The 57,671-nt window shown below is 45.0% G+C and carries 42 protein-coding genes, 1 tRNA gene and 4 pseudogenes (1 of these 47 running past the window's edge); 32 read left to right on the forward strand and 15 right to left on the reverse strand.

All coding sequences use genetic code 11. From position 1 onward, the window contains the following. Window positions 1–368, forward strand: a pseudogene (locus QUB61_RS06980) (IS4 family transposase); the annotation flags it as partial. A gap of 70 nt (window positions 369–438) precedes the next feature. Next, window positions 439–681: a pentapeptide repeat-containing protein gene (locus QUB61_RS06985; protein WP_333124503.1), complete on the forward strand. Its 243-nt coding sequence runs from the start codon at window positions 439–441 to the stop codon at window positions 679–681. A 119-nt stretch (window positions 682–800) separates the two neighbouring features. Here QUB61_RS06985 and dpdE read toward each other — a convergent pair whose 3' ends face one another. The 10 genes from dpdE to QUB61_RS07035 all read right to left on the reverse strand — a co-directional run bounded on the left by dpdE (window position 801) and on the right by QUB61_RS07035 (window position 13,011). Continuing rightward, entirely contained in the window at window positions 801–4,199 is a 3,399-nt protein-coding gene (dpdE, locus tag QUB61_RS06990) for a protein DpdE (protein WP_333124506.1), read from the reverse strand. Between the two features lie 289 nt (window positions 4,200–4,488). After that, entirely contained in the window at window positions 4,489–5,145 is a 657-nt protein-coding gene (locus QUB61_RS06995) for a glutathione S-transferase (RefSeq protein ID WP_333124509.1), read from the reverse strand. 354 nt (window positions 5,146–5,499) lie between these two features. Further along, the gene (trhO, locus tag QUB61_RS07000) at window positions 5,500–6,447 is read right to left on the reverse strand and encodes an oxygen-dependent tRNA uridine(34) hydroxylase TrhO (RefSeq protein WP_333124511.1); all 948 of its coding nucleotides are present in this window, start codon (window positions 6,445–6,447) and stop codon (window positions 5,500–5,502) included. 54 nt (window positions 6,448–6,501) lie between these two features. Continuing rightward, window positions 6,502–6,573 (reverse strand) — tRNA-Gly (locus QUB61_RS07005). Window positions 6,574–6,893: 320 nt separating this feature from the next. Next, entirely contained in the window at window positions 6,894–7,265 is a 372-nt protein-coding gene (locus QUB61_RS07010; protein WP_333124514.1) for a hypothetical protein, read from the reverse strand. Between the two features lie 7 nt (window positions 7,266–7,272). Beyond that, window positions 7,273–7,467 (reverse strand): hypothetical protein, encoded by a 195-nt coding sequence (locus tag QUB61_RS07015; RefSeq protein WP_333124516.1) that lies wholly within the window; start codon window positions 7,465–7,467, stop codon window positions 7,273–7,275. Between the two features lie 30 nt (window positions 7,468–7,497). Beyond that, window positions 7,498–7,767 (reverse strand): hypothetical protein, encoded by a 270-nt coding sequence (locus QUB61_RS07020; RefSeq protein ID WP_333124518.1) that lies wholly within the window; start codon window positions 7,765–7,767, stop codon window positions 7,498–7,500. Between the two features lie 141 nt (window positions 7,768–7,908). Next, window positions 7,909–10,659 carry an efflux RND transporter permease subunit gene (locus tag QUB61_RS07025; RefSeq protein WP_333124520.1) on the reverse strand — a complete coding sequence of 917 codons (2,751 nt, stop codon included), beginning with the start codon at window positions 10,657–10,659 and terminating at the stop codon, window positions 7,909–7,911. Continuing rightward, the gene (locus tag QUB61_RS07030) at window positions 10,563–11,015 is read right to left on the reverse strand and encodes an efflux RND transporter permease subunit (protein WP_333124523.1); all 453 of its coding nucleotides are present in this window, start codon (window positions 11,013–11,015) and stop codon (window positions 10,563–10,565) included. Before QUB61_RS07030 ends, QUB61_RS07025 begins: the two co-directional genes overlap by 97 nt. A 202-nt stretch (window positions 11,016–11,217) precedes the next feature. Beyond that, the gene (locus QUB61_RS07035) at window positions 11,218–13,011 is read right to left on the reverse strand and encodes an efflux RND transporter periplasmic adaptor subunit (RefSeq protein WP_333124526.1); all 1,794 of its coding nucleotides are present in this window, start codon (window positions 13,009–13,011) and stop codon (window positions 11,218–11,220) included. Between the two features lie 652 nt (window positions 13,012–13,663). Between QUB61_RS07035 and iscB the strand changes: the two genes are divergently transcribed. The 5 genes from iscB (at window position 13,664) to QUB61_RS07060 (ending at window position 19,415) form a co-directional block, all read left to right on the forward strand. Next, entirely contained in the window at window positions 13,664–14,947 is a 1,284-nt protein-coding gene (gene iscB, locus QUB61_RS07040) for an RNA-guided endonuclease IscB (RefSeq protein WP_333124528.1), read from the forward strand. A gap of 87 nt (window positions 14,948–15,034) precedes the next feature. Continuing rightward, the gene (locus tag QUB61_RS07045) at window positions 15,035–16,168 is read left to right on the forward strand and encodes an AI-2E family transporter (protein WP_333124531.1); all 1,134 of its coding nucleotides are present in this window, start codon (window positions 15,035–15,037) and stop codon (window positions 16,166–16,168) included. A gap of 411 nt (window positions 16,169–16,579) precedes the next feature. Further along, window positions 16,580–17,650: an ABC transporter permease gene (locus QUB61_RS07050; protein WP_333124535.1), complete on the forward strand. Its 1,071-nt coding sequence runs from the start codon at window positions 16,580–16,582 to the stop codon at window positions 17,648–17,650. Window positions 17,651–18,136: 486 nt separating this feature from the next. After that, on the forward strand, window positions 18,137–18,568 hold the full coding sequence (locus tag QUB61_RS07055; protein ID WP_333124538.1) for a hypothetical protein: 432 nt from the start codon (window positions 18,137–18,139) through the stop codon (window positions 18,566–18,568). Continuing rightward, entirely contained in the window at window positions 18,519–19,415 is an 897-nt protein-coding gene (locus QUB61_RS07060) for a hypothetical protein (RefSeq protein ID WP_333124541.1), read from the forward strand. The genes QUB61_RS07055 and QUB61_RS07060 overlap by 50 nt, the downstream gene beginning before the upstream one ends. Before the next feature lie 151 nt (window positions 19,416–19,566). Here the strand turns inward: QUB61_RS07060 and QUB61_RS07065 are convergent, their stop codons facing one another. Further along, entirely contained in the window at window positions 19,567–22,989 is a 3,423-nt protein-coding gene (locus QUB61_RS07065; protein ID WP_333124545.1) for a PAS domain S-box protein, read from the reverse strand. 641 nt (window positions 22,990–23,630) lie between these two features. On the opposite strand from QUB61_RS07065, the gene QUB61_RS07070 reads away from it, so the two are divergent. The 5 genes from QUB61_RS07070 (at window position 23,631) to QUB61_RS07090 (ending at window position 27,615) form a co-directional block, all read left to right on the forward strand. After that, complete coding sequence (locus QUB61_RS07070) at window positions 23,631–23,975, forward strand: hypothetical protein (RefSeq protein ID WP_333124548.1); 345 nt, start codon at window positions 23,631–23,633, stop codon at window positions 23,973–23,975. A gap of 208 nt (window positions 23,976–24,183) precedes the next feature. Then, window positions 24,184–25,209 (forward strand): ABC transporter permease, encoded by a 1,026-nt coding sequence (locus QUB61_RS07075; protein WP_333124551.1) that lies wholly within the window; start codon window positions 24,184–24,186, stop codon window positions 25,207–25,209. Continuing rightward, window positions 25,187–25,360 carry a hypothetical protein gene (locus QUB61_RS07080; RefSeq protein ID WP_333124554.1) on the forward strand — a complete coding sequence of 58 codons (174 nt, stop codon included), beginning with the start codon at window positions 25,187–25,189 and terminating at the stop codon, window positions 25,358–25,360. Before QUB61_RS07075 ends, QUB61_RS07080 begins: the two co-directional genes overlap by 23 nt. A 68-nt stretch (window positions 25,361–25,428) precedes the next feature. Next, window positions 25,429–26,064 carry a hypothetical protein gene (locus QUB61_RS07085; protein ID WP_333124557.1) on the forward strand — a complete coding sequence of 212 codons (636 nt, stop codon included), beginning with the start codon at window positions 25,429–25,431 and terminating at the stop codon, window positions 26,062–26,064. A 504-nt stretch (window positions 26,065–26,568) separates the two neighbouring features. Then, window positions 26,569–27,615, forward strand: a complete 1,047-nt coding sequence (locus QUB61_RS07090; protein ID WP_333124559.1) for a hypothetical protein — start codon at window positions 26,569–26,571, stop codon at window positions 27,613–27,615. Here the strand turns inward: QUB61_RS07090 and QUB61_RS07095 are convergent. Both QUB61_RS07095 and QUB61_RS07100 read right to left on the reverse strand, forming a co-directional pair. Continuing rightward, on the reverse strand, window positions 27,608–27,910 hold the full coding sequence (locus tag QUB61_RS07095) for a hypothetical protein (RefSeq protein ID WP_333124561.1): 303 nt from the start codon (window positions 27,908–27,910) through the stop codon (window positions 27,608–27,610). The two genes, QUB61_RS07090 and QUB61_RS07095, sit on opposite strands and share 8 nt — an antisense overlap. A 2-nt stretch (window positions 27,911–27,912) precedes the next feature. Then, window positions 27,913–28,209 (reverse strand): type II toxin-antitoxin system RelE/ParE family toxin, encoded by a 297-nt coding sequence (locus QUB61_RS07100; protein ID WP_333124563.1) that lies wholly within the window; start codon window positions 28,207–28,209, stop codon window positions 27,913–27,915. A 97-nt stretch (window positions 28,210–28,306) separates the two neighbouring features. Between QUB61_RS07100 and QUB61_RS07105 the strand changes: the two genes are divergently transcribed. The 4 genes and pseudogenes from QUB61_RS07105 (at window position 28,307) to QUB61_RS07120 (ending at window position 32,027) form a co-directional block, all read left to right on the forward strand. Continuing rightward, entirely contained in the window at window positions 28,307–29,080 is a 774-nt protein-coding gene (locus QUB61_RS07105) for an ABC transporter permease (RefSeq protein ID WP_333124565.1), read from the forward strand. 125 nt (window positions 29,081–29,205) lie between these two features. Next, window positions 29,206–30,105 (forward strand): ABC transporter ATP-binding protein, encoded by a 900-nt coding sequence (locus QUB61_RS07110; protein ID WP_333124567.1) that lies wholly within the window; start codon window positions 29,206–29,208, stop codon window positions 30,103–30,105. 458 nt (window positions 30,106–30,563) lie between these two features. Further along, window positions 30,564–30,818 (forward strand): hypothetical protein, encoded by a 255-nt coding sequence (locus tag QUB61_RS07115; protein WP_333124570.1) that lies wholly within the window; start codon window positions 30,564–30,566, stop codon window positions 30,816–30,818. A 50-nt stretch (window positions 30,819–30,868) separates the two neighbouring features. Beyond that, a pseudogene (locus QUB61_RS07120) lies at window positions 30,869–32,027 on the forward strand (ISKra4 family transposase). On the opposite strand, the gene QUB61_RS07125 reads toward QUB61_RS07120, so the two are convergent. Continuing rightward, on the reverse strand, window positions 32,012–32,314 hold the full coding sequence (locus QUB61_RS07125) for a hypothetical protein (RefSeq protein WP_333124573.1): 303 nt from the start codon (window positions 32,312–32,314) through the stop codon (window positions 32,012–32,014). The pseudogene QUB61_RS07120 and the gene QUB61_RS07125 overlap by 16 nt on opposite strands. A gap of 36 nt (window positions 32,315–32,350) precedes the next feature. Next, window positions 32,351–32,659 carry a transposase gene (locus tag QUB61_RS07130; RefSeq protein WP_333124577.1) on the reverse strand — a complete coding sequence of 103 codons (309 nt, stop codon included), beginning with the start codon at window positions 32,657–32,659 and terminating at the stop codon, window positions 32,351–32,353. Window positions 32,660–33,063: 404 nt separating this feature from the next. Between QUB61_RS07130 and QUB61_RS07135 the strand changes: the two genes are divergently transcribed. From QUB61_RS07135 to QUB61_RS07210, 16 genes and pseudogenes are all read left to right on the forward strand, one after another. After that, window positions 33,064–34,062, forward strand: a complete 999-nt coding sequence (locus QUB61_RS07135) for an isocitrate lyase/phosphoenolpyruvate mutase family protein (protein ID WP_333124580.1) — start codon at window positions 33,064–33,066, stop codon at window positions 34,060–34,062. A gap of 373 nt (window positions 34,063–34,435) precedes the next feature. After that, window positions 34,436–35,175, forward strand: a pseudogene (locus QUB61_RS07140) (IS5 family transposase). Between the two features lie 47 nt (window positions 35,176–35,222). Further along, window positions 35,223–36,083 (forward strand): DMT family transporter, encoded by an 861-nt coding sequence (locus tag QUB61_RS07145; RefSeq protein ID WP_333124583.1) that lies wholly within the window; start codon window positions 35,223–35,225, stop codon window positions 36,081–36,083. A 127-nt stretch (window positions 36,084–36,210) separates the two neighbouring features. Then, window positions 36,211–37,041: a class I SAM-dependent methyltransferase gene (locus QUB61_RS07150; protein ID WP_333124585.1), complete on the forward strand. Its 831-nt coding sequence runs from the start codon at window positions 36,211–36,213 to the stop codon at window positions 37,039–37,041. Window positions 37,042–37,341: 300 nt separating this feature from the next. After that, window positions 37,342–38,517 (forward strand): homocitrate synthase/isopropylmalate synthase family protein, encoded by a 1,176-nt coding sequence (locus tag QUB61_RS07155; protein WP_333124587.1) that lies wholly within the window; start codon window positions 37,342–37,344, stop codon window positions 38,515–38,517. Beyond that, the gene (locus QUB61_RS07160) at window positions 38,514–39,737 is read left to right on the forward strand and encodes an aconitase/3-isopropylmalate dehydratase large subunit family protein (protein ID WP_333124590.1); all 1,224 of its coding nucleotides are present in this window, start codon (window positions 38,514–38,516) and stop codon (window positions 39,735–39,737) included. Before QUB61_RS07155 ends, QUB61_RS07160 begins: the two co-directional genes overlap by 4 nt. Next, a complete protein-coding gene (locus QUB61_RS07165) occupies window positions 39,734–40,231 on the forward strand; it encodes a LeuD/DmdB family oxidoreductase small subunit (RefSeq protein WP_333124593.1) in 498 nt (165 codons plus the stop codon). The genes QUB61_RS07160 and QUB61_RS07165 overlap by 4 nt, the downstream gene beginning before the upstream one ends. Window positions 40,232–40,246: 15 nt before the next feature. After that, window positions 40,247–40,786: a chorismate pyruvate-lyase family protein gene (locus QUB61_RS07170; protein WP_333124596.1), complete on the forward strand. Its 540-nt coding sequence runs from the start codon at window positions 40,247–40,249 to the stop codon at window positions 40,784–40,786. A gap of 102 nt (window positions 40,787–40,888) precedes the next feature. Next, entirely contained in the window at window positions 40,889–42,430 is a 1,542-nt protein-coding gene (locus QUB61_RS07175; RefSeq protein WP_333124599.1) for an AMP-binding protein, read from the forward strand. Then, a complete protein-coding gene (locus QUB61_RS07180; protein ID WP_333124601.1) occupies window positions 42,427–42,675 on the forward strand; it encodes a phosphopantetheine-binding protein in 249 nt (82 codons plus the stop codon). Before QUB61_RS07175 ends, QUB61_RS07180 begins: the two co-directional genes overlap by 4 nt. Before the next feature lie 98 nt (window positions 42,676–42,773). Beyond that, the gene (locus tag QUB61_RS07185; RefSeq protein ID WP_333124603.1) at window positions 42,774–49,322 is read left to right on the forward strand and encodes an amino acid adenylation domain-containing protein; all 6,549 of its coding nucleotides are present in this window, start codon (window positions 42,774–42,776) and stop codon (window positions 49,320–49,322) included. 211 nt (window positions 49,323–49,533) lie between these two features. Beyond that, a pseudogene (locus tag QUB61_RS07190) lies at window positions 49,534–50,061 on the forward strand (iron-containing redox enzyme family protein); the annotation flags it as partial. 391 nt (window positions 50,062–50,452) lie between these two features. Beyond that, the gene (locus tag QUB61_RS07195) at window positions 50,453–51,940 is read left to right on the forward strand and encodes an MFS transporter (protein WP_333124606.1); all 1,488 of its coding nucleotides are present in this window, start codon (window positions 50,453–50,455) and stop codon (window positions 51,938–51,940) included. A 59-nt stretch (window positions 51,941–51,999) separates the two neighbouring features. After that, window positions 52,000–56,190 carry an amino acid adenylation domain-containing protein gene (locus QUB61_RS07200; protein WP_333124608.1) on the forward strand — a complete coding sequence of 1,397 codons (4,191 nt, stop codon included), beginning with the start codon at window positions 52,000–52,002 and terminating at the stop codon, window positions 56,188–56,190. Continuing rightward, window positions 56,187–57,272 carry a 3-phosphoserine/phosphohydroxythreonine transaminase gene (serC, locus tag QUB61_RS07205; protein ID WP_333124611.1) on the forward strand — a complete coding sequence of 362 codons (1,086 nt, stop codon included), beginning with the start codon at window positions 56,187–56,189 and terminating at the stop codon, window positions 57,270–57,272. The genes QUB61_RS07200 and serC overlap by 4 nt, the downstream gene beginning before the upstream one ends. 63 nt (window positions 57,273–57,335) lie before the next feature. Continuing rightward, a protein-coding gene (locus tag QUB61_RS07210) for an isocitrate/isopropylmalate family dehydrogenase (protein WP_333124613.1) crosses the window boundary here: on the forward strand, window positions 57,336–57,671 show its 5' portion. It continues 735 nt past the right edge of the window; the window shows 336 of its 1,071 coding nt (coding positions 1–336); its start codon is at window positions 57,336–57,338; the stop codon falls past the right edge of the window.

A 57,671-nucleotide genomic window follows, 5' to 3' on the forward strand; every position in this document is an offset into this window, starting at 1 on the left:
TAAATCTCAGCTATTTATGGACAGGTTCATTAAACGGAATCAAGCTCCAAATCTGGGCTACTTGGCTATTTTATGCGGTTTTAGTAGATTTAGGAGATGCGGTTGCCGATGAATTAGGAGTACCAATTGAACGGGTTTCATTAGAAATGATTTATCGGGGGATGTATCATTTTTCGGTTGCCTATCAAAAAGGAATAGCTTCTGACCTAGTTAAGTATTTTGCCTCCGATAAAAATCAAGATTTAGGGATTGTTAAGCGACGACGAAAACCTCATGTCAGGCTAATTATTTCTCCTTTCCCTGGAACTCAAAGAAGTCCCGAACAATTTTTTTTCAATAATAAAGGAACAAATGGAGTCATATTTTAATTGGGTCAACAGGTAAAAGATGAGTAATTTTACTCATTGACAATAGTGCTTTTAGCTTAACTTGTGAGTAATGAGTGGCGCCTTCTTAGGAAATGCAGATTTAAGCGGCACAGATTTGCACAAAGCAAGTCTAGCTTTAGCTAACCTCAGCGGTGCCAATTTGAGCCGCGCAAATCTGCTAGAAGTGAACTTAACAAATGCTAATTTCAGCGGTGCGAATGTCGAGTCAGCGAGGTTTGGGAATAACCCAGGACTTACCGAGGAAGTAAAAGTGAATTTACAGCAGCGGGGAGGGATTTTTGAAGAAGTTTAGCCCGTAACTGCGAGCTCCTTTTCATCCATCTGCGTTCATCCGCGTTTATCCGCCCGCATCTGCGGTTAAAAAAAAAGCGATCGCCCCCAAAAAGAGCGATCGAACTCCACCCAAACAAATTATCCTTCATCCTCAGATTTCACAGGAGCACGCCCAGAAATCACAATAAATCCCACAGACTCAAGAGTCATGTGCGGGTGGCGAATTCCAGCTAAAACCGCTTGACTCAACAAACTTTCCATACTGATTTCCTCAGCCAAAACCGATTCTAAAGCTTGTTCTGATTTAGAAAGTTGATTCAAGCGCAATTGCAATTGATTCACCCGGTTTTCCAGTTGGATAGCAGCACTGACAGCGGAACTATTGCACATTTCCAGAAAAGCCGATCGCCCGCGCAGCAATTCCTCCGATATCACCCGCCCCTTTTGGCAAAAATCATCCCATTCTAGCGGATCGACAAAACTGTCAATAAGCGACGTGCGATTTTTTGACAAATTGTAATCCCGATTCGCGGGGCTTTTCCCCTTATAAGCCCGCTGCAAAATCGCCAGAAGTTCCGCATCTTCCACCAGAGACATCTCCTCGCTACGAGCATCTACATACACCGTTTCAAAAGTTGGGATAAACAGAGCATCAGCGCGTCGCTGCAAAGCTTTCAAGTTGTAATTTTCGATATTTTGTGCTTCCAAAACTTGCTGGGCCGGCTGCACATCAGTCTGGATTGAATAATTAAACTGAAAGCCGAACCACTCATTCCCGGGCTCCGCATCCCAACTTTCATCATGTCGCCACATGGCAAAAGCTTGACCCCGATCGTCCCAGCGAATATAAGACCCAAGTGCATCGATCAATCCCTCACCAATTCGGTAAAGAGCGACATCCGCATTCTGATGAGCAATGCGGCGATTGTAACTACCATACTGCTGACAATAAGGAATCAATCTGGTTCTCAAATCGTTCGAGGGAATCAAAGTTTTTTGAGTAGGTTGATAGCGCAGCAACCCCGATATACTCGGATGTTCGATTTGTTTGAAGTGGAGAGCTTGACACAACCAACCTTCCACAGCCCGCTGCATTTCTTTATGCTTAGCATCGCAGTTATCGAGAGATTCAAAATACTGAGATGCGCTGTCATCAAGAGTATCAATTTCATCGAGAACGTACTGTTCGTCGATTCTAATTTTCTCTTGTTCGATTTCAGTTTTAATCGCTTCAACTTCGCTTAATAAGCCCTTTGCTCCCTCAGCGAACAACTTTTCTTCAAGTTTAAGAAGTTTTTCCTCAGCATAAAACTGAAGGCTAGCAATAGATTTGTTGAAGATCTCAAACCCGTCTTTTAAAACTTGAAACCAAGCTTCGTGGGGACTCTCCGGCAAATCCGGGCCTGCAAACAAACAAAATTGCACTCCCATTTTGCTACCAATGCGATCGACTCTGCCGAGTCTTTGTTCTAACTGGTTGGGAAACCACGGCAAATCGAAGTGAATTAACCAATCAACAAATTGCAGATTTACCCCTACTTCCGCCGATCGATCGCACACTAAGATAAAGCAATGCGCCTCTATCTTAAACCGCTTAACATTCGCCTCAACCTCATCCGCCGATTTGCCCGTTTCATGGCTGGCGATCGCATTTTTACCAAAGATTTTAGCTAAATTTTCCGCAATTTCTTTGCAAGTTGCCGTAAAACTGGTAAAAATCACAATTTTCGGGAAACGCTCGCCCGGAATCGGCCGTTTAATTTGCTGTTGAATTCTCGACAGCAAATCGCGAGGATTGCTGTGATACTCGCGCGGAACCTTCAAAGCAACTGCCAGAAATCGGAGAATCGCGATTCGTAACAAACTCAGTCGATCGGCTCCTTCCTGGGGCTTTTCCAGGGTATTGAGCAAGGTTTCCAGCATTTCCCTTTCTTCGGGAAACAGCGCAGTTTTGGTCAAAATTGCCGTGTCATTTTGTCCAAATTCTCGATCGAGTTCTGGAGTCGATTTTTTCTGCAAACGAGCTTTGACAACCCGTTCTAAAACACTCAGCCAAGTACCATTCGCGCGGAAAAACAGCAGAAAAACTCTCTGATATTCGCTAGACTTGGGAGCGGCTGTGCGCCACTTATCGAGGATGCTGTGAATTGCCGACCACTGTTCATCATTCAGATCGTACTCGGCTTTGGGGACAGCATCTCGGTCGAAAATCACATCTTCCACCGCATCCCGGCGGTTGCGAAGGATGCGACGGTGCAGGCGGTAGGTATCGCTAACGTGAGTGCGAATAGTTCGGACAAGGCGAGCCTGTTCTGCGGTTTCTTCAGTTTCCAAACAACTTTCTAACTCACTTGCTAATCCGATTAAATAATCGTCTTTTGCAAAAATAGTGCCGAGTTGAGCGAGTTTTGTTTTCAAAACAATAGGCGTTGCTCCTTCTCTGAAATCCAGCAAAGCGCGGCAGATTTCTTGACTGTTTTGCACCTGTTTTTTGAAACTTTCCAGGTCATCAAGACGGTAAGTTGTCGGGTCTAGCAAGTGCAGCATCGCCAAAAAATCCTGCTCGCAGCCGAGAACTGGCTTTGCAGATAATAACAATAAATTTTTGCTTTTGTGAGCTAGTTTCTGACAAAGTTCAAAGCACTGCTGTTGAGCGCGATCGCTCGAATTTGCCATTGCCGCCACATCATGCGCTTCATCAACAATCAGAAAATCTAGATTGGCGTTGCGGCTAATTTGATTGATTTCGCTAACCGCAACAAGCTGCACTCTGTCAGCAAAATGAGACAAATAGAATTTATTTTCCAACTCCTGCCGCCACTGTTCGAGCAGGTATTTGGGAACCAGTACCACAGCGCGTCCGTTGGGATCGTCGAGCAGAAACTGGCGGAGAATTGTGCCGGCTTCTACTGTTTTTCCCAGTCCTGGTTCGTCTGCCAATAAATAGCGCACGATTGGGTCTTCTAGGACGCGCCGGACGACTTCAACTTGGTGCGGATAGAGGTCTATGTTAGCAGAAATTAAACCAGTCATGCCGCGGCTGACGGCCCGCTGTTCGATCGCAGATTGAACGAATGCCAATCGGCGATCGTGAAAATACGGCGTTTCTTGGCCTTTGACTGCTAAAATGTCGATCGGATCGGCGATCGGGATATTGCAGCGAACGTAAAGTTCGGTTTCGACAGCTTGCAAACTTTCGCTGTCGGGGAGGTCAATTTCGTATTCTAATTTATCTTCATCCCAGTCATAAACTCGACCGATAATCCACCTTTCCTGACTTGTGCTCCAGAGGTAGCAGCGGGTTTGGCGCTGAAGTCTGGCTTCTTGCAGCAAACCCAAGGGCACAGTTTTGCGGATGCGGTTTTTAACTGAGCAAAAATATTCAATTAGGGCATCGGTACGCGATACCTCGACAACTTTTCCGACTCCCAAATCGTTTCTGGGCGATCGAACTAACGAACCAACATCAATCATAATTTCAGCCTGACAATACTTACTAGAATACAGTAAATCCTTTCCCGTTAAAAGTTTTAGCAAGATGCGATTTTGACCTGCGTCACTTTTTTAGTCCCATGACAGCCAATCGATTTTAGATTTTAGATTTTAGATTTTAGATTGACGCATTGACCCCACGGATAAATTCGGGGGGCAAGTTTCATCGGATACAGGTTTTTTATTTCTGGGTCCTGAGTCTGCTTTCGGAATGAATCCGGGGGCTTGTATCCTGGATGCTTTCGGTCAATCTGGTATTCTGGAACCAATAAGTTTAGCACGGTAACATTTTGAGAATTAAATAAATATGCGAGCAGCGAATAAGAATAAGTAATTAGGAGGAAGGAAAAACAACGCCTGGATTACCGGATTCCCATTTCGGGTATTTCTGCATAACACTGCTATAAATTTGAGACTCTGTGAACTCTGTTAACCAAGCTTGTAGCCCAGGCCAAGGCTGTTCGTTGAACCAAGCTCGATCCGTATGAGCGAATTGACGAACAAAAGGTGCGATCGCCATATCGGCCAATGCTACATTGTTACCAAACAAATATTTAGTCGCGCTTAACTGTGCATTTAGTCTGCCCAGATATAAAGCACCTTCATACCGATGTACTTGGGCATCAACACCTGGATAACGATCCGGGTACTTATAACGATCGAGATGATATTTAAACTCCTCATCAAATAGAGCGATAAGTTCCAGCATTTCTGCAACAGAACCTCGGTCTGGCATCAACCATTTTTCAGGATCGTGTTGTCTCAATGCCCACAACATGATATCGATACTTTGATCCAGTACGCGCCCGTCAACATCAATCAATATTGGTACCGTACCTTTGGCAGATACCTCCAACATCTCTTGTGGTTTGTCTCGCAAAACAACTTCCCGCAACTCACACACCCGATTGCTAACCATTAAGGCCAAGCGCGCGCGCATAGCATAGGGACAGCGGCGAAAGGAATACAAAATCGGGTATTTTGCTGACATATTATATCAATTCCGGTTGCACCGGAATTATTGTTGACTGTTGACTGTTGACTGTTGAAGGAGGGGTCGAAAAACTGAATGATTGAGTGTTAACTGTTGACTCAATTTTATTATTCCGATGCAACCGAAAACGATATAATTAGCCGATAGCGCGATCGGGTTTTTCTGGTCAGAAACCCCGTTTATTCGTAGATTTCTCGTAGCCAAACAAGATTTTTCGTATAAACCGGGTTTCTTTGAGCTTAGTTTTAATACTAAGCTGTTGCGGCATTTAAATTGTCTGTCAAAAAAACTCAAAGTCTTGTGGGGTGTCCCGCCCGCCCTGAATATACAATTTAAATGCGCGACAGCTTATTAGTCGCAGCCCTCATCTACTTTTTCCTTCGCATCGTAGCGCGCGCCTATATGTACTTGGTTGCGACGCTTAGCAAACTCAATCTGACGTTGACGCTCAGATAAGCCTTGTTTTTTGGTTTCAGTTTTTGAGCCATGGCAATGAGGACAACTCACACCAAGTACAAATAATTCAGAAGCCTTATCTTCCTGACTAATCGGGTGACGACAACCGCGACAAAGTTCATAGTTACCCGACTTTAACCCATGACCAACAGAAACCCGTTCATCAAAGACAAAACATTCACCTTCCCAACGACTTTCTGCTTCCGGCACCGTTTCCAAATATTTTAAAATTCCGCCTTCGAGATGATAGACTTCATCAAAACCTTGAGTACGCAAAAAAGCAGTAGATTTCTCGCAGCGAATACCACCCGTGCAAAACATTGCCACCTTGGGTTTATTGCGTAAAGCAGTTTCCCGCAGCACCCATTCAGGTAATTCGGAAAAGCTTTTTGTTTTTGGATTAATAGCGCCTTCAAAAGTACCCATAGATACCTCGAAGTCATTACGAACATCAACCACGACAACATCGGGATCGTCAAGCAGCTTATTCCACTCATCAGGCTTAACATATTTGCCAGCCATGAGGCGGGGATTAATGTCCGGTACCCCCATCGTGACGATTTCGCGCTTCAAGCGTATTTTCAGGCGGTAAAAAGGTGCTTTTTCCGAGAAAGATTCCTTGTGTACCAGATCCGCAAAACGCGGGTCACTACGCAAGAATGCCAGCACTGCGTGTACGCCCTCGGACGAGCCGGCAATAGTGCCATTGATGCCTTCAGAGGCCAGCAAGATAGTGCCTTTGACCTGATTGTTGTTGCAACAATCGAGTAGCGGTGCTTTCAGGTCGGCAAAATCCGGTAGTTCAACGAACTTATATAAAGCAGCGGTTAAGAAATAAGCCATAGATTGAATTGATAGCACTAATTAATTTTCATAATTCTATGAAAATTCAGTCAAAGCGGACGGTGGGACTCGAACCCACGACGTTCAGCATGGGAAGCTGACATTCTACCACTGAATTACGCCCGCGCTTAGTGTTTTTTACCTGCTTTCACCTTCTTTGACCTTGGAGGGGTCGCGGTAAAAAACGACTAGAAAAACATTGTACAACTATTTTCTGATTTTGAGTATAGCATTTTGACGATTAATTGTGGGCGGCAGCCGATCGCCCCGGAGCCGCACAAGAAAAGCCCTGTACCAAAGGCAGGACTTAATCTAACTTAAATTTCTGGCGTTGCTGATTCATGGTATGAATCAACTTTTCTCCGAAGTTACAAAACTCACCCTACTTGGCCTATAGCCATTCCGAAATCTTGAATTCATACCTGTATTCAGCAACGCCAAAATCACTACCCAACCTGAGCAGGTTGCAGAATCTCGTTAACAGGCCTCCCCCGTTGCAGCTCAACCCAATTAGACTCAACGGGTTGATAAGCGCAGTAACACACCACGATTTGCTGATTAGTGTTGTTAGATGAGAACTGGTCGATACTCTTAACAACCCAGTCCCCATCTCGACCGTGAGTGATCCCATTCTCAGGGTCTTGCGGGTTGGCATATTCCCGCAGACGATCGCCTACTTGGGGCAATCTACCGGAACTGTCCCATTCTTCTGTCAGGATGTCGGTCAAGCCGCCGGACGGCATTAGCTTGCGTTCTTTCCAGCCTTCGGCACTCATTGATTCGACTTTATAAACAATCCAGGTTTCCTTATTAGACATAATTACCTCAGTTTTGGTTGTCGTGCCAAAGGTCTTGAAAAGAAGTCTGTTCGCCGTGAAAGACGCAATCGACTTCCAGTGGCGAATCCTTGTTTGTTTTGATTCGCTTAAGTGTCCAACCGTACCGGCGCTCCATTTCCCGGCCCTTCTCCGGGTCGGTGGCACTGTGTACATTTTCTTGTTCTGACGGTTCTTGTTCCACTCGGTTTCTCAATGTTTTCGATACTAGACATTAACTAGACTCATCGGGTTCGGGGCAATCCTCTCCGAGGGCTTCGCTAACGGTGCTGGCTTGCCGGGGAGACGGGGATTGAGGACGATGGCTTGTGTTTGTCGTTAAGGCATTAGAAGAGTGTCGCTTTAGGTATTCCGCTATAGCTCGCTTGACTACTACCCGTGCTAACTGGGGTATCGTCAAAAACTCCTCTTTTGCCCAATTTTCTAAGCAATCTATGTCTTCTTGGTCTAGACGCAAAGTTAGACGGGGCTTGTCAGAGGGCATATAAGTGCATATAAGGATGTCACTTTAAATTACCCCTTTTTGCCCTGCTTTGTCTTTTGCGTCATACCTTGACGAGTGACGCACTTATTGACACTATAGCATCTATGAACGCTTGCATAGCCTAACTGAAGTTCCCTTGGACTACCCGGAGAGCTTCGATCGCCCTTCCCCTCTTTTCTTCCCCCGCATCAGATTAAAAATCCAGATTTGCAAACCATCCATGTAAGTAAAAACCACCGGAATCACCACCAGAGTCAGCAGGGTAGAAGTCATCAAACCGCCAATTACCGCCATCGCCATCGGGCTGCGAGTTTGCGAACCAGCGCCAATTCCCAGAGCAATTGGCACCATCCCAGCTATCATGGCGATCGTCGTCATCAAAATCGGCCGCAACCGCGCCACCCCCGAATCCAGCGTCGCCTCATACATCGGCTTGCCTTCCTGCTGATTCATAATCGCGTAATCCACCAGCAAAATCGAATTTTTCGTCACAATTCCCATCAGCAAAACCACACCAATCAAAGCGTAGAGGCCGAGAGACTTTTGTCCCACCAGCAGTCCCAGCAGCGCCCCACCCAGAGACAAAGGCAAGGCCGCCATAATCGTCACCGGATGTAGAAAATTGGCAAACAGCAGCACCAAAACAGCATAAATAAACAGTACCGCCGTTCCCAGAGCCGCCGCAAAACCGCTGAACACATCCTGCATCACCTTCGCATCTCCCGACGATTCCTGTTCGACGCCCGGGGGTAGAGGATTCATTGCAGGCAATTTCTTCACTGCAGCGGAAGCTTCTCCCAAAGTCGTACCCTGCAACAAATTCCCCTCTACAGATACTTGACGAGCTCTGTCGTAGCGATCGATCTGAGAAGGCCCGCTGCCCAAAGCAATATCCGCCACCGTCCTCAACGGCACCAAAGTATTATTTTTCCCCGGTACTTGCAGATTCTTAATCGTTTCGATATCGCTGCGAAACTGTGGCGCCAACATTACATGAATCGGAATTTGTCTGTCGGGCAAATCAAATTTAGCAAGATTCGAGTCAATATCACCAATCGTTGCCAGAGATGCAGTTCGAGCAATTTGCTGCACCGATACACCCTGATCCGCCGCCCGATTCGGATCGGGTTTCACCAAAATCTCCGGCTTCACCAAACTCGCGCTAGACTGTACCTCAATCAGTCCCGGAACTTGCCTCATTTGTTGCGTGAGACTTTCAGCAGTTTTAGTTAAAGCCTCGGCATTTTCGCTTTTTAGGACGATCGACATTTGCTTCCTACCGCCCACACGCCCTTGAGAAAAACTCAGCCGCACTCCGGGAACATCGCGAAGTTTCGGCCGCATGGACTCTTCAAACCGCTGTTGTCCGATCCGCCGGTCGGCGGGTTTCAATTTCACGTAAAGACTCGCTGTATTCACGCCACTAGCGCGCCCGCCGCCGCCTCCCGCGCCCCCGGAAACTGTCGGAGCACCTTCAGTCTCCAAAACGCTATCTACGGCTGGATTAGCCAGCAACAATTGAGTTGCTTGCTGCACTGCTGAATCTGTCTGCTGCAAAGTAGAACCCGGAGGCAATTCAATAGAGACAGTCGAAAGTCCGGTATCATCGCGATCGATAAACCCCGTAGGAATGTAAGGTATTAATTGAACGCTGCCGAAAAACAAAGCTACACCTAAAATTAGGACGATCGCCCGATGCTTCAGCGCCCAAGTCAAAAGCCTGCGGTACTGATAAGAAAGTTGGTCTTTTTTGAGTTCTTGATAGTGTCCTTTCTCCTTAAACAAATAAGCCGCCATCATCGGAGTAACGGTTCGGGCTACTAACAGCGAAAATAACACCGACGCCGAAACCGTCACCCCAAAAGGCCGAAAAAACTGACCGGGAATTCCCGGCATAAAAGCCACCGGCGCAAATACCGCAACAATCGTCATCGTAGTAGCAACAACAGCCAAACCAATTTCAGCAGAAGCATCCAAAGAAGCTTGATAGGGAGTTTTCCCCATCCCGACGTGCCGTTCTATATTTTCAATTTCGACGATCGCATCATCTACTAATATGCCCACCACCAGCGACAGCGCCAACAAAGTCATGCTGTTGAGGGTATAGCCCAAAAGCCGGAGCACAGCAAAAGTAGGAATTGCCGACAGCGGTAAGGCAACAGAAGCAATTAAAGTTGCGCGCCAATCCCGCAAAAAGATTAAAATAGTTATTACCGCTAAAGCCGCCCCCAAAATTAAAGCATCTACAGAAGCTTCATAAGAATCTCGAATGTGGTCGGCCAAAGTATAAATAAGTTCCAGCTTGACATCAGGCGGCAAAGTTTTTTCCAGTTTTTCAACAGTTTCCCGCACCGCTTCTTCTACAGTTACCAGAGTGCTGCCGGTACTGCGGAGAATGGAAAAAGCCACCACAGGTTTGTTGTTGAGTCGCGCCGCCTGACGAGCTTCTGCATAGCCTTCAGCAACTTCTCCCAAACTCGAAAGCGGCACAAAACCGCCTTTAGGCAAAGTAATTTGATAAGCTTTCAACTGTTCAATAGTTTTAGCACTGCCGAGGGTACGAACTGTTTGCTCGGAATTGCCAATTTCAGTTCGGCCGCCCGGTAAATTGATATTAAAATTGCGAATTTGGTCGTTAACTTGAGTAGCTGTAATACCGAGACTTTGCAGTTGTTCGGGGTTTAAATCCACCCGAATATCCCTGTCTCTGCCTCCGATTCGCTGCACTTGAGCGACACCTTTGACAGAGAGGAGGACCCGGCTGATGTTTTGGTCAATTAATTCGCTTAACTGTTCTACGGTTTGGCGATCCGAAACAACCGCGTAAGACATAATAGAACTGCCAGCAAATTCGACTCGCTTGACAACCGGGTCGTTAATGTCTTGGGGCAAGCTTTGGCGGATTTGGGCGATCGCATTGCGGACATCATTAGTAGCGCGATCGCTATTTCCAATAAAAAGTTGACCGTTGTATTAGAAGAACCATCATTAACTGTAGAGATAATGTGGTCAATATTGCCCAAACCCGCCACAGCATCTTCTACTTTTTTCGTGACTTGAGATTCAAGTTCTGCTGGATCTGCCCCCGGTTGGCTGACAGATATCGAAACAGAAGGCACATCAATATTAGGCGAATCATCAATACCTAAAAGCGGAAATGATAGTAAACCCCCTATTGTCAGAACCAAGAACAAAACAATCGTGGGGACAGGCTGTTTGATCGACCAAGCCGAAATATTGAAAGACATAATGGGGAATGGGGAATGGGGAATGGGGCATTGGGCATTGGTAATACAGTTCCTGCTTTCTCTCTTCTTTATTCTCTTCCTTTGCGTCCTTCGCGTCTTCGCGGTTCGTTTGAAAAAAGTAATACTGTAGGGTGCGAAGTCCGCACCTTACACTTACTGACTACTAACTACTAACTACTGACTACTAACTAATGACTAATAACTATTTAACAACCTTAACCCGATCGCCATCCTTCAGATAACCTGCCCCAGCAATAACTACCCGATCGCCCGCCTTCAAACCCTTTTTAACCTCCACCTTAGCAGCAGTCAAATCCCCCACAGCACCCCCAGAAATTTCCCCTACTTCCACAGGTTGAGCCTGCACCTTATCCTCGCCCACAAGTTTGTAAACAATAGAACTGCCGTCAGGTTGCGGCAAAATAGCTTTAGCAGGGACTTTCAAACCTTGAGCCGTTGCCGTCGAAATGGATGCGCGCAAAAACATACCCGAGCGCAAAAACTCGCTTGGCGGCAAATCAATCTTCACAGTAGCTTGCCGATTTTGCGGGTCAACTAGCGGCGAAATATCTCGCACAGTTCCTGACAACTTAATCCGCTTGTCAGAATCCGAAGTAATCTGCACCGCTGTTCCCGGCCGCACTTGCGCAACCTGAGTTTCCGGCACTTTCAATTGCAGTTCCAGCTTGTTTCCCCGAATAATCGAAAAGAGTTTTTGACTTCCCGAAGAAACATCCCCAACTCGACCAATTCTTTCAGCAACAGTGCCGCTATCAGGTGCTCGAACAATAGTTTGTTCTAGTTGAGTTTGTAACTGTTTGACTTGCGCATCATTGCTGCGGACACTTGCTGCATTATTTCCGACATTTGCTCTCGCACTGCTGACACTCGCTCCGGCCGTATTCACTTTAGCACGAGCGCTGCTGAGGGCCGCTCTAGCCGTACTGATATTAGCTTCAGCAGTAGCTACTTTAGCAAGAGCCGATCGCACTTCTTCCGCTGCTTTATTCTGTTCTTCCAAAGCTGTATTCAAATCAGCTTTAGCTTTGTTCAAGTCTTGAACAGCAGTCTGGCGTTCCGTCTTGCGCCTTTCCAAATCTTGCTGGCTAATTACTCCCTGCGCAGCCAAATCTTGGGTGCGATTTACTTCTCTTTGAGCTTGATCTAATTTAGCCTGGGCGGAGGCAATGCCGGCTTTAGCTTGAGTGACACCGGCTTTAGCTTGCTCCACACCGGCCCTAGCCTGGCCGACGCCTGTTTTGGCTTGCGCTGCGTCAGCGATGGCTTTTTCTACGCCAGCTTGGGCTTGAGCGACGCCGGCTTGGGCTTCTTGTTGGGCTGACTGAGCTTGCTGCACCTGAGCTTCGGCTTGTTCTACCGTAGAATTAGCCGATTGTACTCCCGCAAGCGCTTCGGCAATTTGCTCTCGCAGCACCGAATCGTCCAAAACCGCCATCGTCTGACCTTTTTCTACCGCATCCCCTTCGTTCACCAAAACCTGCTTGATTTGCAAACCGTTGGCCTGTGGCAACACCGGCAGCAAGTCGTAGGCTGCCACGGTGCCCGTCGCTTCCAGAGATTCACCCACCTGGGCAGATTCCACAGGCGCCACTGTCACAGTCTGAGCCGTCGCCTGCACAGTTGCCGATGGAATTGGAACTGCGGGACGCGCATTCTGCTTGGCCCCAGTCAACTGTACTGCTAGCAGCGTTGCAGCCACCCCAATGCCTGCGCCCGCCAACAAGGCAGGCCACCTGAGTCCTTTGCTGGGCGAAGCTTCTGCCTCTTCTGGTTCCAAAACTTCAGATTGTTCCCCCTCCATTTCTGGAACTTCTAGGGCAACTTCTGGTTCATCTTCCTCAGGAGAAAATTGCCAGCGAGAGCGGTCTGATACCCCACTTTCAGGCGCATTTTCTACTGAGTTCTTGTCGCGTCCGCTCTGCACGGGGGGAAGGGGTTTCTTTTCTTCCGCTTCTGAAAAAACTTGATTGGTCACGGTAGTTCCTCTCGCCGGTATTAACCTGTGGGTTCTTTATATTGTAAAGAAAGATTACGATAGTATCTGATTTATTTTAGCCAAGGGGGTGAGCAGTTGCGCTTCCTCCTTTTGGGTGAGTGTGGCGCCGTTTCACCACATTGCGGGCGATTTCGATCGAAGTTTGTTCGATCGACATTTAATTCGATCTGCCTCCGGGGCATACTGAATATTAGCGTCATTCCTGAGCGTGGGGTCGATCGGACTGGCATTGTCTGTCGGGCGAGCGGTTTTGCCATCACCAACTCATCAATGCTGAGAGAATTCAGTCTAATCTTGAACTGATTATTGCTAATCTATACTCTAATGTGTTTATTCTAGAATACGGCACATCGGCTCAGGAAGTTGTACCAGTTTAATTGACAAAAATCACAGTAAGCAACCCCGGTCTAAAGACACGGGGCTTCAGCAAATAAACTGAAGCCGTGCTTACCAGCCTCAGTCTTAGTTGACTACGTTTTGAGGGTCATGATACCTGTGGATGCGTAGCTAGTCCTCTGCTCTGTCGTTTGCAGTTAAACAGTCTTAAGGTCACTGAGGCAGTGCTGCAAGCCCAACAAGCCCTTAAAACATTGGCGAAGCTAACATTACGAGAAATCGAAGGGACACAACAATGTCTACCAAACCCAATTACGTTTTTGTTCTAGATACTAACCACAAACCACTAACACCATGCAAACCATCATTAGCACGTAAATTGTTAAACGCTGGTAAAGCTAAAGTTTTTAGGTTGTATCCTTTCGCAATAATTTTGAAGAAGGGAGTAGCTGAGGACCCACGACCCGTGACTCTAAAGATTGACCCCGGTTCAAAAGTTAGTGGATTAGCGATACTTTTAGGTTCTGATCTAATTTGGGTAGCCCAATTAACTCATCGCGGTCAATCAATTAAGGCATCGCTAGATTCGCGTCGTTCCCGAAGGCGCGGTCGCAGAAGTCGGCATACAAGGTATCGTCAAGCGAGATTTCTAAACCGGACACGTCCCAAAGGCTGGTTAGCTCCTAGCTTTCGACACCGTGTAGAAACAACCTTAACTTTAGTCAACAAACTATCAAGACTTGCACCAGTCAGAACGATATTTCAAGAATTAGTTAGATTCGATCTACAGCAGATAGAAAATCCAGAAATTTCTGGGATTGAGTATCAGCAAGGTGTGTTAGCTGGTTACGAAGTCCGTGAGTATCTGCTCAATAAATGGGACAGGCGATGTGCTTACTGTAGCGTAGAAAACGTACCTTTACAACTTGAGCATATTCATCCTAGGGCGTCGGGTGGAACCAACAGGATATCTAATTTGTGTTTGGCTTGTGAGCCTTGCAATATCAAGAAAGGCACTCAGGATATCAAGATATTCCTAGCAAAAAAGCCCGATGTTTTGAAGAGAATCTTGGCACAAGCTAAGCGCCCATTAAAAGATGCCTCTGCTGTCAATTCAACCCGATGGGCTTTGTTTAATCGCCTAAAAGAGACAGGTAAAGAGATTGCCACGGGTTCTGGCGGGTTGACAAAATTCAACCGCATACGGTTGGAATTACCAAAAACCCACTTCTTTGATGCTGCTTGCGTTGGTGATACACCTAAAATTTCCGTACTAGCAAATCAGCCCCTAAACATCAAAGCGACGGGGCATGGTTCAAGGCAGATGTGTCGCACCGATAAGTTTGGATTTCCTTCTCGGTACGTTCCTAGATTTAAGTTCGTCAAGGGTTTCCAGACAGGCGACATTGTACAAGCCGTTGTTACTTCTGGCAAGAAGATTGGAACTTATAAAGGTAAGGTTGCTGTTCGCTCATCTGGTAGTTTTAACGTTTCATCAGCCCAGGGTTTAATTCAAGGAATCAATCACAAATATTGCTTTTCTATTCATCAAAAGGATGGGTACAACTATGGATTTTAAGAGTATTGATGGGACACTAAAGTATCCCGTGTCGCTTTTCCTCCCACGGCTAAAGCCACTGGGTTTCCAATCTCCCGTGAGGTTTCTATGAATAGTGTCTTTTCTCCCGTCCAACAGTTTCTAATTACTTGGTTGCTAGTGCTAGTGACGGGATGGTTTACCCTGACTGCTGTCAGTTATGTTGGAGAACTGGTCAGCATTTTAGTAACAGCGGGACTCATTGCATTTTTATTAAATTATGCAGTAGCAAGACTGCAAGTATTTTTGCCGCGGGGAGTAGCTGCGGGATTGGTTTATTTAACTGCGGGTGTGGTAGTAGTCGTAATCGGTTTAACTATTGTACCGCCGGTGTTCAACCAAGCGAGCCAGTTGGGGGTGAGGTTGCCGGAATTGCTGGAGTCGGGGCGGCTGCAGCTAGGTGAATTTCAAGCCTGGAGTGCCGAGCGCAATTTACCGTTTGACGTGCAAATATTGGAGCAGCAACTGTCAGCTAGAGTCCAGGGACAAGTCCAGGCGATCGCCGGTACGGGTTTAGGCTTAGTTGTAGGTACTGTTAACTGGTTTTTGGACTTAATTTTTATTGTGGTAATTTCCTTTTATATGCTCCTAGACGGGCAAAGAGTGTGGCAGGGTTTGACCAGCATTTTTTCCCCAGAAATTCGCTATGTTTTAACAGAGACTTTGGAGCGAAACCTCCAGCGATTTGTATCGGGACAGTTATTGCTGGGACTATTTATGGCCATCTCGCTAACTCTAGCTTTTTGGTGGCTGCAAGTTCCGTTTTTTCTGTTGTTTGCCGTCTTTATAGGATTGACGGAAATAATTCCGTTTATTGGAGCAACTTTGGGAATTGGCACTGTTAGTATAATTGTAGCGTTTATTGATTGGTGGCTGGCGCTGCAAGTCTTGGTAGTGGCGATCGGTCTCCAGCAAATCAAGGATAACTTAGTAGCTCCCCGAATCATGGGCAATCTCACCGGATTGAGCCCGGTAATTATTTTCACAGCTTTGCTGTTAGGAGGCAGAGTGGGAGGGTTGTTAGGAGTTATCCTGGCGATTCCGCTAACTGGGGTAGTAAAAAGTATAGTAGAAATTGTACTCAATCCCAAATTGCCGCCGCAAACAGGCTCATTTTTCTACAATCCTTTTAGCGGCGAGGAATTGGGAAAAATCGCAGATAATGAAAGTAGAATAATTTTGGTTGGCGATGAACAAAAATAGTCTAATGTTTGTAGTAAAGACTTCAGTTATGAAAAAGTTTATTAGTTAGGACTAAAGCCAACTGGCATACTGGAATCGACTTGTAGGGTGCTCTACTACTTTGATTGTGAACGGACGATCGAGGGTGTAGGATCTGACTCACATCTTACCCCATTCTCCTTTAACAAGCCTTTCGGGCCTGTTCCACAAAGAATGAATTTCTTGTGGGGAGTAGGGGTTGGGCAGGATATCCCGCCTATAAAAGCCTTATTGAGAATGGTGCAAAATCTCAGATATGACCCACCTTACTAATTGTGATACCCTTGCCTTAGCCCTGTTAGTAAAGAATTGAGTCCTTGCTACTGAGTCAATTAAGAAAGAACTTGCATTCCGATGCTGCGAACCCACTTAAAATCTCAAACCTAAAAACTTATGAAATGGTGGCAAAATCTTAAAAAAAACCCTCTAGCTCGGTTGGGAGCCGTGCTGCTGTTAATTTTTTATACAGTCGCACTTTTCGCCGAATTTGTAGCGCCTTACGACCCCTACGACTCTCAATTAAACGGTTCATTGCTGCCGCCGACTCAGATTTATTTAAGCACCCCAGACGGGCGATTTATCGGACCCCACGTTTATCCCACTACTCAGGGCCCGGTGGATGCGAATACGGGCGCTCGCGAGGTAATTGTAGACTGGCAAAAACCATCGGTTCTCGGTTTGTTGGTCAAAGGTTCTCCCTATAAATTTTTAGGAGTTTTGCCTTTTGACAGGCATCTTTTTGGCACTACCCGAGAAGGCCAAATTAACATTTTAGGCACGGACGAACAAGCTCGCGATCAATTCAGTCGCTTAGTACACGGCAGCAGAATTAGCCTCAGCATCGGTTTAGTAGGAATAGCAATTTCTTTCCCCTTGGGATTGTTGATCGGAGGAATATCGGGTTATTTCGGCAGTTGGATTGACAGTATTTTAATGCGCTTCGCCGAAGTATTGATGACGATTCCGGGCCTTTATTTATTAGTAGCGCTAGCAGCAGTGCTGCCCCCGGGATTGACAAGCGCTCAGCGATTTATATTGATTGTGCTGATTACTTCATTTATCAGTTGGGCGAGTTTGGCGCGCGTAATTCGCGGTCAGGTACTGTCAATTAAACAGCTAGAATTCGTGCAAGCGGCGCGGGCAATGGGCGCTAATCCAATTTATATTATTGTCCGCCATGTGTTGCCGCAAACTGCAACTTACGTAATTATTTCTGCTACTTTGGCGGTTCCGGGTTTTATTGTGGCGGAGTCGGTTTTGAGTTTAATTGGATTGGGAATTCAACAGCCAGATCCTTCTTGGGGAAATTTGCTATCCCTGTCTACTAATGCTTCAATTTTAGTGTTGCAGCCTTGGTTGGTTTGGCCTCCGGCGATACTGATTATTTTGACGGTTTTGGCGTTTAATTTATTGGGGGATGGGTTGCGGGATGCTCTCGATCCGAGAAGCATTCAAAGGAATTAAGGGGACTTAGACATTTTCTAGCCCCTTTAGGGGGTGATATCAATTCCGGTTGCACGAGGGATATGATGGGGAGCGGTCCGTGGGGGAATGTGGAATTATTGACCTTGACTTTATCATTCCCATCCAACCGGAAACGATAGGAAAACCACTCGGAGTAAATCAAATAAGTTGACCCAAAAATGCCTAAAACCCTTAAATATACTGGATTCCTACCCATTCGAGCTAAAAACTTTTCGGTATATAGGTTTGAAGCCATTTAGGCTTCAGTTTTTGTCTAAGTCCCGTTAAACAAAACTCTCAAAATATTCGCGGTAAATAGGTAGGCACTGTAAAACGCAACTATGTAAAAGATGGTAAAGTATCCGTCGGGCCTATAGGGCCTGACTTACCCTGTTTATACCAGTTGCAGGGCTACAATTATCTTAAAGTATAAACCTCCAATTTGCTGTAAACTTTTTTCAGTAATCTAATTCTTCAAGTGCGATCGTGAAATTAGAACTTGCCTTAGCTCAATATACTGATGCTCTCACTAACCTAAAATTGGCAAAGTCTGAACCCTCAGAAATAGAAATTCTCCATATTTTAGTTACTCGCGATGCGATCGAAGAAGCACTCAGCGAGAAAACCCAGCTTTCTGTGGAAAGTTTGGCTAAACTACTCGAATTGGACAACTTCCTGAAACAACAAGCCGATGCGATCGCCCTCTTGAGCAAAATTGGCCCAATGGCGAGCTACATTTCACCCCTCCACAGAAGCTTGGTGGTGGTTTCTCGAACCGACCTCCGACGAGGAAGTTTCCCACTCACATCCCCTCTATCCGTTGTTCAACGGGCTGACTATCGCTGGATTGACGGCGGTAGCGGCTTATATGACAACCTTCGTTCAACTCTTTTCCACGGGAGGAATCAGCTTCGCTGAGAGCTTTGGTCTGCTCGGACAAGGAGGGTTACTTCTGACGGTAATCCACACCTTGCAGAACACAGGACAAGAAAAGATTAAAAACCTGCTCAAAAAACTCAATATTTCTCCCCAGTTTCACAGTCAAGCAACCTTAGGAATTACCGCAATGTTATTGTTGGCTTCTGTGGGAGTCTCTAAGTCTTTGCCTGGGATTGCGGAAAGGTACTATCAAAACGGAGAAAAATTCTACAAAGACGGTGAGCTGGAAAAAGCCCAAGCGCAATACGAGCAAGCGGCCAAAATAGACTCCAATGAGCCGAAGTTTCAAATTGCCTTGGGAAAAATCGACGAATCTTTGGGAGATATAAAGGAAGCTAGCACGCATTATAAAGTAGCTTTAAAGCTAGGGGATCCCCACGCCTTTAATAATTTAGGTCGCGTTTATATTAGTAGCCAAAAGGATTGGGTTACCGCTGAAGCTTTACTGCGAATGGGATTACAACGGGTTAGTAAAGAAGAAGCTCAACTCACTTATGAACTGCATCAAAACTTGGGATGGCTACTGAGCAACCTAAAAAAGTACCGAGCGGCTGAAGAAGAACTCCAAAAAGCAGTTGCTCTCGACGAAAATTTTAAAGAAAAACCGCTCGGTGGAGGCATGGTTTATTGCTTGCTAGAAGAGGTTATGGAAGAGAAAAAAGATAAAAAAGAGCAATTGCGCTGGAAAAAAATGTGTTTGGAGAAGGCTCGTCCCGAAACGATCGATCAGTATAAATGGTTCATTGAAACTAAAAATGATCTCGCAAGTGATATAACTACGACGAGGGAGGTGAATCCAGAATCTCCGCCAAGTACACAGCCATGATGAGTAAGATAAAAGTAAAAAATAAAACCTAAAAAGAATGTTCTTTTTACTTTTAGTTTCCCTACTTGGTTGGAAGTCCCCGTTTTTTAGGGGGACTTCCGTTGTAAGGTGCGCCAGCATTCTTTTTTCATGAAATTGAGTGCTGCGTGTGTTATGCACCGTAATTTGGCGGACTAACAGGTAAGCGGATAGTAAAAGTAGAACCAACACCCTCCTGACTTTTTACTGAAATATTGCCGCCCATCATTAGGCAGAAACGCTGGCTAATTGCTAGTCCCAAACCCGTGCCGCCGTACTTGCGCGTGGTAGAAGCGTCTGCTTGGGTAAAGGGTTGGAAAATATGCTGCAACTGCTCTGGATTCATCCCAATTCCTGTATCGGTACAATTAACAACTAAAAATTCTTTACTAGCAATTGAAGATTGAGAATCCGCTGCCGGTTCAGAACTGTTTTCTTCTCTTGCTTCGCTGCTGTGACCCGCAATTTTTTCTCGGCTGGCGGTGAGGGTAATTGTACCGTTTTTAGTGAATTTTGCGGCATTGCTCAGCAAATTTAATAAAATCTGCTGCACTTTCGTAACGTCACCGTGCATAGTGCCCATATTGCTAATTTGGTGCAATTTTAGAGTGTTGCCATTTTTCTCAATTAGCGGCGCGGCGGTAGATGCGACTTCTTCAATCAAGGTGGCGATGTCGAAGGTTTCTAAGTAAAGATCCATGCGACCGGCTTCGATTTTAGAAATGTCGAGAATGTCGTTAATTAGCGATAGCAAGTGTCTGCCGGAAGTGCGGATTTTGTCTAAATCTGGGAGGAGTTCATCGTAGCCCAATTCTTCGGTTTCTTCTTGGAGCATTTCGCTGTAGCCGATGATGGCATTCAGAGGTGTTCGCAGTTCGTGGCTCATGTTTGCCAAAAATGCGCTTTTTGCGGTGGAAGCGGCTTCGGCTGCTTCTAGGGCTAGTTGCAAGGCGGATTCAAAGATTTTGCGATCGCTAATATCCTCGACGCTGCCTTCATAGTAGAGTAGCTCGCCGTCTGCATCGTACACTGCACGCGCGCTTTCGGAAATCCAAATTACGCTGCCGTCAGCGCGGTAAACTTCTGACTCAAACCCCGAAACTTCTCCGAATTCTGCCATCACCTGCATAAACTTGTCGCGCCGCTGAGGATTGACATAAGCTTGCTGTCTGATGTTTGTGAGATTTGATGTCAATTCTTCGGGAGTGGCGTAGCCGTAGATGCGGGCTAAAGCTGGATTTACGCTCAAGAAGTGGCCTTCGGGGGTGGTTTGAAAAATGCCTTCGACTGCATTTTCAAAGATGCTGCGGTATTTTTGTTCTGCTTGACGCAGAGCGATTTGTGTGCGCTCGCGCTCGCTGGCTTCAATGGCTAGGGACACTAAATCTGCCAGGGAAGCAGCAAAATTTTGTTCTTCTACTGTCCAGTTGCGAGCAGTTCCCACTTGTTCGATAAAGATGACTCCGACTGTTTGTCCTCCCAGCCGCACCGCCGCATCTAAGGTAGAAATAGTGCCAGCTTGTGGAAAGTAAGATTCGGCAAATTCTCTAGTTCTGATATCTGATAGAGCGTCGTCGGCGGAGATAGTCCGGTATTCTTCCAAAGCTCTAAAATAATCTGGATAGTCGGCGGCTGCGATTTCGGCGCCTTGGGAATGCTGTTGGTTGCTGCGCGTAAATTGGTCGAGACATTGCAGTTTCGATCGAGTCTCATCATATAGCCAAGCGCCAGCTTTTTCTGTCAGTAGGGTATGAGCAGCCGCTTCGGTGATTTCCCTCAAAGCTACTTGCAAATCGCCTCGATACAGCGCTTTATTTCTTGCCAATTTTACCAAAACCGTATTGTGTTTGAGCAATTCTTTTTGCCTTTGGCGTCGCACCGATTCGGCTCGCTTCTGTTCGGTAATGTCGTGGGCTACCCAAATGACAGATTCTTCTGAAAGCGGCGAAATGCTGGCGGCAAAACTAACTTCGCGGTCGTCAATGGTTAAATCGTACTCGAACCTGACAGTTTGCTGAGTATCTAAAGCTGCTCGGATGTGGTTGAGAAAATTGTCTGCTGTAGCTTGCGGAAACAGCTCTCGGACAGTTTTGCCAATTAATTCTTCGGCTGGTTTGTAGAACAGGGAAAAATTTGTGGGCGCGATTTTTAAGAAGCGACCGCTGGCGTCCAAAACTATAATTAATTCGTTCATGGCTGCAAACAAAGCCCGCAATTCTGCTTCGGCGACTTCGAGTTCGGCAGTCCGCTCTACTACTCGCTGTTCTAAACTCGAGTTGGTTTGTTCTAGGGCAACAAAAGACGATCGCAATTGTCTGGCCATTTGATTGAAAGACTGAGCTAGGAGGCCGAGTTCTTTGACGCCTTGGACTTCGACTTCGCCGTCTAATTCCTTTGAGGTGAAGTCGGATGATTCGGACATTTTTGTTAAAGCTTTGGAAGCTTCCAGCAATCGGGTAATCGGTTTGACAACCCAGCGAGTGGTGAAAAATCCGAGTCCGATCGCCAGTATGAAGGCAAAAAAGCACAATAAGATAGTTGTGCGAGTGTTGGTGTGAATTTGCTCTATGAAGTCTGCTTCCGGGATGGCGACTACAATCAGCCAATCGAGGCCGCGGCCGTCTTGCAGGGGAGCAACCGTAACGAATTGACGTTTGCCGTCTATATCGAAGGTAAACTGTCCTTGCCTGTCAATTTGTTCAAAACTACCAAATCGTTTTTGCAAGTATAGAGAGGCCGATCGAATTAGCAAATTTTGGCTCCTAGTCGCCAACAGCCGTTTTTGTCCGTCTTTGTCAGTGACAAAGGGCAGTTCGTCTGTGGAACTGGCGACTATTTCTCCGCTGCGTTCGATAGCGAAAACTTGTCCCGACCGGCTAATTTTGATGCTTTTGAGAAAATCGCTGATTTGAGAAAGAGTCAGGTCAATTGCCAGTACCCCCCGCAGGTTTCCTGTTTGATTGTAAATAGGGATGACCGGCGTAATCCCCAGAACAGGCCAGGCCGTGAAGACGTAGATGGGAGACCAAGCGGCTTTTCCTGACTGTTTGGCAGTTTTGTACCAGGGTCTTGTACGGGGGTCATAGGCGGCGGTTTGGATTAGCTCAGTGCGATTTCCTTGGCTGTCCAGGCGATAAATTTGGCGGTTTGGAGCCGTTGATTCGTCTCTGATGTATACTAAGTCTTCTGCTTCTCTTTTGAGCAAAAGGAATTTGCCCTGTTCGTCGCCGTAGTAGATGGTTGTAATTCGATCGCTCAGCTTGGTCTGGTTCCACAAATAGCGCTCTAAGTTGGGGAAGTCTTCCGGGTCTAAGTTTCCAGAGGCGATCGCAGCAGTATTCATTTGCAGGAATAGATGAGACACATCCCCAAAACTGCGGAAATTTTCTTTAGTCCTGGCTGCGACTTCCAAGCTCAACCTCGTAGCAAGGTCATTGACGGCTTTCTGCCCGTTGCGAAACGACAGCCATCCAGTCACGCCCACTGCTACGGAGATTTGCACCACCAGCGGTATCAACAAAACAAGGCTCAGTGACATCTTGGGCGAGCTTTTCATCACACAACTGCTCAGACTTTTCAATAACATCAATATTCTGACACCTACCGGGTTTGCGTATCTTTTGTCCTTTGTCGTTTAAAAGATGCCCTAGATAGTAAGTTACAAAGTCGCCCAGCAAGAGTGAAGTGCCGTGGCCGGCAGCTCAAAACTTGGCTGAGGTTTCCACCGCTACTGTAAAAACTTGTAATATTAATCATGGCACTACTTGCCTAAATGTGGCGAGGGCTCTGGGGACTCGCGGCAAAAAAGTCACACGCCTGTTAGAAAAAATCCAACTGTAGCCCGGCGATCCCAACGGTGTTTGTCATCAGTCATTCCCAATTATTCAATTCTTTAATCTAAAATTTAAAATCTCAAATCTCAAACGGTATCACTTCCTCGCGGTGCGGATCGCCCACCTTACCCCTGCTTAATAAAAATCTGATTTTAATTTTTTCTACAGGGTCCTGACAAATGTAAATTAGGTGACACTCCCCTATGGGAAAATTTGCTATTAATAAAATAAGCGGGCAAAATCCCGAGCGATCGCTCATAGAATAATTGAAGCATCAGCAGTTCATCGAGGGCAGCAAAGTAAAGCGTTTTTCGCTTTTTTGGATCGGCGATTTTTGGGCAAAATAATACTTCTGGAGGATGACATGAACTATACATTTGAAATCCTGGGCGTATCTCCAACTTTAACGTTTTTTAACCAGCAGCAGGAATTGCTGCAACAACAGCAGCCGTCGGGTGTAGAATACTTGGCAAACCGGAAGTGTACTCTCGATGCGTTTGTGGCATCCGTGGAGACAGTTTCTGGCGATCGCGGCTGGGATGTCGATCGAGTTGTAGACACCGTGATTAGTTTCTGGATGAACAACTCGGATAGCATCCAGTATTGGAAGCACAGGCTGCAGGATGCCGGCAGCGAAAACTTGTTAGTAGCCAGAGTAGGCGATATCAAGTCTTTGCAAGCTGCATTTGAATCGCTGCTGGGCGAATAGAAAAATCGCCAATTGCGAAAAAGTCGATCGACTTTTTCGCAAAAATCAACTCAACTGTCTATTATTCATTCCCAATTCCCCTGATTCGCGACACAGAAGTAGCAGATATACAATATCTGTTTCTTCCAGCTTCTACCTTCCATCTGCCTGATGCCTTCAACATCTGACTAAAGACTAAAGACTTCGCAATTGGCAATTCCCAAATATTATGTCTCGTTCCAAAGCCCTGCAATCTTATATTTTTGTCCGCTTGCTCCTGGCACCGCTAATGTTGTGGACAATCACCACAGCAGTATTTTTGTTGCTGCGGGCCACTCCGGGCGACCCCATAGATGCCATTCTCGGCTCGCGAGCACCAGCCGCGGCAAAAGCAGCAATGCGAACCCAACTCGGCCTCGACGCACCCCTGTGGGAGCAATATCTCAAATACATGAAAGACTTATTCAGTCTGAACTTGGGAACCTCAATCACCACTCGCGGACAAACCGTGTGGCAAATTATCGGAGATTATTTCCCCGCTACAGTGGAATTAGCAGTTTGTAGCATGGCCATAGCTTTAATTGTCGGCATCAGTATCGGTTCCCTGGCAGCATCCCGCCCCAACACTATTTTCGATACTGCAGGTCGTTTGTTTGGCATTATCACTTACTCGCTGCCGGCTTTTTGGGCCGGCATGGTTTTGCAATTAATTTTCGCGGTGCAGTTGGGCTGGTTTCCCTTGGGAACTCGCTTTCCCGTGACATTCCCCGCCCCCGAAGGCTACACAGGACTATACACTGTTGACAGTCTCCTGAGCGCTAACCCCGGTCAGTTTCTCACAGCTTTGCATTATTTGGCACTTCCGAGTTTGACGCTGGGCATTCTTTTGAGCGGCATTTTCGAGCGCATTGTCAGGGTGAACCTCAAGCAAACTTTGCAAGCAGATTATGTCGAAGCAGCTAGAGCTAGAGGCATTCCCGAATTGCAGATTTTATGGGCTCACGCTCTGAAAAATGCGCTAATTCCGGTGATTACTGTCTTAGGATTGACTTTTGCTGCACTGTTGGGCGGTGCTATTTTAACAGAGGTTACTTTTTCTTGGCCGGGGTTGGCAAATCGCCTTTACGAAGCCATTAGCTTGCGGGATTATCCAACTGTTCAAGGTATTGTGGTGTTTTTTGCGGCAATTGTCGTAATTGCCAGCATTGTAATTGATATTTTGAACGCTTACATTGACCCGCGAATTCGGTACTAAAAATATCAAGGAAGAAGGAAAAAGGAAGAAGGGCAACGGATGCGCGAGAGTTCCACTCTCGGCTTTTTCAATCTGTACTTTCTGCGATCGCTTTTCGGTTGCAGCCAGCGGCGGCTCTGTAGAAGCAGTTGTCAAAAATATCGGCTTTTAGAGTGACGACACTTGGCAATTTATGGGCAATACTAGAGAAAATAAAATTCAACATTGGAGGAAACGCTGATGAGATTATTGCGAACAATCGCCGCTCTATCGGCTGCGTTGACCCCAGTGATGGCTGAAGCTGCCTTTAGCCGTCCCATGCCGGGAACAGCCGATTTTCCCACCGCCTCAAACCCCCGAGTAAATGTGCCTGTTTGCTTCATCGAAACCCCAAGCGGCACAACTTTTGATTTAGTCAGCTTGTGTGGCAGCAATGCTGAGCCCCAAAACACTGCTCCGGCTGCGGGCAACCCCGCCAATGCTCCTGCAAATAACCCCAATGCGGGCGCTCCGGCTGCTGCCCCCAACCCCAACACCATCACCAGAGATGCAGCAGGCGCCCCGATAACTACTCCTGCAGGCACGGCAAATCCCAACAATCCCAACAATGCCAATCCGGGAACTTCGCCCGGAGGTACTCCCAATAATGCCAATCCGGGAAGTTCACCGAGTACCAATCCCAATAATCTCAATCCGGGAACTTCGCCAAGCAGCAATCCCAATAACAGTGCGTCTCCCACGGGTGGAACTGGTGGCAACAGCAACGGCGATTTAGTTCCCAATCCCAGTCTCAATCTTCCGAGAGTGCCGCCGAGTTCCTTTAGCCCCGGAGGTGTTGCACCGACTAGAGATGCGATTGATGGCCCCCGCCAGTAATAGGCTCCGTGTCAGAACTTTTACAGCAACCGGGTTTCTCTGAAACGCTCTCTTTTTCAGGGATAGTTCACCCGCGAGAAAGCCGGAATATTTATTTGCCTGCTTAATATGGATGTCAGGTGCGATCGGCATATTGTGTAGCAGACTAGCGAAATAAAAGTTAAGCTAAGAACTTGTAGACGCTATCGGCTTGCGCACTCTTTCAAAACTGGACAACCAGGTAGAAGCAGTCATAGATAGCCAGCTTTAATCCGTAACAGGATTAGTTATCAGCAAAGGTTAAAGTTATTACCAGGCGGGTGCTCGCCAGCTCCAAGTTCTCAAGCTAAGCCATTAAACAGGCATATTTTGGTTAAGCCAGTGTGGTTGGGAAAGTACCGACTGATAACATTAGCAAGACAAAATTAACCCGATTATTCCGAGGCTCTTCATGAGCAAAATATTTGTTTTAGTAAATTGGAACAAAATTGCTCTAGACCCGATCGCACTTGAGGAGGACATCTAGTGTCAAACTTAGTTCAACGCTTAGAAATAACCGCTCATCCGCAACTGGAAAAATCCCTCGGCTATCGAGGAGATAGTCGCTGGGTAGCTTGGCGCTGGGAACCCGACATCGACCAACTTATATCCAGCGACGGCAAAACAGTCGGCACTGGCAATAATATGGCTTGGCTGGTATTTTTGCAGCACGATTTAGTCGATCCTGCCGTACAAAAGTACAACCTCGGCGAGGGCGATCGCTATTGGCTGCTTTTAGACACCGCAACTAGAAATCTCTACGTCGGCGAAGGGAAAACAGTTCAAAGTCTGCTCGAACAGCCGGAAAGTTTAGCTTTATTGGCCTGTCTGGATGGCGGCAGTGCCGATCGACAAACTGCTGAAACTTGGCAGCAAACCCTATCTCAACTAACAGCAACACCAGTTGTTCGCAACCTGACAAAAGCCCTTCCTTTCGGTATCGCCGCCGCTTTGATAGGTGCTTTAGGAGTCGGAACCGGATTGTGGGTAGTACCCGCGGTGCAGCAGAAACTAGCCGAAAAAACAGCTTTTATTTCCCCAATTAGTTCGACCGCCAACTGCGGGCCTGACGGTTCCGAGGATTTTTCAGCTTATATCGGTTCCTCAAGCAGAAATAAAGAACTTCACTTAATAGGCGTGTACGAAGCTAATGCCGATCGCGGGAACCGAAATTATTTATCTAAAAGTGCGATCGAAATTAAAGTAGAACGCCGAAACAAGCCAATAATTCTCGCACTTTCAGCCTACGAACCGGTGCAATGGAACATTACCACAGAACCGGGAGCCGTTATCGAAAAAATCATTGTTAACGGATACCACAACCAAACTGTTTCAGGAGTTTCGGGAATTCCAATAGAAGAGCACAGCTACGAAGAAACCGGAAACTATATAGGCGACTTTATCTACAAGTGGGGTGCTACCGCTGAAAGTTCCAATACTTCTTCCCTCGTGACTAAATTGGAACAGAGAAATCGCACCAGTTTAACTTCTTTTCAAGGATGCTACAGAGGTACGAGTTTTACGATTAAGTAAGACTTTCCACGTCTAGTTCGGTTATTACTCGATCGAGCGTTTTGTTTTGACTCCGATCTTTTTTTGGCTTCGGAGGGCGGGTTGCTAGTTCAGCCTCAAGTTCATCCATTGTGAGGATAGGTAACTCAAATGCCTGTTTAAACGCTTCGATGTCTTGCAGTAAATCTTCAGCCGTGTCCCCTGTAGGCATCGCAGGCTCTTTCTGATAACCGATAAGCGTCTTGTCGCGTTCGTAATACACGATGCGGATACAATAACCGTCTGGATCGTGAAATACGCGGTAAGTCCATAACATAGTCATTCCTCCTGTTGGCCACGAAAAAAAACAGTATTATTGGGTTTTTCACCAATCCGTTCGATCGCAACGACACGGACTTGTTCTTCCACGTTGTAATATACCCGATACACGCCGATACGCAATTCCCAATCGGCAATTTTTGTACCGTCATCTCGACAAGGTTTTCGATTCATGGTCATGACGGTTGGATCGTAGCTCAGGTTGGTTGTGATTCCGTCTACAATGATATTTCGCTCGCGTCTGTCGAACCACTTAAGATCGTCTTCGGCTTCTGATGTCAATTCAATGGTGTACATTTTGAACTGTTATTTGACAAGCTTATGTAATGACTGTATCATAGGCTATTAACTTTAATTTTTGATTCCCGACAATAACAATGCTAACAAATTTAAGATGAAATACTGGTACGAAACGCTCGCAGTAGCCCAGCGAATTTTAATTGAATTGGGGAGGCGGCGGCGCAGCTTAGTATTGTGGAGTATTTTTCCAGTTTCTATTTTGCTAATTAACGGTTTGATTTTAAAAGAACGGGCTAATCTCACCACAGCAAAAGCCTTTGAAACTGCTGCACCTGCAAGCTTAGTAGGAGCCGCTTTATTTTTTAGCTGTCTCGGTGGTAGCGTAGCAACAGTAGTAGCAGAGCGAGAACAGCATACCCTCAAACGCTTGTTTATTTCCCCGCTGAGCGGCACTTCCTACTTTTTAGGAATTTTTCTAGCTCACACTTGCATCGGCATCGGCCAGGTAATTTTAGTATACACGATCGCCTCTTTTTTAGGAGCACAATTTCAAGGCTCTATTCTGTTAGGATGTGCGATTATTCTGCTAAGTATTGTATCTTATGTAGGTGTAGGCTTTATTCTCGGCACCCAGTTTGCGAGGCGCACTGAAGATGTCAACTCGCTAGTAGCCGCTTTCGGCGTTCCTTTGTTGATTTTAGGAGGCGCATTTTTGCCAACTTCGCTGTTTCCCAAAAGTCTGCTGGATCTCGCCCAGTACAATCCAATTTATCACATGAACGAAGCGCTGATGGGCGTGTGGGCTGACGGCAAAGATTTGGCTGATATTTCGTCGCACTTCGGGTTTTTGTGTATTTTTGCTGTTTTAATGATAGGAGGCGGATGGCTTTCTTACCGACGGATGTTGAGAGTAGAAAGAAGACTTTAAAACTATCTCATTATGTCGTAATTATTCATCTCTCTCTTCTCTTCCTCTGCGCCCTCTGCGCTCTCTGCGGTTTAATCGTTCAGAAACAACCGTAAATATATAAAATAATACGGAGAATTAAAGCAGTGCTGCAAATAGAAAAGCTAAATAAGTCCTATGGTGAGCGTTCAGTGCTTCGAGATTTAACACTGCACATTCAATCGGGAGAAATTTACGGTTTGCTCGGGCCAAACGGGGCTGGGAAAACTACGACTATTAATATTTTATGCAATTTGTTAAATGCCGACAGCGGCAAAGTTTCCATCAATGGCGAACCTGTTTCCCAAGCGACCAAATTGTTAATAGGTGTAGCGCCTCAAGAAAATTTGCTTTACAAAAGCCTTAGCTGCGAAGAAAACCTCAATTTTTTTGCTCAAATTTACGGCTTAGAGCGGAAACAGCGCCGCTATCAAGTAAGACACTGTTTGAAAGCAGTAAATTTGACAGATAGAGCTACAAGCCCGGTGGAAACTTTGAGCGGAGGAATGCAGCGCCGTTTGAATATTGCCGTGGCTTTGGTACACCAGCCGAAATTAGTAATTTTAGATGAACCGACAACAGGTTTAGATATTGAAGCTCGCTATGAAATTTGGGATTTAATTCAGCGCTTGCAATCGCAAGGAATCACAGTTTTGCTGACAACTCACTTATTGGATGAAGCTGAGCGGCTGTGTCAGAGAATCGGGATTTTGAAAAATGGCAGTATTGTAGCTGAAGGTAGTTTAGAAGAGTTGCAAAAACTGATTCCGGCTCAAGAAATTATCGTAGTAAAAACCGACGAAGAAGCTGAAGTCATCGCCCGCGCTCAAAAATACAGTTTCATACCCCGCCGCTACGGTAGCGATTTAGCTTTTTGGCTGCCGGAACGTTTAGAATTAAAAGAGATTATTTTGCTGTTCGATGGAATTTCTATTGATTCAATCGCTCGGTATCCGGTGCGGTTAGAACATATTTATGTAGAAGTAACTAAACAAACTGTATCTTAATCAGCGTTCATCAGCGTACATCCGCCGACATCAGCGGTAAAAAAATCCAAATTCATCAGCGTTCATCAGCGTACATCCGCCAGCATCAGCGGTAAAAAAATCCAAATTCATCAGCGTTCATCAGCGTACATCCGCCGACATCAGCGGTAAAAAATCAAAGAAACCGGGTTTTTTCCCATCTCTTCACCTGTAACAAAGTATCTCCCAAAAACCCTGTTTCTGGCCACCCGCACACAATCACAAAAACCCGGTTTCTGGTCACCCACCAAGCATGATAAAATAAACATCGGTGTTACTGACAACTCCCCACAATGGACGAAACCCTCGCCCCAGCCTATCTGTAACTGATTCAGACACTCCTGAATTGCCCCAACGGAGAGAAATCGCAGATATTACAGGATAACTCAGAATTACTGGGTCGGGAATTTCTGCAAGCTTGCGAGTCAGTAGCGGCAACCTTGACACAGCAAGGACAGGAAACTCCAGCTAGTTTGTTGCGAAATCTGGCCAGTCAGCTAGGGCAATTATTGGGGATGAACGATGACGGAGATAGCGATAACTCTGAAGGTAAAAATCCCCAATACTATGCAAACTGTATCCGAAAATTATTGCAAGCAGAAGCAGATAGCAAGAGCAATATTAAAGTGATTTACCATGCTGGCCGGGCGGCAACATCGGGTGCATCTCACTTTGGCAAATCTATAAAAAAATAGCTAAAATCAAGAAGCTAGTAAAACAGTAAAAAAAAGATCTGGTAAAGAAAATGACACCCGAAGATCGACAGCGCCTAAAAGCACACTTAAAAGAGGTAGCAGAAATTCTTTACAGAAATACAGATCCAACTGAGCTGTCAAATGCATGAAAGTATCAAAAAATATCTACGTCAAAAAATATTAGCAGCAGTGGGCCCCGAACTAGGTAGCTTTTTTTTTCAACAGTATCAGGAATTAAAACAGGAAGAAGCCAAAAAATAAAATCCGTAGTCGGGTTGCTGAATATTACAGATAATCAGGAAGAATATTTTGGATGAAAATCCTCTACTCAACTCAGCCCCATAAGGTCAAAGTGCGCTCTTTTAATCAGTGCCAATGAATCTTATGAAAGAGGAGAAAAAGATTGAGAAAATTTCACAGTAACCCCAGTCGATCGTAGTACATTACACAGATTAGTAAGCCGACAAAAATTTGAATTGCCTACATCTAAACAAGGTGTCCAAAAAATTACATTAGATGGAGGCAAAATCAGGCTGCATAACGAACACAAAGACGAGGCGTGTTATTGGAAAGATTATAAAGCCCTCTGCTTAGATAATCTTTATTGTGGAGCATTTTTTCAAAATAATCAAGATTTAATTGATTGGAGTAATAGCCAAAAACTTCTGCATCCTATATATTGTATAGGAGATGGTCATCCCGGAATTTGGAACCTCTTTCAAGAAATTGGAGTGACTGAACAAAAACAAGAAATTTTAGATTGGTATCATCTGAAAGAAAATCTCTATAAAGGCAGGAGGTTCAATGAAACGCTCAAAGCAAGCAGAAAGTCTGTTATGGTCAGGAAAAGTTAATGAAGTTATCAATTTATAGCGGTTCGATCGCGTGGTGAGGTATGCCCTATGCCCTATGCCCTATGTCCTATGCCCGTCGGAACATGTTACTGAGAAAGGCTATATTTAAATATGTGAAAAAAAAATCATTTAAAACATTTTGTAATTATTGAGAAACTCATCGCAGCCGAATAGTTAACTATCAATCTTATAAAGAAGAATCCGTAAGCTCAATCGGTTCTGGAACAATTGAATCAACGATAAAACGAATTGGACGCTTGAGTGAAACTATCGGGGGCGAGCGTGGAATATCGAGAATGTTTCCTCTATCCTTTCTCTTCGCTGTGCTTATCTTAATGGTCAACTTTCCACTTGATGTATTTGCAAAAGTGAGATGCACCCAATCCGTTCTAACTCTTCAGATAAATATTCTGGATGATAACCGTGGTCTAGGAGGATGGTAATTTTGGGAAGATCGAGGGGTTTTGACTCAAAGTAGTCGATGTTGAGTGTGAACATCTCAATTAATCCGGCATCATCCCAGAGATTGGCGCGAGTTCCGTGGGTAAAAAAGGGCAACCCTTGGGTATCAATAGCCAGATGCCTCTTAATGCCATTGGTGGCGAGAGTAGAAACAAAAACCCTTTGACTCCACACTGGCATTGCAGGTATTTTTTACTGCTTGGGAGTCAACGAAAGTCAAGGTCGTCCACTGCGGTTTTTTTTCACCTGTTCGCGCACTTGTCCATGTAGGAGACGCATCAATTCCTGGAAAACCCCAGCGGCTCGCCACTGTTTGTAGTGCCAATAGACGGTGGAATAGGGCGGTAGGTCTTTCGGCAAGTCTTGCCAATTGCACCCATTTTTTAGTTGATCGAGGATTCCATTGAAGATCTCTGGCTTTGTCCAATTACTCGGTCTGGTCTGCTTTTTGGTCGGTAATATCTCAAGCAACAGGGGTTCAAATATTTCCCACTCTGCATCGGTTAGGTCGATCGCATAAGTCATGAGACTGGGATTAGCTGGTTTCGAGTACCTTAATTCATATTCTAAAAGATGTCAAATGGGCTCTATATAGCGTGCCGTAAGTCCTGTACTATTGCATAACTTCTTAAAATTGGTACTAATTGATACAAATGCTGTTTAAGTTAAATAAGTGTAAACCAAGATTAATAATTGTAAATAAATATTTAAACAATACTTCGGACAGTTTTTGATTGCCAACCGTATAATAAGGGTTTCAAGGCTCCAAGGCAAGTTCCCTACCAACGGAAAATCGATGGTTTCAGACAGCGAACTAAAAACTGTCCGGACTATTGTTAAATATAAATAATAAATATAAATAAATATAAATAAACAAGGGAATTGGCCGAAAACATGAGCAAAATAAGGAACACTTAACAACATTAGATATGTCACTGCGATACAGAATTTTTCCAGAAAAAAGGCGTGGTAGCCTAAAGGTTCTTATCAATAGGTATCAACCAATTAGGATAATTGAAGCCCATAACGGATTGTCAGCTATTGTTGCCAGTACTGCATCCATTTCAGATGAAGATAGTAGAAGCATTGAATTCGACGGTCTTTGGGTTTCTAGCTTAACTAGTTCAGCTTCAAAAGGACTCCCAGACACCGAACTAGGTAGCATAGAAAGACGTTTAGAAACCATTGGGGAAATTCTCAACGTTACTAATAAACCCTTAATTGTAGACGGTGACACGGGCGGGGAAGCTGTTAATTTTGAGTATCTTTGTAGCAGGCTTGAAAATTTGGGCGTGTCTGCTATTATTGTCGAGGACAAAAAATATCCGAAGCGGAATAGCCTTTCAGCAGATGTCTCGCACATTTTGGAAGATCCTGAAGTTTTTTCCAATAAAATCCGACGCGGTCGAAAGGTTTTGTTGTCGAACGACTTTATGATCTTCGCCAGACTGGAAAGTCTAGTTGTCAATCAAGGTATAGACGATGCTCTTGCCAGAACACGGATGTATCTCCAAGCTGGCGCTGATGGAATCATGATCCACTCAACAAAAAGAACGATTGACGAAGTTTATTTGTTCTTGGAAGGATACGAAGCTCTTAGTAATGAGCTTGGCTTCCGAAAACCGATTATTTGCGTTCCTACTACCTACAACAATGTGACTATTGAAGAAATGTTTCAGCATGGTGTTGATATCATTATCCACGCGAATCATCTCTTGCGTGCAGCTCACAGTGCTATGCAAAAAGTTTGCGAAACCATTCTTAAAAACAATCGAACTCTAGAAGCAGAAGAAATGTGCACCTCCATAACAGAACTTTTTGAACTTGTAGGCTTCAACGATGCTGTGGCAAGAGATAAATTTTTCACAACAGGACTTACGCAAGTGGCGCATGGTGATGAGTGCTCGCGCCCTCACTCCAATCCGTAAACCGTCCGGGGAACCCACAAGCTGATAACCGACTCAAAACCTTAATAAATTTTTGCTGATGTGGGATTGCACACTAACGTCGAGATATTCCGATGTTTATCGTCTAATTTTTGAGTGCATGGTGCGACGTAGTCGCTATTGAGCGCTTGTGACAGTTGCGTAAGTCCTGTTTCACAAAGTCTGTTCAGAAATTAAATAATATAAGGGAGCGAACAAAGAATGTAATAATCAAATAGGCAAATAGTCTTAAAAGCCTTGTAAAGTTCTAAGAACCTGTTTGAAAAAATGGTTGTAGAGTAAAAGGGTTTATTGAGAAGACCCGAAAATGATACGATTAGCATACGACACAGACCTCACCGATGACCAGTAGCAAATTTTAGCACCCCTGATTTCGGCAGCCCAACCCGGAGGACGACCCCGCTGCCGGAATATGCGGGAGGTACTCAATGCCATTTTCTACTTGCAAAGCAAACGGAATTAAGTGGTGAGCCATGCCCCATGACCTACCCAAATAGCAGAGTGTATCTACCTATTTTCGGGCGTGGGAGGCAGATGACACATGGCAGAGGCTCAACGATGAATTGCGGGTGATGGTGCGTTTACAAGCCGGACGCTTAGCCCAACCCAGCACAGTCCGTGTTGATAGTCACTCAGTGAAAACGTTAAGTGGAGGGGAAGAAATCAGCTTTGATGGGGGTAAAAAAGTCAAAGGACGCAAGCGAACAATTTTAGTCGATACGTTCTTGCCTGGTTTTGGCTGTATGCGTTCAGGGTGCTGGACGTTCTGACCGTGCAGCCATGAGGTTACTTGCCACCTTTTTTGCACGAGTTGGGACTTTCAAGAAAGGGATTTGGGTGGATAGTACCAATGCCGTGCAGGAGTTTATTGAGTATATAGCTCAAGATTTTACTTGGCAGTTGGAACACCTCAAGCGTACAGATGAGAACCCAAATTTTAGGGTTATTCCCAAGCGATGGGTAGTGAAACGAACCTATTCTTGGTTTGGTCATTATCGACGATTGAGTAAGGATTATGAATTTTTGCCGACAACGAGTGAAATGATGATTTTTCCTGCTATGGTTCATTTGATGGTTCGACAATTAAAGCCTTAATCTCATACTGGATAGGCTTTTTTTTTTAACGTTTTAAACAGGTTCTAATGAATGACTTAGCAATCATACTTGTTCTTGCTGCAGCTTTTATCCATGCTACTTGGAACTTACTCGCAAAGCGTGCAGGTGGAGGAGCGGCGTTCGTTTGGCTTTTTGCTGCACTTTCAGCGGTCATTTATGCACCTATTACAATTGCGGTTATCATACTACACCCACCACATATAGGTTTTACGGAGTTTCTATTCATAATTGGGAGCGCTATCCTTCACCTGATGTACTTTCTGTTGCTACAACGAGGCTACAACACAGGCGATCTCTCGCTAGTTTATCCCCTTGCACGGGGTACTGGTCCTATGTTCTCCACTGTGGCTGCTATTGTGCTTTTTGGGGAACAACCTACTCCTATGGCTCTGGCGGGTGCAATTGTCATTGCGTTCGGCGTGTTTGTTCTGACTGGCAATCCGCACCAATTCCAGAAAACAGGTAGCCGCTCGACGGTGGCCTATGGTATCCTTACTGGTACAATTATTGCTACGTACACTCTATGGGATAAACGTGCTGTAAGTGCGTTCCTAATCCCACCGCTATTGTTGGACTATTGTTCCACTTTAGGTCGTGTAGCGTTGCTTGCCCCGTTTGCACTCCGTCACTGGAATGAGGTTCGCACACAATGGCGTGACCATCGTCTCGAAGCCCTTGGTGTAGCCTTTCTCAATCCTCTGTCTTATATCCTCGTTCTCACCGCGCTGGTTTTCACTCCTGTAAGCTACGTGGCACCATCTCGAGAAATTAGCGTTCTTATTGGGGCTTTTATGGGAACGCACTTACTCAATGAAGGTGATGCTCCGCGCCGCCTTATTGCCGCTGCTGCAATGATGCTAGGGATGATTGCTATTGCTATTGGTTAGTAAACTGAATAGAACGAAGATAGCGAGATGAGGAGATAGAGAGATGGTTCTTGGCTTTTGGTTAAATAAATACGGATTTTTAAAAGCTCGAAACTGTACCATAATCAAGGAAAAAAGGTAGAAAATCATGGCAGAAGAAACTTACTTCGTCAAATCAAAAGTAGCCAATAAATATGACGGTTACATTGGTGAGAATATTCCTTTTTACTGGCCTGCTTTAAATTTTATTTCCGAGCGTGTGGCTGAACATTTTTCAGACCAAAACAAGCTAGATTGTATGGAAATCGGTTCCGGTAGTGCTAATTTATCCATAACAGTAAGTAAGCATATTAAGATGAAAAGCTTACTTTTGGTAGACCACAGTGCCGCTTTTTTGGAGGTAGCAAAACAAAAACTAGCTGAAACAGATTCAGTCCAAATAACTCCAAGTTTCAAGCACGCTTCTTTTTTGAGTGATGATTGGCAAAATGATATTGAACCAAATAGTAAAGACCTGATCTTATCATCACTAACGCTTGACCATATAGCTGACGACGACGAGTTTTTGTCTCTTCTTGAAAAGCTGCGAGGCTTGCTAAAGAAAGGCGGCTGCTTTGTTACAGCAGAGAAGTGTGCCAGTAGTGACATGACCACAAAATCATGGCAGTCATTTGCTAAGATGATCCACATTCGTGGCGAGAACAATCTCAAGAATAATTTCAAAAATCCCTCAGAAATAGAAGCATGGAAACATCATAATTTCACTGAAGATATCTTAAGACCGTTCGCTGATGTTTGGACGCTTACCGAAAAAGCAGGGTTTACAGTCGAGCATGCAGGTGGTGTTCCTTTGCCAGAACCTGAAAATTTAAACTACGACAACTTTTATGAGCTAAATAAAATCAGCTCATTTACAAGACAGGAAGTTTTTTCCTCAGACAAAGCACTGGGTGTAGCAATACTAATTTGCAAAAAATAAAGGGCATACCGATTTAAGATTTGTGATAGATCCACAATTCTAAATCTAAAATATTCATCCCCATATTTAAAGCAGGGCTGTTTCATTCTCAGGTTCAATTTTCGAGCTTTGTGTTTCCAAAGCCTCTGGCAGTAAGCAAAACAGCAGTTTTTAATAATTTAGGCTTTCTTACTAGGAAATATTGGCTAAAACCCTTGATTTCCAAGGGATAAAGCCATTGGAAAATCTTAGAAGGAAACAGCCCTGCATATTTAAAGGGGTATAGCTAATCCAAAATCTAAAATTCCAAGTTCAAAATGGATGGGCTTAATCCGAAACTTAATTCATGTGGAGATAAGAATGATAAGAGATGACATTATTCTCGAAGATACCACTCTGCGAGACGGTGAACAATCACCGGGCGTGGCTTTTTCAAAGGCTACTAAGCTAGCCATTCACGATTACCTTGTAGCTACCGGGGTGCGCTGGATTGAAGCGGGAATTCCAGCTATGGGTGGCGAAGAGTTAGAAACTTTAAAAGCGATGATTGCGCGTGGTAGTGATGCCACACTAGTTGCCTGGAACCGAGGTGTAAGAGAAGATATCGCCCTTTCATTAGACATTGGATTTAAGGCTATCCATATTGGTCTACCAACTTCCAACGTACATTTAAAGGAGAGTATAGGCAAAGACCGCAGTTGGTTGCTCGAGCAAGCCAAAAATCTAATTAAATACGCAAAAGACCGGGGGGCTTTCGTATCAATTAGCGCTGAAGATGTAGGTCGAACTGAAATTCCATTTTTGCAAGAATATGCGTGCGCCGTGGCTGAATCTGGTGCCGATCGCTTGCGTCTTTCCGATACCATCGGTATCCTAACGCCTGAAGCCTATGCCGAGCGTGTCCAAAGCGTTGTTAAAGTTTCTTCGATAGATGTTCAATGCCACACTCACAATGATTTTGGTCTCGCTGTAGCCAATACTCTTACAGGCTTACAAGCTGGTGCTCGCTATTTTCACGTAACTGTGAACGCTATAGGCGAACGTGCTGGTATGCCCGATCTAGCGCAAACGACTCTAGCGTTGAAAAAGCTTTACGGAAAAGATTTAGGTATTGATACCTCACGTTTGTATCAGCTCAGTAGAATAGTAGCTTCGGCCAGCAAGCAAAAAATAGCTCCCTGGCAGCCAATTGTTGGTGACAATGTTTTTGCTCACGAGTCGGGCATACACGTTAAGGGTATGCTGAAGAACGACAAAACTTTCGAGCCTTTTTTGCCAGAAGAAGTAGGAGGGCAGCGTAAGTATATCATTGGCAAGCATTCTGGGCGGACACTCTTACATCATGTCCTGAGAGAGCAAGGCGTAATTGTTGATGAAACCAAATTGGGGTATTGTTTAGATGAAGTGCGTACCTTAGCAATCCAGCAAGGTGGCTCTGTTAGCCCCGAAGAGCTACGGGATATATACTTTCGTATCTTAGAGGAAAAAGTAGCATGACTTTAGGTGAAAAAATTATTGCAGCCCATGCCAACCGCGATCGCGTTGAGCCAGGTGAACTTGTAACAGTTCGAGTCGATCGGGTTTACCTTCAAGATGGCAACTCGCCAACAATTCGTAAACTCTTTGCCGAAAATGGTTTCACCGAAGTATTCGATCCATCACGGATCGGCGTATTTTTCGATCATTCGGTTTTGGCTCCTGATATTAGAATTGCCGATCGCTTGCGCGAAGCCGAAGATTTTGCGGAAAAATTAGGTTTGTGTATTTTCAAAGCTGGCAGGGGTATCAGTCACGTTGTGGCTTTGGAAGAAGGATGGTTTGAACCAGGAACGATTGTGGTTGGTTCTGATTCTCACACTTGTACTGGTGGCGCTCTGCAATGTCTGGCACTAGGGATGGGAGCATCTGATATCGTCGCGGCGATGGTCACTGGTAAGACTTGGCTGCGAGTGCCAGACACGGTTTGGATTGAAACCTGTGGCATCCCCCAACAGTGTACCCGCGCCAAAGATGTGATGCTTTATACGCTGTTGCAACTAGGACAAGAACCATTTCTTTACAAATCGATTGAATGGAGCGGCAACTGGCTTGACACACTGAGCCTTGATGCTGTGGCAACCATTGCTAACCTGGCTGTTGAGCTTGGTGCAAAATGTTCATTCTTGCCACCGGGTCGAGAGCGACCCGATAATCTCGCACCTATTCATCTGCCGGCGGAGGGAGATCCGCGACGCTTTCGTCTTGACATCGATGGCTTGCCACCATTTATTGCTAAACCGCACTCGCCATCGAATGTCGTGCCTTTAGATGAATGTTGCAATGAGAAAATTAACTACGTTTTTATCGGTAGCTGTACCAACAGTCGCTTGGAAGATATCGCTGAGGTGGCTAGGGTGTTTGCTGGCGAAAAAGTTCACCCTAGAGTTCATTGTTTAGTGACTCCTGGTTCTCAAACAGTATATCTTGAGGCTCTGCGTCTCGGCTATGTGGAAACTATCATACGTGCAGGCGCGATCGTGACTCCGCCTGGATGTGGTGCTTGCCTCGGAACTCAGGGAACGATACCAGCATCGGGCGATCGCGTTTTGTCCACCATGAATCGCAATTTTCTCGGTCGCATGGGTAATCCTAAAGCAGATATCTGGCTTGCTTCACCGCTAGTAGCAGCACATACAGCCATTCACGGGGAAATACCTAAAACGGGAGATTTATTATGAGTGACATTTATCAAAGTTTGCGCGTGCGTCAAGTCTTCGGTGTCGTCTCTACCGATGATATTATTCCAGGACGATACAAGCACGCGTCAACAGACCCAGCGGAACTTGCAACTCATGTATTCGAGAATATGATACCAGGCTTGGCAGCAACTTTCAAACCTGGTGACGCAATTAGCTGTAACGATACCTTCGGAATTGGCAGTTCTCGCGAACAAGCAGTCAGTTCATTACTCGCCGCTGGCGTTGTTGCTGTCTTTGCTCCCAGATTTGGACGCATCTTTTTTCGTAATTCTTGGAATCTTGGACTTTTGGCAATTGAAATCGATAATTTACCCGCTTCGGAAGGGGAAGTCATCGATCTCAAACCAAGCCAAGGATTAGTAAAAGGTCCGTCTGGGATTGTACAATTTACACCTCCCTCTAGGGAGATGCTTGATATGGTAAGGCATGGTGGTTTGCTTGCTCAAATTCGTAAACAGGTCGTAAAAAAATAGATTTGAGATAAAATTATGCATCAATCTTTGGCAAAGAGGCACATCGAACCACTTAAAATAAGTTCTTTTCAAAGAATCTTACTAACAACGGATGGCACATTAACAGAAATATTAGAAGCTTATTTATTGGAAAAGATTCAATTAGTAAAAATATCCGAAAAGTTAGTCAAAATTACAAAATCTATTCCAGCTTTAGAGTTGGATATTGACACTCAAGTAATTGAGAGAAAAATCTTATTACAAGGCAAGATTAGCCTAAATAATTTTATTTACGCTGAATCTATAATTGTACCTGAAAGATTAGATACCAAGTTGAAAGACAGATTAATCAAATCGCAGGAAGCAATGGGTAGAATCTGGTTAGAACATAAACTTGAGACATTTAAAGAAATAATCGATTCAGCTATAGAAACAGCTGAAGACTTATCTGAGTTTTTTAATATAGCAAGAGAAGATAAAATGCTTTCTCGTACTTATCGAGTTTTTTCCAACAAAAAGCCGATAATAATGATTACTGAAAAATTCCCCGAAAGCTACTTTCTTAAAAGTTTTTAATTATCCAAGCTTTAACTATATAAATTATCAATTACCATATGGTAATCTCTAAATGAAAGTGAAGTTGCTTAAGCTAGTATACTTTTAATAATTGAGGTAGAGATGTTAGAACAAAGATTTGTTGAAATTGTAAAAAAATATCCGGAAAAAACCGCTATTGTTTATGACCAAAGAAGGATTAGCTATCAAGAACTTTATGCTCATATCAAGCATTTAAGTAACCGTCTTAGAACAATTGGTATCGGTCGAAGTGACTGCATAGCATTAATTTTGCCTAACTGTCCAGAATTTGCGATCGCCTTTTATGCTGCCGCTAAACTGAATGCTATAGTTTTGCCATTAAATCCCCTTCTTAAAGAAGATGAACTTAGCTACTACATTAATGATACTAAAGCTAGTACAATTATCACCGACAGTAACCGGGCAGATATTAGCCGTAATATCATCTCAAAACTAGAAAAAAACATAGAATTAATTGTGTTGGATGGTACTTATACATTTGCTAAAGAAGTAGATAAATTAACGATTACAGAAAGCATTTCTCCTTTCACAGGTAATATGCTTTATCAATATTCCTCTGGTTCTACGGGGAGACCTAAGAGAGTGTGTAGAACCCAAAATAATTTAGAGCGCGAAGTCATAAACTTTGCCGAAACTGTCAATATATCTTCAAGAGACAATATTTTATGTATAATTCCACTGTATCACGCACATGGATTAGGAAACTGCTTATTAGCCGCTACCTGTAATGGAGCAACCTTGGTGATTTTAGAGCAAGTTTCACATCAACAAACAACCATTGATGTGCCATTTGTCTTTAGATGTTCCAGGGTATTAGAACTCATAGAAAAAGAGAGAATTACTATTCTACCTGCTGTTCCTTATATTTTTAATACTCTGGCAGAAACACCCGCTGATGCTCAAGCCGATGTTTCCACAATGAAACTATGCTTTTCTGCTGGTAACTCTTTATCAAAAGAGATTTTTGATAAATTTTTTCAGCGGTTTGGCATTTCTGTGAGACAACTTTACGGCTGTACAGAAACTGGTTCTATTGCAATTAATTTAGACGAAAATCCAAAAGATAGCTATGATTCAGTAGGTTTTCCCCTGAGAAATGTAGACATTGAAATTACTGACGAACAAGGTAAAGAACTCCCTGCGGGAGCTATTGGAGAGGTAATCGTTAGGAGCCAAGCACTAACCAGCGGATATTCCAACAGACCAGAACTCAATCAACAGGTATTTAAGGATGGGTCGTTTTTAACTGGTGATTTAGGTAAGAAAGATGAAGTCGGTCGTGTTTACATTACTGGCAGAAAGAAAATCTTTATTGACACAGGAGGTCACAAAGTCGATCCCTTAGAAGTAGAAGATGTTTTGATAGGGCATACTCAAGTTAAAGAAGCTGTTGTGGTTGGAATCAAAGGCTTATATGCAGGAGAAATTATTAAGGCAGTTATTGTCCCCAAAAATCTAGAGATTTGCGATGAAAAAGATATTTTATTTTATTGTAAAGAAAAGTTAGCTGACTTTAAAGTACCGAAAATTATTGAGTTTCGCAAAGAGATTCCTAAAAGTCCATTAGGTAAAGTTTTGAAAAAAGATTTAATTGATACTTCCTTAGAGGAGATAAACTCATGAATAGCGTTGAACTCAAACAAAAAACTAAGAGTGTTGTTCTTAACGTCTTAAAAAATGTTGATATCGAAGAATTGTCAGACTATAGCAATCTTTTTAGCTTAGGCTTAGATTCTATCAATGCCATCACGCTTGTACTTAAACTACAAGATGCTTTTAATATCAAATTTGAAAGTCATGATATTAATTCAGAAAATTTTCAAAGCGTAGCAACTATTGTTAAGTTGATCGATGAAAAGCAAGGCTGATGAATTTTGGCTAAAAGTTGGGTGATATCACTACGGGCTTTCTTAGCTAGACCAAAGACTCCAGCATGTCCCTAAAAACCTGAACCGAGAAAACTACAATGAGCAATTTTGCTGAAAGCAATTCATTAGATCCAAAGCAGTTAGCCAAAACAGGGGAAGATATCTGGCAAGCGATTAGAACTATTATCGACTTACAGAATCAAGCTCCAGCTTTGATGCCTGTTCCGCGAGATGAACATCTCCCTTTGTGTTTTTCTCAAGAAAGATTATGGTTCCTTTACCAGTTGCAGTCAGACAGATCTATTTATAATGTCTCCTTTGCTTTTCGCGTTCAGGGTTTGCTAAATATTTCTGCATTAGAGCATAGTCTCAACGAAATTATCCGACGCCACGAAGCATTACGGACTACATTTTTAGCTTCAAAAAACAAGCCTGTTCAAGTGATTGCTCCCAGCCTCAACTTAACGTTACCTGTAGTGGATCTTCAGGAACTCTGTGAAAGGGAACAAGAAACTCAAGTTTTACTACTGGTCAAAAACGAAGTTCAACAGCCCTTTGATCTCGAACAAGGATCGCTATTACGGTCTTCCTTAGTGCAGCTAGGTAAAAATGAACACGTACTACTCCTGAGTGTCCACCACATTGCCTTTGATGGCTGGTCTGAAGGTGTTTTGTGGCGCGAACTAACAGCCTTGTACACAGCTTTTTCAACTCTTAGACCCTCTCCCCTGCCGGAACTGCCCATCCAGTACGCAGACTTTGCTGTTTGGCAGCGGCAGTGGCTTCAAGGGGAAGTCATGGACACTCAACTGGATTACTGGAAGCAACAATTGGCAGGATCGCCTCCCCTGTTGGAACTTCCTACCGACCGAGTGCGCCCGCCAATACAGACAAACCGTGGTGGTATCAAACACTTTGGGCTAGATTATCATCTGACTCAAAAACTCAAAAGCCTTAGCGAAAAGTCAGGCGCAACCTTATTTATGACTTTGCTGACTGGCTTTGTCGTATTACTATCGCGCTACAGCAATCAACAAGACATTTTGATTGGCTCCCCAATTGCCAACCGCAACCGTAGTGAAATAGAATCTGTCATCGGCTTTTTTGTCAATATTTTGGTGTTACGTACTGACGTTTCTGGGAATCCCAGCTTTTGGGAGTTACTGCAAAGGGTGCGCCAAGTCGCTCTGAATGCCTATGCTCACCAAGATGTACCGTTTGAGCAAGTAGTAGAAGCTTTGCAGCCAGAAAGAAACCTCAGCTACTCCCCACTGTTTCAGGTGATGTTCGTTTTGCAGAATACACCGCCTGGAAAATTGGAATTGTCTGGTTTGTCTATAACTCCCCTAGAAGTAGAAAACCCGACAGCTAAATATGACTTAACTCTGTTGATGACGGAGACTGAGCAAGGACTGACTGCAAGTTTAGAGTACAACTCTGACTTATTCGATCGAGCTACAATTACCCGGATGGCAGGACATTTTGTCACTTTGTTAGAAGGCATTGTTGCTAATCCACAGCAGCGAGTTTCCGAACTGCCTTTACTGACTGTACCTGAGCAACATCAGTTGTTAGTGGAGTGGAATAACACTCAAGCTGAATATCCACTAGACAAGTGTATCCATCAGTTATTTGAAGAGCAGGTAGAACAAACCCCTGATGCAGTAGCAGTTGTGTTTGCAGACCAGCAACTAACCTACCGAGAGTTGAACAACCAAGCTAACAAAACAGCGCATTATCTACAAACACTAGGAGTAAAACCTGAAGTGCTAGTAGGCATTTGTATGGAACGTTCCATTAAAATGGTAGTGGCACTCTTGGGAATTCTCAAAGCAGGTGGGGCTTATGTGCCGTTAGACCCAGGGCATCCCCAGGAACGATTAAAGTTCATGTTGTCTGATTCACAAATGTCAGTGCTACTGACTCAAGAAAAGTTAGTAAGTCGGTTATCTGAAAAAAACATAGATGCAGTTTGTGTAGATACAGTTTGGGGACTAATCTCTCAAGAAAGCGAACACAATCCCATCAGTGGTGTTAAGCCTGAGAACTTAGCTTATGTAATTTATACTTCCGGATCTACTGGAAGACCAAAAGGTACGCTGATCGTCCACCAAGGACTCGTCAATTATCTTACTTGGGCTACAAAGACATATGCTGTAGATGGCTGTGGCGCTCCGGTTAACTCTTCGATTGGGTTTGACGCAACCATTACCAGTTTACTCTCTCCCTTATTAGTGGGACAGAAAGTAGTACTTTTACCAGAGGAACAAGAGATTGAAGCTCTCAGCGCTGCCTTGCGCTCTTACAGTGATTTTAGCCTGGTCAAAATCACCCCAGCGCATCTGGATATTCTTAGCCAATTGTTAGTTAACAACGAAGTTGAGGGTCAAACAAGGGCTTTGATCGTCGGCGGTGAAGCATTATCAGGCAAAAGCCTTTCATTTTGGCGTAGTTATGCCCCTAGCACCCGATTAATTAACGAATACGGTCCGACAGAAACCGTAGTTGGTTGCTGCGTTTATGAAGTTACAGAGCAGACCTCTTTATCAGCTTGGGTTCCCATTGGTCGTCCGATTTTTAACACTCAGCTTTATATATTGGATCGATACCTGCAATTAGTCCCTGTTGGTGTGCCTGGGGAACTCCATATCGGCGGTGTTGGACTAGCGCGGGGCTACCTTAACCGTCCAGAATTGACCGAAGCGAAATTTATTCCCAACCCCTTTAGCCAGGAAGAGGGCGCACGCCTTTATAAGACAGGAGATTTAGCTCGTTATTTAGCTGATGGGAACATCGAGTTTCTCGGTCGGATCGATCATCAGGTAAAAATTCGCGGCTTCCGCATCGAACTGGAAGAAATTGAGACGGTTTTAAGTCAACACCCAGACCTGCGGGAAGTGGTGGTAATTACCCGCTCTGACCAACCAGACAATCCGCGTTTAGTAGCTTATTTTGTACCACATCAAGCGCAAGCTCCTACTCCGAGTACATTGCGTAACTTTCTTAAACAGCAACTTCCAGATTATATGCTGCCTAGTGCCTTCGTCAGCCTAGAAGCAATCCCCCTGACCCCCAACGGCAAGGTAGACCGTAACGCCCTACCTGCACCAGATGCCTCCAGTCTCAGTCAGTCAATGGGCTTTGTTCCACCTCGTACCCCCACCCAAGAAGTTTTAGGTGGTATTTGGGCTGAAGTCTTGGGATTAGAACAAATCGGCATCTATGATAACTTCTTTGAATTGGGAGGACATTCGCTGCTAGCTACTCAAGTCATCTCGCGGTTGCGTCAAGCCTTTGGTGTGGAGTTGCCCTTGCGCTGTTTGTTTGAATCACCTGCGATCGCCCAGTTAAGTGAGTCGATTGAAGCTGCTCGCCACAATGGCCACAGCCCAATAGCGTTTCCGATACAGCCCGTGTTTCGATCTGAGGAACTGCCCTTATCATTTGCTCAAGCTAGACTGTGGTTCCTAGATCAACTTGAGCCTGGAAGTAGTATTTACAACATACCATTTGCTGTGAGTGTTAATGGTTTTCTCCACCTAGCCGCCCTAGAGATGGCCTTGCACGAAATTTGTCGCCGTCACGAAGTCTTGCGTACTACCTTCCCGATAGTAAATGGATCTCCAGTCCAGGCGATCGCCTCTACCCCAAATTTAACCCTATCAGTAATAGACTTACAGCAATCAGAACAAGAGCAATCTCATACAGTCAGACGATTAATTGCTGAGGAAGCCCAACGACCTTTTAATTTATCAAAGCCTCCTTTAGTACGAGTCACTCTACTGCGACTGGGCGAAACATCTCATGTGCTGCTGGTGGTGATGCATCACATCATCTCTGACGGCTGGTCGATTGCTATATTTATGCGAGAATTATCTGCACTGTACGAAGCATTTTCTCAGGGTGTACCTTCTCTGCAAGGCACTACGCCTGCACCTTTACCAGAGTTGCCCATACAGTATGCAGACTTCGCTGTTTGGCAGCGACAGTGGCTTCAAGGTGAAGTACTGGAAACTCAACTTAACTACTGGAAGCAACAGTTAGCAGGAGCGCCGCCATTACTGGAATTGGCTACCGACCGCCCACGTCCTCCTGTTCAGACTTTCCGAGGTGGTAGCGAGTCCTTTGAACTCAATCATCACCTGACTCAGCAGCTCAAGCGCCTGAGTCAACAATCAGGAGCAACCCTGTTTATGACTTTGCTGACAGGGTTTGCCATCTTACTCTCACGCTACAGCAATCAAGAAGATATTGTTGTCGGCACTCCGATCGCCAACCGCAATCGCTCTGAAGTTGAATCAGTAATTGGCTTTTTTGTCAATACTTTGATATTGCGTACTGACCTTTCAGGCAATCCGAGTTTTGAAGAGTTACTGAATCGGGTGCGGCAGGTGGCTTTGGATGCCTATGCTTACCAAGATGTACCCTTTGAGCAACTGGTAGAGGTTTTGCAGCCAGAACGGTCTTTAAGCCATAACCCGTTGTTCCAGGTAATGTTTATCTTGCAGAATGCACCGTTAGGGAAACTGGAACTGCCCGATCTAAGTCTCACTCCTTTGGAAATCAACAACGTCACCGTCAAGTTTGATTTAATTCTGTTGATGTCGGAGACAAAAGACGGACTTACGGGGGTACTAGAATATAACAGCGATTTATTTGAGGCGACGACAATTCGCCGCATGGTAGAGCATTTGCAGATTTTGTTGGCAGGTATTGTAACCAATCCGGAGCAACGTATATGGGAATTGCCTCTGCTGTCAGCAGCGGAGCGACATCAATTACTGGTGGAGTGGAGCGATCGCCAAACAACAGAGTATCCTTATAAACTTGTCCCGCAGTGGTTTGAAGCCCAAGTGGAGAGAAATCCCAATGCAGTAGCAGTGGTATTTGAAGGACAGCAACTGACTTACCGAGAGTTAAATTGCCATGCCAACAAAATAGCGCACTACTTACAAACCTTGGGAGTTGGGACAGAAGTTTTAGTGGGAATTTGTGTAGAGCGATCGCTCTTAATGGCGGCGGTAATTTTGGGAATCCTTAAGGCCGGTGGGGCTTTTGTACCGTTAGACCCTACATACCCGCAAGAACGTTTAGCCTATATGTTAAATGAGTCACAGGCGTCAGTACTGTTAACTCAACAGCAGTTAGTCGAGAGGCTGCCTGCAAGCGGGGCAAAGGTGGTTTGTCTAGATTCAATTTCAGAAGCGATCGCCCAAGAGAATGAAGAGAACCCAGTCAGTAAAGTAACATCTGAGAACCTAGCCTATGTTATTTTTACTTCTGGGTCAACGGGAAAACCTAAAGGTATTTTAATGACCCATGAGGGTGTCGTCAGTCGCGTTGACCGAACGCAAAAAGTACACAACTTTACATCAGATGACCGCATCCTCCAACTAGGAAACATTAGTTTTGATATGTTTGTGTGGGAATTATTTATCCCACTATTAACTGGAGCCAGAATTGTTATAGGTAATCCGCAAAGAACCAGCGACTTTGATGATTTGATTAAGCTCATCGATCGCGAACAAGTCACTATCGCTAGGTTTGTACCTCCAATGCTACAAACCCTGCTCGATCAGAAAGAATTCGCTTCTTGCAAATCTATACGACGCGTTATTACCGGAGGTGACAAATTAACAGTTAGTTTGATGGAAACATTTATCCGTCATACCAAGGCCGAACTTTACAACCAATATGGACCGACAGAAAGACCATCATCTATTACCTGGTGTTGTGAAAAAGGGAGTGGCAAAACCTCTATCCCAATCGGCAAACCGTTGCCAAACACGGAAGTTTACATTCTGGATAAAGTAGGTAATTTAGTCCCCGTAGGTGTAGCGGGCGAACTCCATATTGGAGGGTGTGGTCTTGCGCGGGGTTATCTCAATAATCCCGATTTGACAGCGAAAAAATTCATTCAGAATCCCTTTAATAGTAAGCTGGGTTCTCGACTCTATAAAACAGGAGATTTAGTTCGCTATTTACCGGATAGTAATCTGGAATTTGTCGGTCGGATCGACAACCAGATTAAGATTCGCGGCTTCCGGATCGAACTGGAAGAAATCGAGACTGTTCTCAGTCAGCACTTAGATATACAAGAAGTAGTGGTGATTCTTTGCGAAGACCAACCGGATAACCCACGCTTGGTCGCCTATTTCGTTCCCCAGAAGGGACAAGTTCCTGCTCCCAGTACACTGCGGAGCTTCCTCAAACAGAAGTTGCCAGACTACATGCTGCCTAGTGCCTTCGTCAGCTTAGAGGCACTCCCTCTGACCCCCAACGGCAAGGTAAATCGTCATGCCCTGCCTGCACCGGATGCATCCAGTCTCAGTGAGTCTACCAGATTTGTTTTACCTCACACCCCGACCCAAAAGATCCTGGCTGCTATCTGGATGGAAGTCTTGCGATTGGAGCGGGTCAGCATTCACGACAACTTCTTTGAACTAGGGGGACATTCCCTACTAGCGACCCAGGTTTTTTCGCGGTTGCGTCAGGCCTTTGCGATAGAGTTGCCCTTACGCAGTTTATTTGAATTCCCGACGCTGGCGGAGTTGGCGGAGCGGATTGACAAGATTGATTCGATTGTGAAACGGTTACAGGCTAATTCGATTGAAATGTCTGGCAACCGAGAGGAAGTAGAGCTATAAACCCCAAGATTTTTCCACCATCATTAAGAGAGGTTAATGAAGTAAAATGACACAGACTAAAGAGCCAGTAATAAGCATTAACAAGCTCAGTCAAAAGCTACTCAATAACGAACTTAGAGAGCGTCTACTCAACCATCCTTTTTTTGAAACCATTAGAACTGTAGGACTCACAAACGACGAAGCTGGTGTTTTCTAGGGTCAATGGTGGCATCCCTTGCACTACTTCCCTACTTTTCTATCTCGCACCATTGCTGTTATGCCAAAAATGGAAATTAAAACAGCCATTTCCAAGATTCTTTTTCAAGAAGTTGGTGAGGGGAATCCTGTAAAAGCTCATGAAAACATCTATATCAAGACCATGACTAATGTTGGTTTCAAGAGGGAAGTTGTTACTGATGCCGTCCCTTTTTATGCAACAAAGCAGTTAATAAATGGCTATGAAGAGGCTTCAGGGAATTATTTAAGGGGGCTAGGCTTTCTTTATGGAACAGAAGTTGCAGATTTGGTAATGGTTTCAGGTATTGGCGAGGCTGTTTGTCGAGTCACTGGGAAGAAAAAACTGCCGTGGGTTGACATTCATGTTGCCCAAGAGCCGGAGCACGTTGAGAAAGCGAACGAAGCCACAAACCCAATGTTTTCCCCAGATGAAGAGGCTCTAGTAGTCCAGGGAGCTGAAGAGATGTGGAACTTGTGGATTGCATTCTTCGATCGACTGAACGATCGAGATAAAGCGTTTTAGTGAGATTAAGCCGAAATACTTATAAAGCAATATCACCCATCTCATTGACTTTACAGGATTTCGGCTCGATCCTTTGCTAAAAAGCGTTCACCCAGCAGTTTCTCAAGGATAGCTAATTATGCAAAAAGCAATGCCAAAAGTAAAAGCCAATTCTTATTTCGAGGTATTTTAAGAGAGTTTCGAGAATTGACACATCAATAGGAAAAAGTTATAATTTTTATTGAAAATCTAGATCTTTTTTTAAAAGTACACATTTAGGAGTACAATGGATGACTGAAAATATTCCACAATTACTGGTACATCGCTGTGCCTACCTCAATGGCTTCATCAGAGCGCAAAATTAATATGCTCCCAACAATAACTTCATTCTCCATAACTAACAAAAGCTAGCATGCAAAGTATACAAGAGCAATCTAACGAGCTGACAAATGAGCCAAAAGCATCGAAAAAATGGTGGGCAATGGCAGCTATTGGCATTAGTGGGTTCGTATGTACTGTAGATATCAATATCGTCAACCTTGCCCTTCCTACCTTGATCGAATCGCTGCACACTAGCTTTGCTAACATCCAATGGGTTTCCTTAAGTTATCTACTGGTGTTCGTTGCTTTTAGTCTAATTGCGGCGCGTCTAGGCGATATGTGGAACAAGAAGTGGTTGTTTCTTGCTGGACTGATTCTGTTCACCATCAGCTCCTTATTTTGTGGATTTGCACCCAATGTAGGCTTTTTGATTGGCTTTCGAGCGCTCCAAGGAGTGGGAGCCGTGTTAATATCGGCGCTTGGCTCAGCGATTATTACGGAAGTGTTCCCAAAAGAGGAGCGCGGACGTGCATTGGGCATTATCAACGCCATTATCTTGATAGGAGCTGCTAGCGGACCAACCATAGGAGGACTTCTGATTAGCCTCGTAGGGTGGCGCTTAATCTTCTTGGTGAATGTGCCAATCAGTATAATTGCCAGTTTGATTGTCGCTCTAGCCGTGCCAGATTCGCCGTCCGGTGAAGTCAAAAAAGACTTTGATGTGGCTGGAGCGCTGCTAGTAACAGTAACATTGGCCTGCTTTGCATTTAGTATGACAACAGTACAGAAGGAGGGCTTCGGCTCTCCAATAGCGCTGATTATGCTGGCAATAGCAGCGATTGGCTTAGGGTGCTTTCTGGTAGTAGAAGCCCGCAGTAATTCGCCAATGCTCGATCTCAAGATTTTTCACTCTTTGGAGTTGAGCTTGGGTCTATCAATGCGTTCGATGGTGTCTGCCATTATGGTAGGAGTGATTTTTATCCTGCCTTTCTTCCTGGAATTAGTTAAACACTATTCAGCCCAACAGGCAGGATTGTTGCTAGCAATAGCGCCGATTTTCACTGCATTGATGGCACCCATTTCTGGTACATTGTCCGATCGCTTTGGCTCACGAATCATCAGTTTAATTGGGCTGGTGTTAATGGAAGTCGGGTGTTTAGCTATTAGCACTTTTGACACCCAATTGACTGTTCTAGGCTATATTGTCCGGCTCGCACCATTGGCATTGGGAATAGGAATGTTCACTTCACCTAACAATAGTGCCATTCTGGGATCCGTGCCCCCAGACCAGGTAGGCCTTGCTTCGGGGTTGTTGACTTTGTCAAATACGTTGGGGCAGACAATGGGTTTAGCGCTCATAGGTACTTTATTTTCGCTTTTGACTACCATTAGTGCGAATCTTCCCCCTAACATTGATGTCACAGAAGCACCGATTGAAGCATTAGTGGAAGGTGTGCACATGAGTTTTCTGTTGATTGCCCCAATTCTAATGGTGACTATAATCCTGGCAGCTTTCTTGTTGTGGTTGGAGCAAAGGAAAGACCAAATACAGACAGAAAGCAAGGTCGATCTAAGCTGAATGGCACTAAAAAAGGTAAATCGGCTTGAAATGTCAGACAAGCGAGAGGAAGTGGAGCTATGAAATCTATTGAAGAGTTTTTGTCTTACCTTTGCAGTTTGGATGTAAAGATTTCGGTTGAGGGCGATCGCCTGCGCTGTAATGCTCCTCAAGGAAAACTCACACTAGAGTTGCAAGCTCAGTTAGCTGAACGCAAAGCAGAAATCCTCGCGTTTCTAAACCAGCGTCAACCAGGTTCCTATCCTACTCTCGAACCCATTCAGGCAGTTCCGCGAGATAGCGCAATTCCCCTGTCCTTTGCTCAACAACGACTCTGGTTCCTAGACCAACTGGAGGGGGAGAGCGCTACCTATAATATGCCTACTGCCCTTCACCTGATTGGGTCGCTTCAAATAACCGCTCTTGAGATGGCTGTGCAAGAAATTGTGCGACGTCACGAAGCATTGCGTACCAACTTTGAGATGGTGAATGGTTCGCCAATTCAAATTATTCACCCCAACCCGAAAGTGAATATGCAAGCGGTGGACTTGCAAGATTTTACAGAAGTTGAACAGTCAGCACAGGTGCAACAGTTAATTACCCAAGAAGCGGCGCGATCGTTTAACCTAGCGCACGATCGATTGCTGCGTGTTACCCTACTTAAGTTGGGAGAAAATTCCCATGTGCTGCTGCTCGTCATGCATCACATCGTCTCCGATGGCTGGTCAATGGCGATATTCATGCGCGAATTGTCTGCAATTTATCAGTCCTTCTCAAAAGGAGTGCCGTCACCTTTACCAGAATTACCCATTCAGTATGCCGACTTCACTATTTGGCAGCGACAGTGGCTTCAAGGAGAAGTACTGCAAACTCAACTCAACTATTGGAAGCAACAGTTAGCCGACGCACCGCCTCTACTGGAATTGCCTACTGACCGACCGCGACCTCCAGTTCAGACTTTTCGAGGTGGCATACAGTCTTTTCAACTGGATCAAGACCTCACTCAAAAGCTCAAAAAACTCAGCCAACAGTCTGGGACAACGTTGTTTATGACCCTGTTGGCTGCCTTTGTCACTTTACTTTCACGCTACAGCAATCAGTCAGACATTAACGTTGGTTCCCCAATTGCTAACCGTAATCGCAGTGAGATTGAGTCCCTAATTGGTTTCTTTGTTAACACTCTGGTACTGCGTATCCAATGTGCAGGCAATCCGAGTTTTGAGCAATTACTGCAACGAGTACAACAGGTAGCTTTGGATGCCTATGTCAATCAAGATGTACCTTTTGAGCAACTGGTAGAAGTTTTGCAGCCAGAACGTTCTTTAAGCCATAACCCGTTGTTCCAGGTGATGTTCGTTTTCCAAAATGCGCCACAGAAAAAATTAGAATTGCCTGGTCTGACCTTAACTCCTCTAGAAGTGGAAGACTTCACTGTCAAGTTTGATTTAATCCTATCGCTCAAGGAGACAAAGCAGGAACTTGCAGGAGAGTGGCTTTACAATAGCAACTTGTTTGATGCAACCACAATTGCTCGTATGGTCGACCATTTCCAAACAATGGTAGCAGGGATTGTAGCTCATCCACAACAGCGAGTTTCCGAATTACCTTTGTTAACTGAAGCTGAGTTAGACCAGTTAGTGGTTGAGTGGAACAGTACCCAGGTAAATTATCCCCAAAACAAATGTATTCATCAGTTGTTTGAGGAACAGGTAGAACGAACTCCGAATGCAGTGGCACTGGTGTTTGAAGACCAGCAACTAACTTACAGAGAGTTGAACAACCGCAGCAACCAATTGGCCCATTACTTGCAACAATTGGGTGTAGGTTCAGAAATCTTAGTGGGACTTTGTGTAAAACGCTCTCCAGAGATGGTGATTGGAATGTTGGGCATCCTGAAAGCAGGAGGTGCTTACCTACCCCTCGACCCAGTATATCCACAAGAGCGATTAAATTTTATACTAGAAGAAACCCAAGCGCCTGTGCTGCTGACTCAAGCGTCACATCTGGAGGCAATGCCTCAACATAAAGCCAAAGTTGTTTGTTTAGATACTGATTGGCAGGCTATTCTTCAAGAAAGCAAGGAGAATGCAGTCAGTGAGGTAACTGCTAACAATCTGGCTTATGTCATCTATACCTCTGGCTCAACTGGCAGACCTAAGGGAGTCGCAATACCACATCGAGCTGTAAATCGGCTAGTATGCAACACCAACTACGTACAGTTAGACAAGAGTGATCGCATTGCCCAAGCCTCAAATTCTTCCTTTGACGCAGCCACTTTCGAGATCTGGGGTGCTCTCCTGCACGGGTCTAGGCTGGTGGTTATTCCTCAGAACGTTGTGCTTTCGCCCCAGCATTTTGCCACGTGCATCCGCGAACAAGCAATCAGTGTATTGTTCTTGACCACAGCCTTGTTTAATCAGTTAGCGAGTGTTGTCCCTCAGGCATTTAAAGACCTGCGACACTTGCTATTTGGTGGTGAAGCTGTAGACCCCAAGTCGGTCAAAGCAGTTCTTAGGAATGGACCGCCACAGCAATTGCTACATGTTTATGGACCGACTGAGAGTACAACATTCTCTTGTTGGTATCTGGTGCAGAACCTTGCAGAAGGGGCAACAAATTTGCCGATTGGTCGTCCCATTGCCAACACTCAAGTTTATATTCTGGATGAGTATTCACAACCAGTACCCATTGGAGTCAAGGGGGAGATGTACATTGGGGGTGCTGGTTTGGCTCTGGGCTATCTGAATCGCCCGGAATTGACCGCAGAGCGATTCATCAATAATCCCTTTAGCCAGAAAGAGGGGACACGTCTTTACAAAACTGGGGATTTGGTACGTTACTTACCAGATGGTAACATCGAATACCTTGGTCGCATAGATAATCAGGTGAAAATTCGTGGCTTCCGCGTCGAACTAGGAGAAATTGAAGCAGTCCTGGCACAACATCCAGAGGTACAAGAAGTGGTGGTTACTGCCCGTGAAGACCAACCCGGTAACAAGCGTCTAGTAGCCTATATCGTTCCCCACCATAAACAACCGATCATCAGTGAACTGCGCCGCTTTCTGAAGCGGCAAATGCCTGATTACATGATACCTAGTGCCTTTATGTTGTTGGAAGCCCTGCCTCTGACCCCTAACGGCAAGGTAGACCGGAAAGCGCTGCCTGCACCAGATATTGCCATCTCTCAAGAAGTTAGTTTTGTCGCAGGTCGCGACACCCTAGAATTGCAACTGACGCAGATTTGGGAAGATGTTCTAAATACACATCCCATCGGCGTCCAGCACGACTTCTTCGAGCTCGGCGGACATTCCCTTTTGGCTGTCCGTCTCGTGGCACGAATTCAGCAGCAGTTTGGCAAAACTCTGCCCCTAGCAACACTCTTCAAAAGCCCGACTATTGAACAACTAGCAGGTATTCTTCGCTCCTCAATAGATTACCGCCCTTCGTCTCCCTTGGTAGCAATTCAACCTACTGGAAAGCGATCGCCTTTCTTCTGCATTCACCCAGGTGGCGGTAATGTCCTCTGCTATATGGATTTGGCTCGTTATTTAGGACGGGAACAACCATTTTACGGCTTGCAATCACTGGGTTTAAATGGGGAGCAAGAACCTTTGAACCGAATTGAGGATATGGCAGCCTGCTACATTGACGCATTGCAAAGCGTTCAGCCTCAAGGCCCGTACTATCTTGGCGGCTGGTCTTTAGGTGGCATTATTGCTTTTGAGATGGCGCAGCAGTTATATGCTTCAGGACATCAAGTAGCTCTGCTTGCCTTGATAGATAGTTATGTACCTATCACCATCAATAAACCTGAAGAAATTGATGAAGCGATGCTGTTAGCCTCTCTTGCCAAATATTTAGGCGGTCTTTTTGGTCAAAAACTGTCCGTCTCAGTCGATAAATTGCAGCTACTCGAACCAGAGGAGCAATTGAATTATATTTTAGAACAAGCAAAAATGCTTGATATTTTGTCGCCTGATGTTGGTCTACAGCAAATGGGTCATCTATTCAAGGTTTTCAAAGCTAATCTCAAAGCTCTGTATCACTATACACCCCAGCCCTATCCCAACCGAATTACCCTCTTGTCTGCCAGCGAACAAGTCGCACAAGTAACTCAAGACGGAATGCTAGGTTGGGGCAAGCTAGCTGCTGGTGGTGTAGAAATACACTATATTCCCGGTGACCATTACGCGATCGTCCGAGAACCTCATGCCCAGCTTTTAGCCGAACGGCTGGGAACTTACCTTGATGGGGTAGCAAACAAACTATGACTAAAAGAGTTTTTAACTTCAACTCCGGTCCAGCAGTGCTGCCGTTGCCAGTGTTGGAAGAGGTGCAGCGCGATCTTATAGCTTTGCCAGGAGTGGGTATGTCAATTCTGGAACTCACCCATCGCTCCAAAACCTTCGATCGAATTATCAGAAGTGCAGAAAGTCGCTTGCGCGAACTACTGGGAATCCCGGACAACTACCATATTCTTTTTTTGCAAGGGGGCGCGAGTTTCCAGTTTTCGATGGTTCCGATAAATCTGCTTGCGAAGAACAGCAGTGCGGATTATATTGTCACCGGCTCATGGTCAAAGAAGGCTGTTAAAGAAGCCAAGCGTGTGGGTAAGGTGAACATCGCAGCAACGACCGAGGACAGCAACTTCTCGCGTATCCCACAACAAGATGAACTCAAGCTCAATGACAGCGCTGCTTACATCCACATCACAACAAACAACACAATTTTTGGCACGCAGTGGAAAACAGAACCCTCTGTTGGTAATGTGCCGCTCATTGCTGACGCTTCATCCGATATCCTCTCGCGACCAATACCCGTCGAGAAATACGCGCTCATCTATGCTGGAGCACAGAAAAACATGGGAGTGAGCGGAGTTGTGCTCGTCATCATTCGCAACGATCTGCTTGAGCGCATTCCTGATGGTCTGCACACGATGCTTGACTACCGCACTCACGTCGAAAACAAATCGCTCTATAACACGCCAAACACTTTCGGCATTTATATCATCAGCCTAATTTGCAAGTGGCTCCAAGACAAAGGTGGACTCGCTACTATGCAATGCGAAAATGAAGAAAAGGCAAAGTTACTTTATGATGCAATTGATATATCTGACTTTTATCGCGGTCACGCCAACGCTGACTCGCGCTCCATGATGAACGTTACGTTCCGCCTGCCGTCAGAGAAACTAGAACAACAGTTTGTAAAAGAAGCGACAGTTACAGGTCTCGAAGGATTGAAGGGGCACCGTTCCGTTGGCGGTCTGCGTGCCTCAATCTACAATGCTTGTTCGCGTCAAGGAGTCGAAGCGCTGATATCTTTTATGAAGAACTTCGAGCAAAAATATGGCTGAAAGAGGTTGATTAGTGACTGATACTGATAAATGTTATGGCGTAGTAAGCTTTAGAGGGGTTTTATGGAACTGCTGATTTTACCTGGCGACGGAATTGGACCTGAAATAACAGCAACAGTCATTTCGTGTATTGAAGCACTTGATAAACGTTTTTTACTCAATTTGCAACTGCAAGTGGAAGAAGTGGGTCTAGCAAGATTGCAAAAACATGGCGCAACCATGCCTGCGGATTTACTAGATCGTGCGAAAGCTGTTGACGGGATTGTTCTTGGACCGCTCTCTACTGCGAGTTATCCACCCTACGCACAGGGAGGCATCAACATTTCGCGCGAATTTAGGCAAAAATTGGATCTCTTTGCAAACATCCGCCCTTCTATTAGCAGACCGGGGATATCGAAG

The sequence above is a fragment of the Microcoleus sp. C2D2 genome (genome assembly GCF_036702495.1).
Classification (GTDB): domain Bacteria; phylum Cyanobacteriota; class Cyanobacteriia; order Cyanobacteriales; family Microcoleaceae; genus Microcoleus.

Excerpts from the sequence above, each read along its gene's own strand:
- QUB61_RS07195 (WP_333124606.1), top strand. The coding sequence starts at position 50,453 with ATGCAAAGTATACAAGAGCAATCTAACGAGCTGACAAATGAGCCAAAA.
- QUB61_RS07125 (WP_333124573.1), bottom strand. The coding sequence starts at position 32,314 with ATGCCAGTGTGGAGTCAAAGGGTTTTTGTTTCTACTCTCGCCACCAAT.
- QUB61_RS07050 (WP_333124535.1), top strand. The coding sequence starts at position 16,580 with ATGAAATGGTGGCAAAATCTTAAAAAAAACCCTCTAGCTCGGTTGGGA.
- QUB61_RS07100 (WP_333124563.1), bottom strand. The coding sequence starts at position 28,209 with ATGTACACCATTGAATTGACATCAGAAGCCGAAGACGATCTTAAGTGG.
- QUB61_RS07010 (WP_333124514.1), bottom strand. The coding sequence starts at position 7,265 with ATGTCTAATAAGGAAACCTGGATTGTTTATAAAGTCGAATCAATGAGT.
- QUB61_RS07065 (WP_333124545.1), bottom strand. The coding sequence starts at position 22,989 with ATGAAAAGCTCGCCCAAGATGTCACTGAGCCTTGTTTTGTTGATACCG.
- QUB61_RS07060 (WP_333124541.1), top strand. The coding sequence starts at position 18,519 with ATGACAACCTTCGTTCAACTCTTTTCCACGGGAGGAATCAGCTTCGCT.
- QUB61_RS07105 (WP_333124565.1), top strand. The coding sequence starts at position 28,307 with ATGAAATACTGGTACGAAACGCTCGCAGTAGCCCAGCGAATTTTAATT.
- trhO (WP_333124511.1), bottom strand. The coding sequence starts at position 6,447 with ATGGCTTATTTCTTAACCGCTGCTTTATATAAGTTCGTTGAACTACCG.
- QUB61_RS07130 (WP_333124577.1), bottom strand. The coding sequence starts at position 32,659 with ATGACTTATGCGATCGACCTAACCGATGCAGAGTGGGAAATATTTGAA.
- QUB61_RS07165 (WP_333124593.1), top strand. The coding sequence starts at position 39,734 with ATGAGTGACATTTATCAAAGTTTGCGCGTGCGTCAAGTCTTCGGTGTC.
- QUB61_RS07160 (WP_333124590.1), top strand. The coding sequence starts at position 38,514 with ATGACTTTAGGTGAAAAAATTATTGCAGCCCATGCCAACCGCGATCGC.
- QUB61_RS06995 (WP_333124509.1), bottom strand. The coding sequence starts at position 5,145 with ATGTCAGCAAAATACCCGATTTTGTATTCCTTTCGCCGCTGTCCCTAT.
- QUB61_RS07075 (WP_333124551.1), top strand. The coding sequence starts at position 24,184 with ATGTCTCGTTCCAAAGCCCTGCAATCTTATATTTTTGTCCGCTTGCTC.
- QUB61_RS07030 (WP_333124523.1), bottom strand. The coding sequence starts at position 11,015 with ATGTCTTTCAATATTTCGGCTTGGTCGATCAAACAGCCTGTCCCCACG.
- QUB61_RS06985 (WP_333124503.1), top strand. The coding sequence starts at position 439 with ATGAGTGGCGCCTTCTTAGGAAATGCAGATTTAAGCGGCACAGATTTG.
- QUB61_RS07135 (WP_333124580.1), top strand. The coding sequence starts at position 33,064 with ATGTCACTGCGATACAGAATTTTTCCAGAAAAAAGGCGTGGTAGCCTA.
- QUB61_RS07070 (WP_333124548.1), top strand. The coding sequence starts at position 23,631 with ATGAACTATACATTTGAAATCCTGGGCGTATCTCCAACTTTAACGTTT.
- QUB61_RS07045 (WP_333124531.1), top strand. The coding sequence starts at position 15,035 with ATGAATAGTGTCTTTTCTCCCGTCCAACAGTTTCTAATTACTTGGTTG.
- serC (WP_333124611.1), top strand. The coding sequence starts at position 56,187 with ATGACTAAAAGAGTTTTTAACTTCAACTCCGGTCCAGCAGTGCTGCCG.
- QUB61_RS07150 (WP_333124585.1), top strand. The coding sequence starts at position 36,211 with ATGGCAGAAGAAACTTACTTCGTCAAATCAAAAGTAGCCAATAAATAT.
- QUB61_RS07085 (WP_333124557.1), top strand. The coding sequence starts at position 25,429 with ATGAGATTATTGCGAACAATCGCCGCTCTATCGGCTGCGTTGACCCCA.
- QUB61_RS07175 (WP_333124599.1), top strand. The coding sequence starts at position 40,889 with ATGTTAGAACAAAGATTTGTTGAAATTGTAAAAAAATATCCGGAAAAA.
- QUB61_RS07200 (WP_333124608.1), top strand. The coding sequence starts at position 52,000 with ATGAAATCTATTGAAGAGTTTTTGTCTTACCTTTGCAGTTTGGATGTA.
- QUB61_RS07145 (WP_333124583.1), top strand. The coding sequence starts at position 35,223 with ATGAATGACTTAGCAATCATACTTGTTCTTGCTGCAGCTTTTATCCAT.
- iscB (WP_333124528.1), top strand. The coding sequence starts at position 13,664 with ATGTCTACCAAACCCAATTACGTTTTTGTTCTAGATACTAACCACAAA.
- QUB61_RS07095 (WP_333124561.1), bottom strand. The coding sequence starts at position 27,910 with ATGTTATGGACTTACCGCGTATTTCACGATCCAGACGGTTATTGTATC.
- QUB61_RS07020 (WP_333124518.1), bottom strand. The coding sequence starts at position 7,767 with ATGCCCTCTGACAAGCCCCGTCTAACTTTGCGTCTAGACCAAGAAGAC.
- QUB61_RS07155 (WP_333124587.1), top strand. The coding sequence starts at position 37,342 with ATGGGCTTAATCCGAAACTTAATTCATGTGGAGATAAGAATGATAAGA.
- QUB61_RS07170 (WP_333124596.1), top strand. The coding sequence starts at position 40,247 with ATGCATCAATCTTTGGCAAAGAGGCACATCGAACCACTTAAAATAAGT.
- QUB61_RS07180 (WP_333124601.1), top strand. The coding sequence starts at position 42,427 with ATGAATAGCGTTGAACTCAAACAAAAAACTAAGAGTGTTGTTCTTAAC.
- QUB61_RS07185 (WP_333124603.1), top strand. The coding sequence starts at position 42,774 with ATGAGCAATTTTGCTGAAAGCAATTCATTAGATCCAAAGCAGTTAGCC.